The 56,860-nt window shown below is 74.1% G+C and carries 47 protein-coding genes (2 of these 47 only partly in view); 23 read left to right on the forward strand and 24 right to left on the reverse strand.

Annotated features, from left to right (window positions below; genetic code table 11):
- On the forward strand, positions 1 to 272 hold the final stretch of the coding sequence (locus HNP84_RS14530) for a MerR family transcriptional regulator (RefSeq protein ID WP_185050185.1). It extends 418 nt beyond the left edge of the window; the window shows 272 of its 690 coding nt (coding positions 419-690); the start codon falls outside the window, past its left edge; it ends in the stop codon at positions 270 to 272.
- Here the strand turns inward: HNP84_RS14530 and HNP84_RS14535 are convergent.
- From HNP84_RS14535 to HNP84_RS14560, 6 genes are all read right to left on the reverse strand, one after another.
- Complete coding sequence (locus tag HNP84_RS14535) at positions 262 to 933, reverse strand: ThuA domain-containing protein (RefSeq protein WP_185050186.1); 672 nt, start codon at positions 931 to 933, stop codon at positions 262 to 264. The two genes, HNP84_RS14530 and HNP84_RS14535, sit on opposite strands and share 11 nt — an antisense overlap.
- Before the next feature lie 95 nt (positions 934 to 1,028).
- Complete coding sequence (locus HNP84_RS14540; RefSeq protein WP_185050187.1) at positions 1,029 to 3,338, reverse strand: hypothetical protein; 2,310 nt, start codon at positions 3,336 to 3,338, stop codon at positions 1,029 to 1,031.
- Between the two features lie 44 nt (positions 3,339 to 3,382).
- On the reverse strand, positions 3,383 to 4,261 hold the full coding sequence (locus HNP84_RS14545) for a carbohydrate ABC transporter permease (RefSeq protein WP_185050188.1): 879 nt from the start codon (positions 4,259 to 4,261) through the stop codon (positions 3,383 to 3,385).
- Positions 4,258 to 5,154, reverse strand: a complete 897-nt coding sequence (locus tag HNP84_RS14550; RefSeq protein WP_312924785.1) for a carbohydrate ABC transporter permease — start codon at positions 5,152 to 5,154, stop codon at positions 4,258 to 4,260. Before HNP84_RS14550 ends, HNP84_RS14545 begins: the two co-directional genes overlap by 4 nt.
- Positions 5,151 to 6,542, reverse strand: a complete 1,392-nt coding sequence (locus HNP84_RS14555; protein WP_185050189.1) for an extracellular solute-binding protein — start codon at positions 6,540 to 6,542, stop codon at positions 5,151 to 5,153. The genes HNP84_RS14550 and HNP84_RS14555 overlap by 4 nt, the downstream gene beginning before the upstream one ends.
- 53 nt (positions 6,543 to 6,595) lie before the next feature.
- Positions 6,596 to 7,597 carry a hydroxyacid dehydrogenase gene (locus tag HNP84_RS14560; RefSeq protein WP_185050190.1) on the reverse strand — a complete coding sequence of 334 codons (1,002 nt, stop codon included), beginning with the start codon at positions 7,595 to 7,597 and terminating at the stop codon, positions 6,596 to 6,598.
- A gap of 243 nt (positions 7,598 to 7,840) precedes the next feature.
- Between HNP84_RS14560 and HNP84_RS14565 the strand changes: the two genes are divergently transcribed.
- The 5 genes from HNP84_RS14565 to HNP84_RS14585 all read left to right on the forward strand — a co-directional run bounded on the left by HNP84_RS14565 (position 7,841) and on the right by HNP84_RS14585 (position 15,946).
- The gene (locus HNP84_RS14565; protein ID WP_185050191.1) at positions 7,841 to 9,067 is read left to right on the forward strand and encodes a substrate-binding domain-containing protein; all 1,227 of its coding nucleotides are present in this window, start codon (positions 7,841 to 7,843) and stop codon (positions 9,065 to 9,067) included.
- A gap of 55 nt (positions 9,068 to 9,122) precedes the next feature.
- Positions 9,123 to 11,099, forward strand: a complete 1,977-nt coding sequence (locus HNP84_RS14570) for a DUF2264 domain-containing protein (protein WP_185050192.1) — start codon at positions 9,123 to 9,125, stop codon at positions 11,097 to 11,099.
- 25 nt (positions 11,100 to 11,124) lie between these two features.
- Entirely contained in the window at positions 11,125 to 13,266 is a 2,142-nt protein-coding gene (locus HNP84_RS14575; protein ID WP_185050193.1) for an alpha-galactosidase, read from the forward strand.
- Positions 13,267 to 13,338: 72 nt separating this feature from the next.
- The gene (locus tag HNP84_RS14580) at positions 13,339 to 14,397 is read left to right on the forward strand and encodes an LLM class flavin-dependent oxidoreductase (protein ID WP_185050194.1); all 1,059 of its coding nucleotides are present in this window, start codon (positions 13,339 to 13,341) and stop codon (positions 14,395 to 14,397) included.
- Between the two features lie 31 nt (positions 14,398 to 14,428).
- The gene (locus tag HNP84_RS14585) at positions 14,429 to 15,946 is read left to right on the forward strand and encodes an AMP-binding protein (protein ID WP_185050195.1); all 1,518 of its coding nucleotides are present in this window, start codon (positions 14,429 to 14,431) and stop codon (positions 15,944 to 15,946) included.
- A gap of 12 nt (positions 15,947 to 15,958) precedes the next feature.
- On the opposite strand, the gene HNP84_RS14590 is transcribed toward HNP84_RS14585, so the two are convergent.
- Positions 15,959 to 16,591, reverse strand: coding sequence for a TetR/AcrR family transcriptional regulator (locus HNP84_RS14590; RefSeq protein ID WP_185050196.1), 633 nt, complete (start codon positions 16,589 to 16,591; stop codon positions 15,959 to 15,961).
- Positions 16,592 to 16,678: 87 nt separating this feature from the next.
- Between HNP84_RS14590 and HNP84_RS14595 the strand changes: the two genes are divergently transcribed.
- Positions 16,679 to 17,320 carry an NAD(P)-dependent oxidoreductase gene (locus HNP84_RS14595; RefSeq protein WP_185050197.1) on the forward strand — a complete coding sequence of 214 codons (642 nt, stop codon included), beginning with the start codon at positions 16,679 to 16,681 and terminating at the stop codon, positions 17,318 to 17,320.
- A gap of 7 nt (positions 17,321 to 17,327) precedes the next feature.
- On the opposite strand, the gene HNP84_RS14600 is transcribed toward HNP84_RS14595, so the two are convergent.
- Positions 17,328 to 18,239 (reverse strand): cyclase family protein, encoded by a 912-nt coding sequence (locus tag HNP84_RS14600; protein ID WP_185050198.1) that lies wholly within the window; start codon positions 18,237 to 18,239, stop codon positions 17,328 to 17,330.
- A gap of 34 nt (positions 18,240 to 18,273) precedes the next feature.
- Between HNP84_RS14600 and HNP84_RS14605 the strand changes: the two genes are divergently transcribed.
- On the forward strand, positions 18,274 to 19,485 hold the full coding sequence (locus HNP84_RS14605) for a serine hydrolase domain-containing protein (RefSeq protein ID WP_185050199.1): 1,212 nt from the start codon (positions 18,274 to 18,276) through the stop codon (positions 19,483 to 19,485).
- Between the two features lie 17 nt (positions 19,486 to 19,502).
- Here HNP84_RS14605 and HNP84_RS14610 read toward each other — a convergent pair whose 3' ends face one another.
- The gene (locus HNP84_RS14610) at positions 19,503 to 20,237 is read right to left on the reverse strand and encodes an SDR family NAD(P)-dependent oxidoreductase (RefSeq protein WP_185050295.1); all 735 of its coding nucleotides are present in this window, start codon (positions 20,235 to 20,237) and stop codon (positions 19,503 to 19,505) included.
- A 73-nt stretch (positions 20,238 to 20,310) separates the two neighbouring features.
- Entirely contained in the window at positions 20,311 to 20,928 is a 618-nt protein-coding gene (locus HNP84_RS14615) for a cysteine hydrolase family protein (protein WP_312924792.1), read from the reverse strand.
- Between the two features lie 173 nt (positions 20,929 to 21,101).
- Here HNP84_RS14615 and HNP84_RS14620 point away from each other — a divergent pair, with 173 nt between their 5' ends.
- The 6 genes from HNP84_RS14620 to HNP84_RS14645 all read left to right on the forward strand — a co-directional run bounded on the left by HNP84_RS14620 (position 21,102) and on the right by HNP84_RS14645 (position 28,380).
- Complete coding sequence (locus HNP84_RS14620) at positions 21,102 to 23,132, forward strand: protein kinase domain-containing protein (protein WP_185050200.1); 2,031 nt, start codon at positions 21,102 to 21,104, stop codon at positions 23,130 to 23,132.
- 103 nt (positions 23,133 to 23,235) lie between these two features.
- A complete protein-coding gene (locus tag HNP84_RS14625; protein WP_185050201.1) occupies positions 23,236 to 23,613 on the forward strand; it encodes a Zn-ribbon domain-containing OB-fold protein in 378 nt (125 codons plus the stop codon).
- A 26-nt stretch (positions 23,614 to 23,639) separates the two neighbouring features.
- The gene (locus HNP84_RS14630; protein WP_312924794.1) at positions 23,640 to 23,963 is read left to right on the forward strand and encodes a VOC family protein; all 324 of its coding nucleotides are present in this window, start codon (positions 23,640 to 23,642) and stop codon (positions 23,961 to 23,963) included.
- 14 nt (positions 23,964 to 23,977) lie between these two features.
- Entirely contained in the window at positions 23,978 to 25,546 is a 1,569-nt protein-coding gene (locus tag HNP84_RS14635) for a class I adenylate-forming enzyme family protein (RefSeq protein ID WP_312924796.1), read from the forward strand.
- A complete protein-coding gene (locus HNP84_RS14640; protein ID WP_185050202.1) occupies positions 25,543 to 27,621 on the forward strand; it encodes an acetate--CoA ligase family protein in 2,079 nt (692 codons plus the stop codon). Before HNP84_RS14635 ends, HNP84_RS14640 begins: the two co-directional genes overlap by 4 nt.
- Positions 27,622 to 27,630: 9 nt before the next feature.
- On the forward strand, positions 27,631 to 28,380 hold the full coding sequence (locus HNP84_RS14645; RefSeq protein ID WP_185050203.1) for a glucose 1-dehydrogenase: 750 nt from the start codon (positions 27,631 to 27,633) through the stop codon (positions 28,378 to 28,380).
- A gap of 20 nt (positions 28,381 to 28,400) precedes the next feature.
- On the opposite strand, the gene HNP84_RS54960 is transcribed toward HNP84_RS14645, so the two are convergent.
- A complete protein-coding gene (locus HNP84_RS54960) occupies positions 28,401 to 29,063 on the reverse strand; it encodes a PaaI family thioesterase (protein ID WP_185050204.1) in 663 nt (220 codons plus the stop codon).
- Positions 29,064 to 29,326: 263 nt separating this feature from the next.
- Between HNP84_RS54960 and HNP84_RS54965 the strand changes: the two genes are divergently transcribed.
- Positions 29,327 to 31,507 carry a CHAP domain-containing protein gene (locus tag HNP84_RS54965; protein WP_185050205.1) on the forward strand — a complete coding sequence of 727 codons (2,181 nt, stop codon included), beginning with the start codon at positions 29,327 to 29,329 and terminating at the stop codon, positions 31,505 to 31,507.
- A gap of 854 nt (positions 31,508 to 32,361) precedes the next feature.
- Here the strand turns inward: HNP84_RS54965 and HNP84_RS14660 are convergent.
- From HNP84_RS14660 to HNP84_RS14670, 3 genes are read right to left on the reverse strand one after another with little or no spacing between them, the layout of a single operon-like run.
- On the reverse strand, positions 32,362 to 33,189 hold the full coding sequence (locus HNP84_RS14660) for a TIGR03619 family F420-dependent LLM class oxidoreductase (RefSeq protein WP_185050299.1): 828 nt from the start codon (positions 33,187 to 33,189) through the stop codon (positions 32,362 to 32,364).
- Entirely contained in the window at positions 33,186 to 34,172 is a 987-nt protein-coding gene (locus HNP84_RS14665; RefSeq protein ID WP_185050206.1) for an acyl-CoA dehydrogenase family protein, read from the reverse strand. Before HNP84_RS14665 ends, HNP84_RS14660 begins: the two co-directional genes overlap by 4 nt.
- A 20-nt stretch (positions 34,173 to 34,192) precedes the next feature.
- A complete protein-coding gene (locus HNP84_RS14670; RefSeq protein ID WP_185050207.1) occupies positions 34,193 to 35,347 on the reverse strand; it encodes an acyl-CoA dehydrogenase family protein in 1,155 nt (384 codons plus the stop codon).
- An 84-nt stretch (positions 35,348 to 35,431) separates the two neighbouring features.
- Here HNP84_RS14670 and HNP84_RS14675 point away from each other — a divergent pair, with 84 nt between their 5' ends.
- Positions 35,432 to 36,043 carry a VOC family protein gene (locus HNP84_RS14675; protein WP_185050208.1) on the forward strand — a complete coding sequence of 204 codons (612 nt, stop codon included), beginning with the start codon at positions 35,432 to 35,434 and terminating at the stop codon, positions 36,041 to 36,043.
- Between the two features lie 27 nt (positions 36,044 to 36,070).
- Here HNP84_RS14675 and HNP84_RS14680 read toward each other — a convergent pair whose 3' ends face one another.
- Genes HNP84_RS14680 through HNP84_RS14690 form a run of 3 tightly spaced genes read right to left on the reverse strand, consistent with a single transcriptional unit; the run spans position 36,071 to position 40,761 of the window.
- A complete protein-coding gene (locus tag HNP84_RS14680) occupies positions 36,071 to 36,826 on the reverse strand; it encodes an ABC transporter ATP-binding protein (protein WP_185050209.1) in 756 nt (251 codons plus the stop codon).
- A gap of 11 nt (positions 36,827 to 36,837) precedes the next feature.
- Positions 36,838 to 39,492, reverse strand: coding sequence for an ABC transporter permease subunit (locus tag HNP84_RS14685; protein ID WP_185050210.1), 2,655 nt, complete (start codon positions 39,490 to 39,492; stop codon positions 36,838 to 36,840).
- A 6-nt stretch (positions 39,493 to 39,498) separates the two neighbouring features.
- A complete protein-coding gene (locus HNP84_RS14690; RefSeq protein ID WP_185050211.1) occupies positions 39,499 to 40,761 on the reverse strand; it encodes an ABC transporter substrate-binding protein in 1,263 nt (420 codons plus the stop codon).
- Positions 40,762 to 40,911: 150 nt separating this feature from the next.
- Here HNP84_RS14690 and HNP84_RS14695 point away from each other — a divergent pair, with 150 nt between their 5' ends.
- Positions 40,912 to 42,018 carry an alcohol dehydrogenase catalytic domain-containing protein gene (locus HNP84_RS14695; protein WP_185050300.1) on the forward strand — a complete coding sequence of 369 codons (1,107 nt, stop codon included), beginning with the start codon at positions 40,912 to 40,914 and terminating at the stop codon, positions 42,016 to 42,018.
- A 33-nt stretch (positions 42,019 to 42,051) separates the two neighbouring features.
- Here the strand turns inward: HNP84_RS14695 and HNP84_RS14700 are convergent, their stop codons facing one another.
- Positions 42,052 to 44,298, reverse strand: a complete 2,247-nt coding sequence (locus HNP84_RS14700) for an MMPL family transporter (protein ID WP_246518122.1) — start codon at positions 44,296 to 44,298, stop codon at positions 42,052 to 42,054.
- Between the two features lie 131 nt (positions 44,299 to 44,429).
- Between HNP84_RS14700 and HNP84_RS14705 the strand changes: the two genes are divergently transcribed.
- Complete coding sequence (locus tag HNP84_RS14705; RefSeq protein WP_185050212.1) at positions 44,430 to 44,978, forward strand: TetR family transcriptional regulator; 549 nt, start codon at positions 44,430 to 44,432, stop codon at positions 44,976 to 44,978.
- Between the two features lie 155 nt (positions 44,979 to 45,133).
- Here the strand turns inward: HNP84_RS14705 and HNP84_RS14710 are convergent, their stop codons facing one another.
- Positions 45,134 to 47,215 (reverse strand): protein kinase domain-containing protein, encoded by a 2,082-nt coding sequence (locus HNP84_RS14710; RefSeq protein ID WP_185050213.1) that lies wholly within the window; start codon positions 47,213 to 47,215, stop codon positions 45,134 to 45,136.
- Between the two features lie 99 nt (positions 47,216 to 47,314).
- Positions 47,315 to 48,142: an LLM class F420-dependent oxidoreductase gene (locus HNP84_RS14715; RefSeq protein ID WP_185050214.1), complete on the reverse strand. Its 828-nt coding sequence runs from the start codon at positions 48,140 to 48,142 to the stop codon at positions 47,315 to 47,317.
- Between the two features lie 125 nt (positions 48,143 to 48,267).
- Between HNP84_RS14715 and HNP84_RS14720 the strand changes: the two genes are divergently transcribed.
- Genes HNP84_RS14720 through HNP84_RS14740 form a run of 5 tightly spaced genes read left to right on the forward strand, consistent with a single transcriptional unit; the run spans position 48,268 to position 52,371 of the window.
- Positions 48,268 to 49,059 carry an alpha/beta fold hydrolase gene (locus HNP84_RS14720; protein WP_185050215.1) on the forward strand — a complete coding sequence of 264 codons (792 nt, stop codon included), beginning with the start codon at positions 48,268 to 48,270 and terminating at the stop codon, positions 49,057 to 49,059.
- On the forward strand, positions 49,056 to 50,306 hold the full coding sequence (locus tag HNP84_RS14725) for an LLM class flavin-dependent oxidoreductase (protein ID WP_185050216.1): 1,251 nt from the start codon (positions 49,056 to 49,058) through the stop codon (positions 50,304 to 50,306). The genes HNP84_RS14720 and HNP84_RS14725 overlap by 4 nt, the downstream gene beginning before the upstream one ends.
- Positions 50,307 to 50,317: 11 nt before the next feature.
- Entirely contained in the window at positions 50,318 to 51,202 is an 885-nt protein-coding gene (locus HNP84_RS14730; RefSeq protein WP_185050217.1) for a TIGR03619 family F420-dependent LLM class oxidoreductase, read from the forward strand.
- 9 nt (positions 51,203 to 51,211) lie between these two features.
- Positions 51,212 to 51,970 carry a HipA family kinase gene (locus tag HNP84_RS14735; protein ID WP_185050218.1) on the forward strand — a complete coding sequence of 253 codons (759 nt, stop codon included), beginning with the start codon at positions 51,212 to 51,214 and terminating at the stop codon, positions 51,968 to 51,970.
- The gene (locus HNP84_RS14740; protein WP_185050219.1) at positions 51,967 to 52,371 is read left to right on the forward strand and encodes a DUF3037 domain-containing protein; all 405 of its coding nucleotides are present in this window, start codon (positions 51,967 to 51,969) and stop codon (positions 52,369 to 52,371) included. The genes HNP84_RS14735 and HNP84_RS14740 overlap by 4 nt, the downstream gene beginning before the upstream one ends.
- Here HNP84_RS14740 and HNP84_RS14745 read toward each other — a convergent pair.
- From HNP84_RS14745 to dxr, 4 genes are all read right to left on the reverse strand, one after another.
- A complete protein-coding gene (locus tag HNP84_RS14745) occupies positions 52,352 to 53,194 on the reverse strand; it encodes a GNAT family N-acetyltransferase (protein WP_185050302.1) in 843 nt (280 codons plus the stop codon). The genes HNP84_RS14740 and HNP84_RS14745 overlap by 20 nt on opposite strands.
- Positions 53,195 to 53,293: 99 nt before the next feature.
- Positions 53,294 to 54,874: an alpha/beta hydrolase gene (locus HNP84_RS14750; RefSeq protein WP_312924804.1), complete on the reverse strand. Its 1,581-nt coding sequence runs from the start codon at positions 54,872 to 54,874 to the stop codon at positions 53,294 to 53,296.
- A 362-nt stretch (positions 54,875 to 55,236) separates the two neighbouring features.
- Positions 55,237 to 56,400, reverse strand: coding sequence for a flavodoxin-dependent (E)-4-hydroxy-3-methylbut-2-enyl-diphosphate synthase (ispG, locus tag HNP84_RS14755; RefSeq protein ID WP_185050220.1), 1,164 nt, complete (start codon positions 56,398 to 56,400; stop codon positions 55,237 to 55,239).
- A 190-nt stretch (positions 56,401 to 56,590) separates the two neighbouring features.
- Positions 56,591 to 56,860, reverse strand: partial view of a 1-deoxy-D-xylulose-5-phosphate reductoisomerase gene (dxr, locus tag HNP84_RS14760; RefSeq protein WP_376771880.1) — the 3' portion only. Its footprint extends 942 nt past the window's final position; 270 of the gene's 1,212 nt are visible here — the last part of the coding sequence; the start codon falls outside the window, past its right edge; its stop codon occupies positions 56,591 to 56,593.

Below are 56,860 nucleotides of genomic sequence, written 5' to 3' on the forward strand. Positions count from 1 at the left end.
TGGACATGCCGACCTCGCCGGAGTCGCTGCGCCCCTACATCGCCGCCGCCCGCGAGCTGGTGATCGGGTTCGAGGTGCGGCAGATCGACTACGCCGGGCCCCGCGACAGGACGGTCGAGCGCATGGTGATCGGCACGGTGCTCTACGGCAAGATCTTCGACGTGCTGCGCCGGATGTTCCAGGAGTCGGCCTCCGCCGAGGTCGCAGCCGAAGCCTCCTCCAAAGCCTCCGCCGAAGTCTCCACCGAGACCTCCGGCACGATCACCCGCTGATCCCGACGGGCCGCTTGAGCAGCCACAGGGCCGCCCGCCGCAGCAGCTCGCGGTGCACCGGGCTGTCATAGGACCGCACGTCGTGGCCGAGCGCGTCGTACACCAGGCGTCCCCGCCGTACGCCGCGCGCCCACACCAGCGGCTGCCCGTTCGACTCGGCCAGCGGCGTGACGCCGGGGTGCACCTCCAGGTCGCTGTAGACCTCGTCCACCACGTCGAAGTCGCGCAGCCCGTCCACCACCGGGTGGCCGCCGAGCACCCGCACGCCGGTCCAGCCGAGCGGCGGGTGGTGCGAGCGGTTCCAGTCCCACCGGGCGCCGAGCACCCGGGGCCAGCCCTGCCAGTCGTCGAAGCAGATGCACGCCGAGTGCATGGCGAGCAGCCCGCCGCCGCGCTCCAGGTGCTCCAGCAGGGTGCGCCGGGCGGGACCGGGCAGCTCGAAGCGCCATCGGCCGCGCTCGCCGGCGAACCGGTCGCCGTCCATCCGCCAGCGCAGCGCGTTGATCGTGATGAGCTGCACCTCGGGCGGCTCGGCCAGCGCCCCCGCGATGTCGTCGGTGACCTCCGACTCCACGCCCACCTCGGCGAGCACCTCGGCCAGCGCCGCCGAGGTGGCCGGGAAGTCGTGGTACAGCCCTCCGGACAGGATCAGGTTCCGCATGCGTTCACCCCATCACGCGCGGCCGTTCCCGGATAGCCTCGCCGGGCGCGGAAGCCGGGGAGGCGTCGCCTCCCCGGCCGTCGCGGTCGCGTGCGTTACTCGGCGGAGCCGAACCCGGACAGGTCCAGGCCGTAGTAGACGCGCGGGGCGCCGTCGAGCGTCACCCGCACGGTCCCGCCGCCGGAGACCGGGATGCTCTTCTCCCGCCCGATGCAGTCGATCTGCCGCACGGCCTGGCCGGTCGCCGGAAGCCGCACCGTCGTCTTGGTCGGCCACGGGTCCACCCACGGCTCGGGCGCCGGGTAGAAGGTCTCGTCGGGCTCGTGGCCGGCGTTGAGGATGTAGCCGTCGGCGCGCGACCACAGGATGCTCATCGGCCCGCGCGGCGTGTCGAACAGCAGGCCGCGCAGGTTCTCGTCCGGGAAGCGCACCCACCGCACGAACGTCGCGCCGTCCAGCGCCTCGGCCGCGGCGGCGAACGCCAGGAGCGACGGCTTGGGGCTCTTGTCGCGCATCACCAGCCCGAAGTGGTACTCGGGGTTGGTCTCGTTCGCACCCTGGGGGTTGGCCTTGACGCTGTCGTAGAACTGGTACCAGAGGCTGGCACGCACCCCCTCGGCCACCGCCAGCGCCTGGGTCAGCAGCACGTTCTCGGCGGCGTGCCGGTAGGTGTCGTGCCACCAGGAGTTCGGCTTCGTGCAGGCGTACGCCTCGGTCAGCCACAACTCAAGCGGCTCGCCCGGCTGGGCGGCGATCATCTCCTTGGCCTTGCGCACCGACCCCAGGAAGTTCCAGTAGCTGCCGTTGCTCCCCTGCGTCCACTCGGAGGGGTCGGGGGCGTAGTCGGGGGTGAAGTTCCCGCGGCCCGGGTGCAGCGCGAACGCCCTGACGTGCCGGGTGAGCCCGGCGGCGAACATGCGCTCGGCGTAGACGTAGTCCATGCCGGCCAGCGCCACCGACATGAGCTTGAGCGGGCTGCCCCGCTCGGCGATCCGCTGCGCGAAGGACGCCGCCCACTTCGTCACGTACTCCGCGCCGCCGGCCCCCTTGAGGATTCCGCCGCGCATGTTCCACTCGTTCGCCAGCTCGTAGTAGACCGCCTGCGCCTCCTCCGCCGTGGTGATCTCGGCGTCGATGTACGCCCGCAGCCCCGCGGGGTCGCCGTCGAAGGCTTCCGGCGACTCCGGGGTGCGCAGCCGGTTCTGGTGCAGGCCGTACTGGGCGAGCTCCGCCGCGGTGAAGTGCGGGTGCCGGGACCAGCGAACTCCCAGGCGGTGCAGCAGCTCCCGCTCCTCCTTGGTCGCGAACAGGTAGTCGGCGGCGATGCCGATCGTGGTGGCCGTCTCGGCGCCGGAGAAGTCGTGCGGCGGCAGCACGGCGACGTTCGTACGGGCGAAGACCTTCTCGTCGCCGGCCCGCGCCTCGAACTCCACGAAGTACACACCGCGGCCCGGCGCGGTGAAGGAGAGCGAGTCCTCCGCCAGGGCGCCGGCGCCGGCGAGGGGGCGGGTGACCTTCCGCTCCAGCACCCGGCCGTCGAAGTCGCGGACCTTCCACTTCAGCGTGAGCCTGCGCTCCGGCCCCTTGTTGTACGCGACGCCGCGCACGCTCAGCGGCCGGTCGGCGCCGGTCCAGATGTTGAACGGCCGGTCGGTCCACACATCCACGGCGAGCGGCGTGTCCTCGGCGATGGCGCCGACGATCTGGGGGCGCAGCGGCTCGGTCACCACGATGTTGGCGGTGGCCTGGAACACCCCGGCCTGTGTCTGCGTGGCCGGGAGGTGCAGGGCGCCGGAGTCGCGCCAGGACGCGTTGCTGCCGCGGCCGGTGATGTAGACGGACAGGCCCGGGAACGCCTCCTCGTAGACGGCCGTGCCCAGGCTCTGGTACGGCACGCCGCCGCGGGGGTCGCGGAGCCAGGACGCGATGCCCGTGTACGTCTCGACGACCGAGGCGGGCACGACCTGCCTGCGGATCATCCCGCCGCTGCCGGAGGCGATGGTGGTGGAGGTGATGTCGAAGACGACCTCGAGCCGCCGGCCGCGGGGCGTGAAGGTGCCCTTGATGGTCGTCTGCGGCGAGCCCGTGTCGTAGGTGACGACGATGGCGGGGGTCCCGTCGGGGGCGGTCCCCGGCGCGGAGGTGCCCGCGTTGGTGACGAGGCCGGCGATCCGGTAGCCGCGCAGGACGAGCCGGGAGACGCCGGCGGCGTCGAGCAGCGTGACGGCCGCGCCGGTGGCGCTGATCGTGTACCCCTCCCCCGGCAGGGTCAGGGCGTCGGCCGCCTCGGCGCGCGGCGCCGTGCCGGGGACGAGGACGAGTTGCGAGCCGAGGACGCCGAAGAAGCCCGCGGCCATCATGCGGCGCCGCGAGATCGGGGTGCGGTGGAGGGCGTTGTCGGTCATTGGACGGCCTTTCTTGCTGGGGGGCTTCCTGGGGGGAAGGGAGGTCAGCCCTTGATGCCGCCGGCCAGGCCGACGCCACGAAGGAACTGCTTCTGGAAGGCCAGGAACAGGGCGACCGGGATGAGGACCGCGATGAACAGCGCGGCCATCAGGAGGGAGATCTCCGAGGTCTGGGCCACGCGGGGCAGCGCGACCGAGAGCGGCTGCATCGTCGGCTCCGGCAGCACGAGGAGCGGCCAGAGGAACTCCTTCCACGACGCGACGACCGTCAGGAGGGAGACCACGCCGAGGATCGGCCGCGACAGGGGCAGCACGATCGAGACGAGCATGCGGACCGGACCGGCCCCGTCGGCGCGGGCCGCCTCGAACAGCTCCTTCGGCAGCGCGTCGAAGAAGCGCTTGATGACGATCACGTTGAAGGCGTTGGCCGCCGCGGGCAGCCACACCGCGAGCCAGGTGTTCTGCAGGCTGCCGCCCGTCACCGGCAGGTCCAGGACGGTGAGGTAGAGCGGGACGAGTGAGACGACGCTCGGGATGAACAGGGTGGCGAGGACCAGCGCGGACAGCACGCCGCCCCATCTCGGCCGCAGCACCGAGAGCACGTACGCGCCGGTGACGCAGACGAACAGGGTGCTGGCCCAGGAACCGGCGGCCATGACGACCGTGTTCCACAGGTAGACGCCCATGTCCAGGCGCGGCCACGCGCCGATCAGGTTGTCCCAGCTCACGCCGGACGGCCACAGGGAGAACGGCGCCCGCAGGGTGTCCTGCGTGTCCGACGTCGCCGCCTTGAACAGCCACAGCATCGGCCCGGCGCCCGCCACGAGCAGCCCGGCGAACACGGCGCCCCGGATGATCCGCATCGAGTGGCGCACCAGGGGACGGGCCAGATCGACGTCCGAGATGATCGCCCGCTCGGTCATGAGTCCCGCCCCAGCTTCCGCGTCGCCAGTTGGTAGATGCCGGCGAAGACGCACAGGACGACGGCCAGCATCAGGCTCAGCGCCGTCGCGGCCCCGTAGTCGCCGTTGATGAACGCGTAGTTGTAGACCATGAGCAGGATGGTCATCGTCGCGTTGTCGGGCCCGCCGCCGGTGAACAGGAACGGCTCGGTGAACACCTGCGCGGTGCCGATGATCTGCAGCAGGATCAGCACGACCGTGATGCCGCGGATCTGGGGGAGCGTGACATGCCAGATCCTGCGCCAGATCCCCGCGCCGTCCAGCTCGGCCGCCTCGTACAGCTCGGTCCTGACGCCGGTGAGGGCGGCGAGGTAGATGATGACGTTGGTGCCGGCGTTGGCCCAGGTCGCCTCCAGCACCAGGGCCGGCATCGCGGTCGTCCCGGTGTTCAGCCACGGCAGGGGGTCGATCCCGGCCCAGCCGAGGACCGTGTTGAACAGGCCGTCGGCGGAGGGGTCGTAGAAGACCTTCCACAGCAGGATCGCCACGACGGGCGGGAACACCACCGGCAGGTAGGCGAGGGCGCTGTAGAGCCCCTTGCGGCGCCGCAGCTCGGAGATCACGACCGCGAGGAAGACGGGCAGCGGGAAGCCGAAGACCAGGCAGAGCAGCCCGTACCAGAGCGTGTTGCCGATCGCGGTGGGCAGCAGCGGGTCGCCGAGCACGTAGGTGAAGTTCTCCCAGCCGACCCAGGTGCTCCCGGAGACGAAGTTCGTCTGCTGGAAGCTCATGACCAGGCCGCGGACGATCGGCCCCCACGAGAAGTAGAGGAAGACGAGCACGAGCGGGAGCGCGAGCAGCGCGGCGCCGGGATCGACGCGGCGCGGCCACCGGGCCGGGGACGGACGGATCACCGCGGGGCCCGTGCCAGCTTCGCGTCCACGGTCGCGACGGCCTCGGCGAGCAGCGCGGCGATGTCGGCGTCCTTGTCGGTGAGCACCTTCTGCAGGACGGTGTCCAGCACGGCGTAGACCTCCTGCGCGCTCCTGACGGGCTCGGTCTTGAGCTGGACGGTCGCGAGGTCGCCGGTGTAGCCGGTGAAGTTCTCCAGCGGCACGTTGACGTGGCCGGCGATCCAGCTCTCGTACCGCTCGAACGTCTCCGGGGCGACGGGGCTCAGCCGGGGGATGCCGACCGCGCCGCCGTCCTGGGCGGTGGCCTTGGCGTCGGCGACCGCCGCCTCCTGGTCGATGTACTTGTGCAGGTCGAAGAAGCGGATCCACTTCAGCGCCGCGGCCTTCTCGGCCGGGCTCGCCTTGGGGTTCACGATCTCGACGGACCCGCCCGACAGGACCCTGTTGTCGTTGCCCGGCCCGGTGGGCACGGCGGTGAGCCCGACGTCCTCCTTGGCCATGCCGAAGTTGGTCACGGCGGCCTGGTAGGCGGCCGAGGGCACCGACAGGAACATGCCGATCTTGCCGGCCGCGAAGTCCTTGGCGATGTCGTTCATGTTGTAGAGGAAGTTGGTGCCCATGGAGTCGTCCTCCCAGCGCATCTGCTTGAGGTACGTCAGGGCGTTGCGCGTGGCGGCGTCGTCGAAGGTGGCCTTGGAGCCGTCCTCGCTCTCGATCGAGCCGCCCATGCTGTACGACTGCGCGGTCAGCATCCAGCCGCCGGTGTTCTCGGTGGTCATCTGGGCGTAGCCGGCCTGCCCGGTCTTCTCGGCGATGGCCTTGGCCGCGGTACGCACCTCGTCCCAGGTCCTGGGCGGCTTGGCCGGGTCGAGTCCCGCCTTCTCGAACAGGGCGCGGTTGTAGAACAGGCCGATCGCGTACGGCAGCACGGGGACGCCGTAGATGCGGCCGTCGCGGCCCTGGACGATCTTGAGCGTCTGCGGGTTGAGCTGATCGGCGAGCCCGACGGCCTTGAGCTCGTCGGTGATGTCCGCGACCTGCCGGCGCGCGATGAGCGACTGGATCTCGGTGAACGGGACCTTGATCACGTCCGGCAGGGTGCCGCCCGCCACGTTCGCCTGGAAGGTCTGCACGTCCCACACCGTCTCCGACGGCTCGATCCTGATGCCCGGGTGGGCCTGGTGGAACTCCTGGACCCGCCGGTCGAAGAACGCGCGGGCCGCGGCCTGGTCGGCGCTGGGCCGGTCGCCGACCGTGATGGTGACCGTGCCGTCGCCGGACGCGCTCCCGCCGGACGACGGGGCCCCGCAGGCCGTCAGGGCGAGGGCGAGGGCCGCGGTACCGCCGAACAGCGTGGTGCGGGTGTGGGCATGCCGGAACGTGGTCATGGCGTCTCCTGGGGGGGTGGTGGTGCGGGGGGTCGGTGCTCGTGGGCGGCGGGTCACGCGGACAGGGCGAGCCGGTCCTCGTTCACCTCGTGCTCCAGCGGGTCTCCTTCGAGGAACCGGACGAGTTCGGCGGCGGCGAGGTCGCCCAGCCGCGCCTCGTCGGTGCCGAGGCTGCCGGCGATGTGCGGGGTGACCAGCGCGTTGCCCAGGCGGAACAGCGGGTGCCCGGCGGGCAGCTCCTCGGGCTCGGTGACGTCCAGGACGGCGAAGACGTCGCGCCGCCGGGTCAGGAACTCCACCAGCGCGTCGTGGTCCACGAGGCCGCCCCGGGCGGTGTTCAGCAGCGTGCTGTGCGGAGGCATCAGGTCGAGCTCCGCCGTGGAGATCATGTGGTGCGTCGCGTCGTTGTGCGGCGCGTGCAGGGTCAGCACGTCGCTGCCGCCGATCACGGCGGGCAGGCCGGCGAGCTCCACGCCGAGGCCGGCGGCCTCGTCCGGCCGGGCGAACGGGTCGTAGGCCAGGACGCGCAGGTCGTGCTCGGCCAGGCGCCGCGCGACGAGGCGGCCGATGTGGCCCAGCCCGACCAGGCCGATCGTCGCGCCGTCCACGCCGCGCACGCCGGTGCGCGGCACCGGCCCCCCGGCCGCCCGCGCGTCCAGGGCGAGCCGCCAGACGTTCTTCAGCGACAGGTGCACCTGGGCGTAGGTGAAGTCGGCGACGGATACGGCGTTGGCGGACGCCGCCGTCGAGACCCGGACGCCCCGTGCCCACACGGCGCCGGTGACGATGCCGCGGACGCTGCCGGCCGCGTGCAGCACGAGTTCCAGCGCGGGCAGGCGGTCCAGGACGTCGCCGGTCAGCGGCGGTGTCCCCCAGCCGGTGATGAGGACGCGGATGTCGTCCCGCACGGCTTCCGAGACAGGGTCGAACTCCACGAGATCGACCCGGTGCCGGATGGCGGCCCTCACCCGGTCGGTGAGGACCGACCGGGACCACTCCCGGCCGATGCAGGTCCCCACCGCCCAGTCGGGACGGCCGGACACCACTGGCTTCATTGACGCTCGCTCTCTGGCTCTGCCTGTGATCAGGACGACGCGCCAGATTTCCCCGCAACGGGGACGTTACGGGGAAATTTCGCGCTGGTTGATTCTTCGATCGGCCACGAGCGGGGATCAATAGACGGGCAATGAAACGATCAAAATCGATCCGGCCCCGCTCCCCCGCCCCATCCCGGACAATGTGCGGGAGCGGCACGGCGACGCCTGCCCGCGGCGTGCACGGCGGCGATGATTGATCAGGTGATCCGAAGCGGTCGGCCGGTCCCGCCGCTTCCCGACGAGACGGAGGAGATCACGATGATCGGCGCCGAACGCAGGGAGGCGATCCTGCGCGAGCTCCGGCTGCGCGGCACGCTCAGCGTGGCGGAGTTCGCCGCCCGGCTCGGGGTCGCCAAGGTCACGCTCCGCCGCGACCTGCGCGAGCTCGAACGCGCCGGGCAGCTCTCGCGCGTGCACGGCGGCGCGAGGTTCCTCCAGCGGCCGGTGGCCGACGACTACGGCCCCGAGCGCACGGCCAAGCAGCTCGCCGCGACCTTCGGCCTCTCGCCGCGCAGGAGCGGGGACGACGCGCCCGTGGCGACGATCGGCATGATCGCCCCCACCAGCACCTACTACTACGCCGAGGCCATCGAGGGCGCCAAGCTGGCCGCGCACCTCGCCGGCGTCCGCCTCGTCCTGGCCATCTCCGAGTACAGCGAGGCCGAGGAGCGCAGGATCTTCGAGCGGATGACGACCATCGGCCTCGACGGCGTCCTCATCACGCCGAGCAAGTCCGAGCTGGCCGACTCCTCGATGAGCCCGCTGCGCGCGCTCATCGAGGAGTCGCCGATCCCGGTCACCGTCGTCGAGCGGGTCTGGGAGTTCCCCACGCGGGGCCGCGTGATCGACTCCGTGCGCTCCGACCATCAGCACGGAGCCGAGATCGCCGTGGCGCACCTGGCCGGGCTGGGGCACCGGCGCATCGCCGTGTGGACGTACGCGAACCCGCACGTGCAGGAGATCTCCGCGGGCGCCCGCGCCGCCGCCCGCGCCCACGGCTGCGAGGTGCACGCCCCCGAGTTCGACTTCGGCCACCCCGACTGGAGCTCGATCGACCACGCGGCGAACGTCCGGCGCTACCTTCACGAGGCCCACGCCGCGGGGGTGACGGCGGTGCTCATCCATCCCGACCAGCTCGCGCTGCAGTTCGCGCAGGCGGCGGTGGAGGCCGGCCTGGACATCCCCGGCGACTTCACGATCGTCGCCTACGACGACGAGGTGGCCGGGCTCGGGGAGATGCCGCTGACGGCGGTGGCCCCGCCCAAGAAGGCCATCGGTTTCGCCGCCATCGACGCCTGCCTGCGCGCCATAGCGCACTCCGGGCCGACCGCCACCCCCTTCCCCGCCCAGCGCATCCGCCTGCTGCCCGTGCTGAACGTGCGCGAGTCGAGCGGGCCGCCGCCGGGATCGGCCGCCGATCGTTTTTGAACGTTTGCCCGGTCACGCGTTGACTCCCCCGATCACCGCGGTTGTACTGTCCGCCATGACCACGGCCACCCGCCCCTTGGCGACCTCGCTGCGGGAGTTCGACGACCACCGGCTCTCCCCCCACACCGGGTGGACCCGGGACCACTGGGCGGCGCTCGCCGACCGGCTCCTCCTCGCGGCCCGCCGCTACGCCTCCGCCTCCCACGCCCGCATCGCCTTCCCCGGGGCGCCGGGCGGGTACGGCTCCGACGTGGACGCGCTGGAGGGTTTCGCGCGCACGTTCCTGGCCGCCGGGTTCCGCGTGGCCGGCGAGGGCGGGCGCGACCCGCTGAACCTCATGGAGTGGTACGCCAAGGGGATCGCCGCGGGCACGGACCCCCGGTCCCCGGAGCGCTGGGTGCGCCTGGACGAGCACCATCAGGCCCGGGTCGAGGCCGCGTCCATCGCCCTGGTGCTCCACCTCACCCGGCCGTGGCTGTGGGACCTGCTCACCCCGAAGGTGCAGGAGCGGGTCGTCGGCTACCTGGCCCCCGCGGCCGAGATGGAGTACCCGCCGATCAACTGGATCTGGTTCCAGATCATCGTCGGGCAGTTCCTCGCGTCGGTGGGCGCCCCCTTCGAGCCGGAGGTCATGGACGCCGGCCTCGCGCTCGCCGACGGCTTCGCCCGGGACGGCGGCTGGTACGCCGACGGCCCCGAACGCTCCTACGACCACTACGCGGGATGGGCGCTGCACTTCTACCCGCTGCTGTGGAGCGAGATGGCCGCGGGCGACCCGCGGGCGCGGTCGCGGCGCCCGGAGTACCTGGGCCGCCTCGAACGCTACCTGCACGACGCCGTCCACCTCGTCGGCGCCGACGGATCGCCACTGGTCCAGGGCCGGAGCCTGACCTACCGCTTCGCCGCCGCCGCGCAGTTCTGGGCCGGGGCCCGCGCCGGGGTCCCGGCGCCCGATCCGGGGCTGCTGCGCCGTGCGGCGTCCGGCATCGCCCGCCATTTCGTCGAGCGCGGCGCGCCGGACGCGGACGGGGTGCTCACGCTCGGCTGGTACGGCGCGTGGCGGCCGATCGCCCAGGACTACTCGGGGCCGGGCTCCCCGTACTGGGCCTCCAAGGGCTTCCTCGGCCTGGCGCTGCCCGCGAGCCACCCGGTGTGGACGGCCGTCGAGGCGCCCCTGCCGGTCGAGTCGGGCGACTACGGCCTCGTCGTCCCGGCAGCGGGGTGGCTCGTCAGCGGCACCCGCCGCGACGGCGTCGTCCGGGTGGTGAACCACGGCACCGACCACTCCCACCCCGGATCGCACCTGACCGACTCACCGCTGTACGCGCGGCTCGGCTATTCGACCGCGACCTCCCCCCTCCTCACCGGCGAGCACGCCGGGCACCCGCTGGACCAGTCCGTCGTGCTCCTCGACGCCGCGGGGGTGCCCAGCCATCGCACGGGCTTCGAGATCCTCGCCACCGGCCGGCTCGCCTCGGGCACCCTGGTCGGCGGGTCGCGCTGGCGCGCGCACTGGGTCGATCCGGAGCAGGAGAGCCCGGACCACGGCTTCGGCCGCTCGGGAGCGACCCGCCTCGGGCCGTGGGTCGGCGTGTTCTCCGCCGTGCGCGGCGCGTGGGAGGTGCGCCTGGTCCGGGTTGCGGCGGGGGCCGGCGAGGAGCCCGGGGTGCTGCACGTCGGCGGATGGCCGCTGCCCGCCCCCGCACCCGCCGAGTCGCGCACCGCGACACAGGCGGAGGCGTCGAACGGCACGCTGCGCTCGCGGATCGTGGGCGGGCCGGGCCTGGAGGCGTGCGGCGTGACCTCGGCCGAGGGCGCCTCGCCGCTGGCCCCGTGGACGCTCGTCCCGTGGTGCGCGACGCCCGCGCCCGCGCGGCCGGACACCTGGTACGAGGCGGCGGTGTTCCTCGGCGAGGACGGCGAGCCGCCGGCCGTCGAGTGGACCGGCCCCTCGGCCCTGCGGATCACCTGGCCGGACGGGACGGCGGACGAGATCGACGCGTCCCCCGCCGCGACCGTCGCGCCCGCCTAGGCGCATCATCGTTGTGGAGCTGAGCATGTCCATCATCCCGGTGGGAGAGCGCACGTGGGCGGCCGTCACGGCCACCTCCACCTACCTGTTCGGCGTGGAGGGCGACGGCGACGACGGCCGCGTCGTGCAGTGGTACTGGGGGCCCAGACTGCCGGAGGCGGCTCTGGCCGAGGCCGTGCGGCCCCGGTCGTGGAGCGGATCGGGCTTCGCCGATCCGCGTGAGGGCGACGAGCTGCTGCCCGTGGACGGCGGGCGGCGCTGGGGTGTGCCGTCGCTGCAGGCCACCTACGAGGGCGGGGTGCGCTCGGTCGAACTGGCCTTCGCCGGGGCCGTGCCGGCGCGGGCCGCGGACGGCGAGGAGATCGAGCTGGTGCTGCGCGACGAGGCGTACGGCCTGCGGGTCGGCGTGCACGTGCGCTGCGCCGAGGACACCGATGTCATCGAGCGGTGGGTCACGGTGGCCAACGAGGGCGCCGCGGCGGTGCGGCTCGGCAGGCTCGACTCCGGCAACTGGCTGATCCCCGAGCGGCCGGCCTGCCGCTGCACCGGGGTGTTCGGGGAGTGGGCGCGGGAGACGCAGCTCCAGCGGGCCGAGCTGCCGGTCGGGGAGACCACGTTCACCAGCAGGACCGGCACCACCAGCCACCGCGCCAACCCGTGGATCATGATCGACGCGGGTGACGCCACCGAGGAGAGCGGCGAGGTGTGGAGCGTGGCGCTGGCCTGGAGCGGGTCGTGGCGGCTGACCGCGCAGCACCTGCCCGGGGGGACCGTCAGCGTCACCGCGGGCTTCCGCCACGACGGGCCGTCCTGGCACCTGGCGCCGGGCGAGAGCCTGCGCACCCCGTCCGTCCTCGGCCTCTACAGCGACGGCGGGTACGGCGCCGCCGGCCGGGCCTGGCACCGGCACGTGCGCCGCCACGTCCTGCCGGCCCCGGACGAGGACCGGCCGGTTCTGTACAACTCCTGGGAGGCCACCGGCTTCGACCTCACCGAGGCGGGCCAACTCGACCTGGCCGCCAGGGCCGCCGCGCTCGGCGTGGAGCTGTTCGTGGTGGACGACGGCTGGTTCGGCGCCCGCGACGGCGACTCGCGCGGCCTGGGCGACTGGTGGCCCAACCCCGAGCGCTTTCCCAAGGGGCTGACCCGCCTGTTCGACACGGTGCGCGAGCTGGGCATGGCCGGCGGGCTCTGGGTCGAGCCGGAGATGGTCAACCCCGACAGCGACCTGTACCGGCGGCACCCCGGCTGGGTGCTGCACTATCCGCGCCGGCGCCGCGACACCATGCGCAACCAGCTCGTGCTCAACTTCGCCCGGGACGACGTGCGCGCGTGGGCGACCGGCTGGCTGGACACGCTGGTCCGCGAGTACGGCCTGGCCTACCTGAAGTGGGACATGAACCGCGGTTTCAGCCAGGCCGGCTGGCCGGACGCCGGGGACCGCGCGGACATGCTGTGGATCGAGCACACCCGCGGCGTCTACGCCGTCATGGACGAGCTGCGCCGCCGCAACCCCGCCCTGCGGATCGAGTCGTGCTCCGGCGGTGGCGGCCGGGCCGACCTGGGCATCCTGCGGCGTACCGACCAGGTCTGGACCTCCGACAACACCGACGCCCGCGACCGGCAGGGCATCCAGCACGGCTTCTCCCACCTGTACCCGGCGAACGTGATGTCGGCCTGGGTGACCGACAGTCCCAACCCGCACACCCGCCGGGAGGTTCCGCTGCGCTACCGGTTCCACGTCGCGATGGCGGGCGTCCTCGGCATCGGCGGGGACCTGACGAGGTGGAGCGCGGAGGATCTGGCCGAGGCCCGTGATCTCGTCGCGGCCTACAAGGCGATCCGCCCGGTCGTGCAGCACGGCCGGCTGTACCGCCTTGGCGGCACGCCGGGCCAGGCCGCCTCCGCGGTGCAGTACGTCCTGGGCGAGCGGGTCGTGGTGCTCGCCTACAACCCGTTCGCGCTGGACAAGCGCGCGCCCAGGCGGCTGCGCCTGGGCGGGCTCGACCCCGAGGCCGCGTACGAGGTGGTGACGGGCGAGGCCGGGGGTTCCCTCTGGCACGGCCGCACGCTGATGTCCGTCGGCCTGGACCTGCCCGCCTGGTCCCCCTACGGCCCCGACTACCGCAGCGGGCTCCTGGAACTGCGCCGGGTGGAGAAGGCGTAGCGCCCGCCCGGCGATCCCCTGTGTTACGCTTCCCCAAGCGAGCGCTTGGTTTAGGGAAGTGGGTCACCGCCGATGAAGTTCTCCACCTTCCACCTGTTCCACCGGTTCGACGGCCAGAGCTTCGCCGACGTCTACGACCACCACATCCGGCTCATCGAGCTCGCCGAGGAGCTGGGCTTCGACGGCGTGCGGCTGGCCGAGCACCACTTCCGCGACTACGGCGTCGCGCCGAACCTGTTCACCATGCTCGCCACGCTGGTGCCGCGCACCTCGCGGCTGCGCCTGGGCACCGGGATCGTGGTGCTCCCGCTGCACAACCCGATCCACGTCGCCGAGGAGGCGGCGATGGTGGACACCCTGTCCGGCGGGCGGCTGGACCTCGGCATCGGGCGCGGCTACCAGAGCTACGAGTTCGAGGGGTTCGGCGTCGACCTGGCCGAGGCGCGCGGCCGGTTCAACGAGGCGCTGGAGATGATCGTCGGGCTGTGGCGCAGCCCGGAGTACGCCCACGACGGCACGTACTACCGCACCGGGACCGGCATCGGCCTGGTGCCGCGGCCGGTGCAGGACCCGCACCCGCCGATCCACGTCGCCGCCGTCTCACCGGAGACCGTCACCATGTACGGCGAGCGCGGCCTGCCGATCCTGGCCGACCCCGCCGCCCCCTTCTCCAAGGTGGTGCGGGCCGCGGAGACCTGGCGCGAGACCGCCGCCCGAGCCGGGCACGACGTGGCCAAGGCCGAGCTGGTCGTGGCCCGCAGCGTCTACGTCGCGCCCACGCTGGAGCAGGCCAGGCGGGACCAGGCCAGGTTCGAGGCGTCGTTCGACCGCTCGCGGATCTTCAACGAGCGCAGCGCGCCGATCGACCCCAGGACGGGCCGGGCCGCGCAGGGCTTCGAGTACTACCAGGACCGCTATCTCAAGGGCGGCTCGTTGTCCAACGACTTCCGCTGGGAGCAGCTTGAGGTCATCGGCGACCCGGAGCGGGTGATCGGGCAGATCCGGGTGCTGGCCGACGCCGGGTTCGCCGACCTGCTGTGCGACTTCGGCAGCACCCGGCCGATGCCGGTGGAGGACATGGAGAAGGTCATGCGGTTCTTCGCGGCCGAGGTCATGCCCGCCTTCCGGTGACCCCCCAACCCGCCGGCCCCGAGGAGGCGCGATGATCCACCGGCTCACCCTCTCCGACGTGCTCGCCGAGCACGCCCGCAGCCGCCCGCTGGTGACCGCGGTGGTGGACGGCGAGACGCGGCTGACGTACCCGGAGCTGGAGGCGCGGGTCGCCCGGCTCGCGGGCGCCCTGGCCGGGCGCGGGGTCGGCCCCGGCGACCGGGTGCTGTGGCTCGGCCGCAACGCTGCGGCCGTGCTGGAACTGCTGCTGGCCGCGTCCCGGCTGGGCGCGGTGCTGTGCCCGGCCAACTGGCGGCAGAGCGCGGACGAGCTGGCCTTCGTGCTCGAAGACCTGGCGCCCACGGTGGTGGTCTGGGAGCGCTCGGAGGCCGCGGCCGGGCTGTGCGGGCCCGGCTGGATCGAGGCGGGGGCGGCGTACGAGGAGTTCCTGGCGGGCGGCCCGGAGGTGCGCGACGGCGCGGAACACAGCCCTGGGGCCACCGCCGAGCACGGCGACGACGGGTCGCCGGTGCTGGCGCTGTACACCGCGGCGTTCGGGGGACGGCCCAGCGCGGCCCTGCTCAGCGACGCGGCGCTGATCGCCCACAGCGCGGCCCTGCTCGTCGTGCGCCAGATGGAGCCGGGCTTCACCTTCCTCAACAGCGGCCCGCTCTACCACGTGGGCACGATGATGTTCTGCCTGGCGACGCTGCAGATCGGCGGCACCAACGTGTTCATGCCGGCCTTCGACGCCGAGGAGGTCTGCCGGCTGGTGGACGCCGAGAAGGTGACCCAGGCGTTCCTGTTCGGGCAGATGATCGACGCCGTGGCCGCGGCCAACGCGGGCGGCAAGTACGACCTGTCCTCGCTGCGCTTCGTGGCCCACTCCCCCGAGTGGGACGCCATGATCACCGTGGACGACTCGCCGTGGTGCCGCTCCAAGATGGGCGGCTACGGGCAGACCGAGGTGGGCGGGATGCTCACCTTCCTCGGCCTGGCGCCGGGCGGGGCGGGCTTCGCCGGACGCCCCTCGCCGCTGGTCCAGGTGCGCCTGCTGGCCCCCGACGGCACCGAGGTGGCGCCGGGCGAGGTGGGCGAGATCTGCGCCCGGGGGAAGTCGATCTTCTCCGGCTATCACGACCGCCCGGAGCTGAACGCGGCCCGCACCGCGTACGGGTGGCACCACACCGGCGACCTGGGCCGCCGCGAGCCCGACGGCACGATCACCTTCATCGGGCCCAAGCTGCGAATGATCAAGTCGGGCAACGAGAACATCTACCCCGCCGAGGTGGAGCGGGCGCTGAAGTCGCACCCGGCGGTGCGCGACGCGGCGGTGATCGGGGTGCCGGACGAGCGGTGGACCCAGGCGGTCAAGGCGGTGGTCGTGCTGGAGCCCGGCGGGCCGGGCGCGAGCGCGGAGGAGCTCGTCGAGCATGTGCGCGGGCGGATCGCGGCGTACAAGCGGCCGCGGCACGTGGTGTTCGCCGAGGAGATCCCCAAGCGCGGGTTCACCCCCGACTACGACGCGCTCGACGCGGCGTACGGCGGCGGGGCCTATCCCGGCGCGTGAGCCCGGCCGCGTTCACCCCATGCCGTTCAGCAGGATGCGGGCGGTGTGGGCGGCGAAGTCGTCCAGTGACTGCTGCAGCACGTCATCGCCCATGAACTGCTGCAGGAACGCCCGCTGGAAGCAGGCCCCGAGCAGCAGGGACGCGCCCGCGTCGGCGTCGGCGCCGGCGCGCAGCCGGCCCGCGGCCTGCTCGGCGCGAAGGTAGGCGGCGAGGGTCTCCAGCGGGATCTGCGGGCCGAGGTCCATCGCCCGCATGGCCTCGCGGTGCCGCCGCAGCAGCTCGGGCTCGGCGAACAGCGAGCAGCCGATCGGCATGACGGTCTGGTAGAAGGCCGTCGCCTGCCGGGCGATCTCGGCCAGCGCCTGCTCGATCGGCCGGGCGGCCGGGTCGCGCGTCAGCTCGGCGAGCAGCGCGACCGGGTTGGGCAGCCGCTCCTTCAGCATCGCCACGAACAGGTCTTCCTTGCCGGTGAAGTGCTTGTAGAGCGCGGCCTCCGAGCAGCCCGCGGCACGGGCGATCTCCTTGGTGGTGACCCGGGCCAGCCCGAGTGTGCGCATCAGGCGCTCGGCGGCGTCGAGGATGCGCTCCCGGGTGGAGGCGCCGCCGCGCTGGACGGGCGTGAAGACGGGGCGGGATTCGGGCATGGGACTGATTCTCCTTCCGCGGGAGGGATCCATCGAGCGTAATATGTCAGTGAATACTCACCCACCACGGGCACCAGGGAGCTGATCATGAACCTCACGGTCTTCGGCGCGACCGGCGGCACAGGCGGGCACATCGTGCGGCAGGCGCTCGACGCGGGGCACAAGGTGACCGCGGTGGTCCGCGACCCGGCCCGGCTGGCGGTCCCGGCCCATCCGGCGCTGGAGGTGTTCACCGCCCCGTCGGTGACCGACCCGGCGGCGATCGGGCCCGCGCTCAAGGGCGCCGAGGCGGTCCTGTCCGGGATCGGCCCCTCCAGCCGCAAGGCCCCGCCGACCGCCGCCCCCGCCACCCGGGCGATCCTGGGCGCGATGGCCGACGCCGGCGTACGCCGGATCGTGGTGGTCAGCGCGACCCCGGTCGGCCCGACCCCGCCGGGCGAGGGCCTGTTCTACCGGCTGGTCCTGGGCCCGGTCATCAAGTCGGTGCTCAAGAACGTCTACGCCGACCTCGCCGTGATGGAGGAGGAGCTGCGGCGCAGCACGGCCGAATGGACGGTGGTGCGCCCGCCGCGGCTGACCGACAAGCCGCTGACCGGGAAGTTCCGCCGGGTCGTGGGCGGCAACGTGCCGAAGGGGCACTTCATCTCCCGGGCCGACCTCGCCTGCGCCATGCTCGGCGCGCTGGACGACCCGGCCACGATCCGGCGGCCGGTGGGCGTGGGCTACTGACGGGCCGTCACAGGATCGCCAGCGGGTTGATCGGGCTGCCGGTCCCGCCCTCGATCCTCAGCGGGGCGGCGACGAAGACGAACTCGCTCCGCCCGGCCGCGGCCAGCTCCTCCAGCCAGAGCATCTCGGCCAGGTGGATGCCGTGCCGCCACAGCAGGATCAGGTGCAGGTCGTCCTCGGCGTCCTCGTCGGCGAGCTGGCCGGCGTTCAGCCCGCCGACGGCGGCGTTGTCGGCGGCCACCATCGCCACGTCGCGCCCGGCCAGCCAGCGGCCCGCCCCGGCCGACAGGCCCGGCTGCCCGGACCAGTACTCCTCCCGCGACCGCTCCCACACCAGCGGCCAGCCGGTGCGGATCACCGCCACGTCCCCGGGGCGCACCTCCGGCGCGATCTCCTCCAGCAGCTCCGGCCCGATCCGGAAGCCGGCAGGCAGGTGGTCCAGGCCGAGGTGGCGGGGCACGTCGAACAGCACGCCGCGGGCCACGACGCCGCCGGCGCGCTCGATGCCGCAGCGGGCCGCGCCGTAGGAGCGCACCCGCGCGGCCGGGTGGCCGTTGTACAGCTCGTCCCCGGCCCACATGTGGCACAGCGCGTCCATGTGGGTGGTCGTGCCGTGGGGGGTGACGATCAGCGCGTCGTCGGCGACCCGCAGCCCGGCGCCGATCGCGCGGGCCCCGGCCGCGTAGTCGGCGCCGTCCACGGACATGAAGTGCTGCGGCAGCGGGCGTCCGCGCAGGTGCGGCACGCTGTGCGGCGCGGCCGAGGAGGTGGCGCCACGGATGGGCATGGCCAGGCTGAGCACCCGGCCGGTGGTCGCCGCGGCCAGCGCGCGCAGCACGACCTCGGGGGTCAGCAGGTTGAGCGTGCCCCGCTGATCGTCTGGGCCGAACCGGCCCCAGTTGTTAGGCTCGGCAGCCAAGCAAGCGCTCCCTTTCATGGGTGGAGGTTCCGGCATGACCCCGGTCCAGGGCCACTGCGATCCCCGGTTCGCCGGGGTGCGGGCGGTGTTCGAGCGGCACTTCGCCGACGGTGAGGAACTGGGCGCCGCGGTCGCGGTCTTCCACGAGGGACGGGCGGTGGTGGACCTGTGGGGCGGCGTGGCCGACCGGCACACCGGGCGCCCGTGGGAGGCCGGCACGCCGGCGCTGGCGTACTCCTGCACCAAGGCGGTCACCGCCACGGCCCTGCTGCTGCTCGCCGAGCGCGGCCAAGTGGACGTACGCGCGCCGGTCGCCGACTGCTGGCCGGAGTTCGCCGCCCGCGGCAAGGGCGGGATCACGGTGGAGCACCTGCTCACCCACCAGGCCGGGCTGCCGGTCCTGGAGGAGAGCGTTCCGGCCGAGGAGTTCGAGGACCAGCCCGCCATCGCGGCCAGGCTCGCGGCACAGGCGCCGCTGTGGGAGCCCGGCACCGCGCACGGCTACCACGCGGTGACCTACGGGTTCCTGGTCGGGGAGGTCATCCGCCGGGTGTCGGGCAAGAGCGCCGGGGAGATCGTCGCCGCGGACATCGCCGGGCCGCTCGGCCTGGAGCTGTGGCTCGGCGCCCCGCCGGAGGTGGCCGGGCGCGCCGCCCGGCTGAGCGCCGGCGACCGGGTACCGCCGGCGGCTGCGCCTTCGGGAACGCAGGCGCAGCCGCCGGTGTCCGAGGCTGCCCCGGAGACCCCGGCGTCCCCGGGGCAGGAGGTCGCCCGCGCCATGGCCGATCCCGGCAGCCTGTTGAACCGGGCGCTCGCCAGTCCGCCCGTCCAGAGGCTCAAGGGCGGCGCGAACAACCCCGTCATGCTGCGGGCCGGCTGGCCCGCGCTCGGCATGGTGGCCACGGCACGCGGCCTGGCCGCCTTCTACCGCGAGCTGATCGCGGGCCGGGTCCTGCGGCCCGCCACCCTGCGCGACGCCACCCGCCGCCGGGTCTCCGGCCCCGACCGGGTGCTGCTGTTCGACAGCTCCTTCGGCCTGGGCTACATGCGGCCCGCCACGACCTTCCTCACCCCGCGGCCGGGCGCGGCGACCGCCTTCGGCCACACCGGGTACGGCGGCTCGCTCGGCCTGGGCGACCCCGAGCACGGCCTGGCCATGGCCTACATCCCCAACCGGCTGTCGAACGCGGTGGCGGGCAACCTCCGCGCCTACCATCTGGCCGAGGCCGCCTACGCGGCGCTGTGACCCCGCGGGCGATCCGCTCATGCCATCGTGATCCCGCCGCTGACCGACAGGATCTGGCCGGTGATGTACGCGGCGCGGTCGGTGCACAGGTAGGCGACCAGGCCGGCCACGTCGGCAGGGGTGCCCAGCCTGCGCAGCGGGATGCCCTTGGCGATCCTGGCCACCAGGCCCGGCTCGGCGGACTCGATCCGGCGCAGCATCGGGGTGTCGGTCGGGCCGGGGCACACGACGTTGCTGGTCACGTTGTGCCGGGCGGCCTCCCTGGCCAGGGTCTTGGCCAGGCCGAACAGGCCGGCCTTGGTGGCGGCGTACGCGCCCTCGCCGCCCGAGCCCGCCCGCGCGCCGTCGGAGGAGACGAACACCAGGCGGCCCCAGCCGCGCTCGGCCATGCCGGGCAGCAGCAGCCGGGTGAGCAGCATGGGGCCGCGCAGGTTGACCCGCCACATCAGTTCCCAGTCATCGGGGTCGCCGCGGGTGAACGGGGCCAGGATCGATACGCCCGCGTTGTGCACGGCGATGTCCACCGGGCCGGCCCGCGCGCAGAACTCCTCGATCGAGGCGGGCTCGGCCAGATCGACGGTCAGCGGCTCGCCGCCCAGCGCCGCCGCCACCTTCTCCGCGCCCCGCTCGTCCACGTCGGCCACGATCACCCGGGCGCCGAGCGCGGCCAGGTCGGCGCAGACGGCGGCGCCGATGGCCCCGGCTCCCCCGGTCACCACGGCCGTGCGCCCGGACAGCCCCAGCCCGGCCATCCCAGCCCGGTTCACCTCCACGCCGCCACCACCTCGGCCGCGGTCACGCCCCCTGCCATCCGGCCCCCTCCCCTCATCCCTTCCACACCGCCACCACCTCGGCCGCGGTCGCGCGGGCGGTCAGCAGCGGGATCGTGTGGTCGAGCACGGCATGGCCGTACTCCTCCGGCACCCCGGCCACGGCGTCGGTCACCACCACCGCGCGGTAGCCGAGGTTGACCGCCTCCAGCACCAGGCCGGGGACGCCCAGGTTGAGCGAGACGCCGGCGGCCACGACGGTGCGGACGCCGAGCGAGCGCAGCGTCATGTCCAGCGAGGTGCCGGTGAACGGCGAGAAGCCGTGGTGGCGCCGCGACTCCAGGTCGCCGGCCGCGCTCAGCCCGGGTATCACCTCCACGGCCGGGGTGCCCTCCAGCATGTGCCCGGGGTCTCGCAGCAGCACGGTCAGGAACGGGGAGCCGCCGACGTGCGTCCCGGCCCGGTCGGCGCGGAAGGCCGCCGTGCAGTGCACCACCGGCACCCCGGCGGCGCGCGCCGCCTCCAGCAGGACGGCGGCGTGCCCGGCGACGTTTCGCCGTGCGCACACCTCGCGCAGCTCGGGAAAGCGCGCCAGGTCGCCCACCACCCCCCGCTGCATCTCCATCACCAGCACCGCGCTCTCACCCGCCGCCACCAGCTCACGCAGCTCCACACCCGGACCTTATCCTGCCGAGCGCTTGCTTGGTATAGCCCGTTATCGCCGGCCCGGAATGGGTCTCACCTTTACGCCATATTTGGGCGACGGTTAGCGAAATATCGTGTTTCGTGACAACCGGTTCCCCGGGTGAGACCGTCGATGAGTTGACGGCACTCCATGGGGGCGGGATGGTTCCGGGATACCACGAAGTTCGTCAGCTCGGCACGGGAAGCGCGGGACGCGTGGTGCTGGCGACCTACGCGGCCACGGGCGCGTACGTCGCGATCCGCTATCTGCGGCCGCTGCTGTGGGCCGACCCGGAGTTCCTGGCGCGCTTCCGCGACGAGGCCCGCCACCTCGTGGAGCTGGAGAACCCCCATGTCGTGCGGTTGCACGAGTACGTCGAGACGCCCACGAGCGCCGCGCTGGTCGTGGAGCTGGTGGACGGGGTGTCGCTGCGGGCGATCCTGGACGAGCGGGGCAAGACCAGCGTCGAGGCGGCGCTCGCCCTGCTGAAGGGCTCGCTGCTCGGGCTGGCCGCCGCGCACGACGTGGGCATCGCGCACCGGGCGTACAAGCCGGAGAACGTGCTGGTCCAGGCCGACGGCGGCACCAAGATCGCCGACTTCGGGCTCGCGCTGCCCGGGGGGCCGCCGCCGTACGCGCTGCCCGAGGGCGTGCGGCTCAGCGACACCGCCGCCGACCTGTACGCCGCGACCTGCGTGTTCGTCGAGTGCGTCACCGGCAGCCCGCCGCGCGAGGGCGATGTGACCGGCAGCGTGCCCAGCTCGGTGCGCGGCCTGGTGGCCACCGGGCTCGGCCTGTGGACCAGGGAGACCGGCAGGCACGGGGCCGAGCGCGGGCGCGAGGTGGACGCCCGGGGCTTCGTCGCCATGGTGGACGAGGCGGCGCGGGCGGCGTACGGGAACGACTGGGAAAAGCGCGGCCGGCGCCACCTCGCCGAGCTGGCCACCCCGCTGGCGCTGCGCTTCCCCCTGGCCAACACCACGCCCCCGGGCGGCCGGACCACGGCCATGGCCGCGGCCCGCGAGCGCGCGGGGCGGGGCAGGCGCGCCGCACGCGCGGCCCTCGGGCGGATCGGCCGCAGGAGCAGGCGCCTGCGCGGCGCCCGGTACGCGCCCAAGCCCCGGTTCGCGGTGATCGCGACCCTGGCCGCGCTCGCGGTCGCCGCGGTCGTCCTCAACACCGACCGCGGCGACGACGGCCGTCCGGACACCTTCCTGGCCACGCCACCCCGCGAGCCGCGCGGCTCCGCCGAGGGCGAGCGCACCACCCCCCAGGACCGGCCGGGCAGACCCTCGCGCGGCGCCGTCACGCCCACCAGCGCCGGCACCCGCCCGACCCCGACCGTCTCGGCCACCGGCACCGCGGCCACCACGGCGCCCGCGGCGGGGCAGGGGGTGAGCGGCCCCAAGATCTCCTCCTTCGACGGCGGGCGCGGCACGCTCACCCTGCACGCCCCGGCCGCGGCGACGGTCACCGTGACGGCGACGTTCGCCGAGGGCCCCAGCCCGGACCGCCTGGTCGCCACAGCACCGCAGACGTTCACGCTGACCGGCGCGACCCGGTACTCCCGGGTACTGACCCACGCGTTCAACGCCCCGGCGTGCGGCACCCGCGTCTACCGGCGTCTGACCGTGACCACGGTCCCCGGCGGCACCGTGACCAGCACCACGCAGGTGCGGGGGGTGCCGTGCTCGGCCCCGTCGGTGAGCGAGCTGCGGGTGCTGTCCTGGAACGGGTCCTCCGGGTCCATCCGGGTACGGGCGTCCGGCCGGGGCCCCGTCCGCCTGACCGTCACCTACACCCGGCGCGATGACGACGGCCCCGCCAGGACGCTGGACATCGAGACCCGCGAGCTGCGCGGGCGCACGACGTACACGGTGAAGGTCTCCCGCGAGGCCGCGCGGCCCGCCTGCGGCCACCGGGCGCACCTCGGCATCCTGGTCAGCACCAGCCTGACCGCGGCCAACGGGCCCCAGGTCAGCGAGGCGGTCGTGGAGGGGCCGTCCTGCCCGGCCCCGGCGCCGTCGGCGGAGCAGACGCACACCGCGCAGACCCCGCCCGTGACGGCGCCGGACTCGCAGTCCGAGACACAGCCGGACGCACAGCCGGAATCGATGCCGGACACCGCGGAGCCTCCCGCCGACACGTCCGGGGACCCCGAGACCTTCGCCGAGCGCGCGGCCTCCCGCTGAGAGCGCGCCCGCCACGCGGGCCCCGTGCCCCATGCTCCGGGCCCTCGCCCGCCGTTCCCCGGGCCCTTGCCCGCTAACCAAGCGTGCGCTAGCTTGGCGAGGGATGGGCGACGATGACCTGAGCGGCCCCTACCTGGCCGCCTGCGCGCGCGGTGAGCTGGTGGTGCAACGCTGCGCCGGATGCGGGCGCCGGGTCCATCCGCCCGAGCCGGAGTGCCCGTGGTGCGGCGGCGGCGAGCTGCCCTTCGCGCCGGTCTCGGGGGCCGGGCAGGTGCACACGTTCACGGTGGTGCACCGCTCGTTCGCGCCCGAGTTCCGCGGGCGGGAGCCGTACGTGCTGGCCTGGATCGACCTGCCCGAGGGCGTGCGCGCGTTCGGCCGGGTGACCGGGTGCCCGCCGGAGCGGGTCCGGATCGGGATGCCGGTCCGCGTGACCTTCGAGGACGACCTGCCCGACCTGCCGCAGTGGAGGCCGTTGTGACCGATGGGGCCGGGAGGCTGGGGAACGTGCTCGTTCCCGTCGCCGACATGGAGGGGGCGGTGGCCTTCTACTCCGGGGCGCTCGGGCTGGCGGTGCGATTCCGCGACGGCGACCGGTTCGCCGCCCTGGACGGCGGCGGCGTCACGGTCGCGCTGGTGACGCGGGAGGAGCAGGTCGCGGGGGCGGTGACCGCGCCGTCGTACAAGGTGGGGGACGTCGCCGCGACGCTGGACGCGCTCACTGCGGCCGGCGCGGAGGTGGTGCGGGCGCCGGAGACCGGCCCGCACGAGGTCCGGGCCGTGCTGCGCGACCCCTCGGGGAACGTGTTCGTGCTCTACTCGCCCGTCTGACCCTGGAGGTTCCGGTGCCATCCCCCTACGGCAACTACGCCTACGCGATCCTCACCTCCAACGCCCTGCGCACGCCCGACGCCGTGGCGCTGACCTACTGCGGCGAGCGCGGCTTCACCTACGACGGGCTGAACCGGGCGGTGAACCGCCGGGTGCACGCGCTGCGCGAGGCGGGCGTCGGGCCGGGCACGCGGGTGGCGGCGCTGCTGAACGAGACGCTGCACGTCGCCGAGATGTACCTCGCCCAGGCCAAGCTGGGGGCGGTGACCGCGGCGCTGAACCCGTACTGGCCGGTGGAGACGCTGCGGGCGGTGGTCGAGCGCTCGGGGTGCGCCGCCTTCGTGTACGACTCCACCGTGGAGGACGCGGTCGCCCGCATCCGCCCCGGGCTGCCCGGCGTGACGACGTGGATCAAGGTGGGCGGGCCCGGCGCGGACGCCGTCGATCTCGACGCGCTCACCGCCGCCGCGAGCGAGGAGGAGCCCGAGCCCGGCGCCTTCGGCGACGACCCGCTCGCGCTGTACTACACCTCCGGCACCACCGGCCTGCCCAAGGCCGTCGTGCACACCCACGCCGGCGCGCTGGCGACCGCGCAGATCTGGCTGGACGTGCCGCGCGGCCCCGGCAGCGTGCTCGGCACCGGGGCGATCATCTGGGGCATCGGCTTCCCCGCCCTGGTCGGCCCGGCCCTGTACGCCGGCATGCGGCTGGTCCTGGAGCAGGACTGGGGCCCGGCCAACTTCCTGCGGGTCGTCCCGCGCGAGCGGGTCACCCACGTCTCGCAGATCCCGTCCTTCTACGCGGCGCTGCTCGGCTCCGACGACCACGTGGGCGTGGACCTGTCCTCGCTGCGGGTGATCATGCTGGGCGGCGAGCCGCTGCCGGGCGCGCTGCTGGCCCGGATGAAGGAGCGCCTGCCCGACGCCGGCGTCTACTGCTACTACGGGCAGACCGAGGCGCCGTACACCTGCTTCGGCCGCGTGGACGACGGCAGCACCCCGCTCGGCTCCTCCGGCGTGGCCCGCACCTCCTGCGCGGTGCGGATCACCGACCCGGCCGGCCGCCGCGTCGTGGGCCGGGCCGGCGAGATCAACCTCGCCGGGCCGCACCGGATGGCCGGCTACGACGGGCTGCCCGAGCGCACCGCCGAGGTGCTGCGCGACGGCTGGTACGTCGGCGGCGACCTGGGCATGCTGGACGAGCACGGCAACCTGACCGTGCTCGGCCGCCGCGAGGACGCGATCCTGAAGTCCGGCGCCTGGTCCCAGCCCGCGGCCGTGGAGGAGGCGGCCATGGCGCTGGACGGCGTGGCGGAGGCGGGCGCGGTGGGCGTGCCCGCGCACGAGGAGGGGCGCGAGGCGGCCGAGCAGCGCATCCTGCTCGCGGTCACACCGCGCGCCGGGCAGTCGCTCGACCCGGAGAAGATCGCCGCCGCCCTGGCCGAGACGCTGCCCCCGCACCAGCGCCCCGACCACGTGGTGGTCGCCGCCGAGCTGCCGCACACCCAGGACGCCAGCGGCGGCCCCGGCAAGCTGCTGCGCCGCGCGATCCGCGACGCCTACCAGCACGTCATGCCCGCATGAACGGCGGCCTGCCGGAGCTCAAGGAGCTCCTCCGGGACGCCGGCGTCCCGGTGCCGCCCGGCGCCGCCGTGCCGGACGCCGACTCGGTCGAGAAGGCCGCCTCGGGCCTGCGCCCGCCCCTGGTCGTCAAGGCGTACGGGCCGGGGCTGCTGCACAAGTCGGACGCGGGCGCCGTACGCCTCGGCCTGCCGGACGCCGCCGCGGCCGGTGCGGCGGCGCGCGAGATGGACGGGCGGCTGGCCGCCCGGGGCGTGGTCCCCGGCGGGTTCCTGGTGGAGGAGCAGGCCGCGCCGGGCGTCGAGCTGATCATGGGCCTGGTGCGCGACCCCGGCTTCGGGCCGATGGTGCTGGCCGGGCTCGGCGGCGTGTGGGCCGAGGTGCTGCGCGACACGGCGCTGCGGCTGTGCCCGATCGGCGAGGACGACGCCCGCGCCATGCTGGCCGAGCTGCGGGCCGCGCCGCTGCTGCGCGGCCACCGGGGCGCCCCGCCCGCCGACCTGGACGCCCTGGCCGCGCTGCTGGTCGCGCTCGCCGGGCCCGGCGGGCTGTGGCAGCGGCTCGACCTGGGCGAGTTCGAGCTGAACCCGGTCATCGCCACGCCGGACGGCGCGGTCGCGGTGGACGTCCGGCACGTCCCCGGCCAGACCGCCCCGCCCACCGCACCCGTTCCCGGCCGCGCGACCGACTTCCTGCGGCTGTTCGAGCCGCGCAAGGTGGCGGTGGTGGGGGCGTCGGCGGGCAGGTCCAACTTCGGCACGATGTTCCTGGAGTTCTACAAGGAGACCGGGGTGCCGCTGGTCGCGGTGCACCCCGGCGCGGCCGAGATCGCCGGGGTGCCGTGCGTGCCGTCACTGGCGGCGGCGGAGGCCGACTACGCGTTGGTCGCGGTGCCCGCCGAGCGCTGCGCCGAGGTGGTGCGCGAGGCCGCCGGCACGCCGTTCGTCCAGGTGATGAGCGGCGGCTTCGCCGAGGCCGGGCGCGCCGATCTGGAGGCCCGGCTGGCCGAGGCCGCCCGCGCCGCGGGCTCCCGGCTGCTCGGCCCCAACTGCATGGGCGTCTACTGCCCGCGCGGCCGGCAGACGTTCGTCGGCGGCGGGCTCGGCCCCGAGGGCGGCATCGCGCTGATCTCGCAGAGCGGCGGGCTGGCCGGGGAGGTCGTCAGGGTCGGCGAGCACCGGGGCCTGGCGTTCGGCCGCGTGGTCACGGTGGGCAACGCCGCCGACGTCACCCCCGCCGAGCTGCTGCGCTGGCTGGCCGGCGACCCGCACACCTCCGCCGTGGGCCTGTACCTGGAGGACCCGCGGGCCGGGCGCGCGCTGTTCGAGGCCCTGATGTCCGTACGCGGCGTGCTGCCGGCCGTCCTGCTCGCCGGCGGCCGGAGCGCGCAGGGACGCCGGGCCGCCGCCTCGCACACCGGCGGCCTGGTCAGCGACGCCCGCGTCTGGCAGGCCGTCGCCGCGCAGGCCGGGGCCGCGCTGGTCGCCTCCCAGGACGACCTGATCGGCGCGCTGCTGTTCCTGCAGTGCCACCGGGGCCGGCTGGGCGGCGGCGATCCGGACGCCGGCGTGCTGGTGATCGGGCCGAGCGGCGGGGCGAGCGTGCTCGCGGCCGACGCCTTCGACGCCGTGGGCCTGCTGCTCGCGCCGCTGCCCGCCCCGGCCGCCGAGGCCCTGCGCGAAGCGGGGCTCGGGCTCGGCGCCGGGACCTCCGCGGCCAACCCGCTGGAGGCGCCCGTGGGCCCGCGCTCCCGCCCCGACCTGGCCGCCGCCGCGATCCGCGCGATCGTGCCCCACGGGGCGTACGCGGATGTGGTGGCGCACGTCAACGCGCAGAGCTTCTTCACCTACGGGGACGGGGCCGAGCCGCTGCTGGCGTACGCGCGGCACCTGGCGGCGGCGCAGGCGGCGTTGCCTGCGACCCGGATCACGCTGGTGACCAGGAACGGCGAGTGCGCCCCGCCCGGCGTCGTGGCCGAGGTGCGGGCGATCGTGACCGGGGCGGGCGTCCCGGTGTACGGGTCCATGGAGGCCGCGGCGGCGGCCGTCGCGGCGGGCAGAGCGGCCGGACGGAGGTAGAGGCGGGCGATGGGCATTCTGGACGGCAAGGTCGCGCTGATCAGCGGGGGTGCGCGCGGGATGGGCGCCGCGCACGTGCGGCGGTTCCTGGCGGAGGGGGCGCGGGTCGTGTTCGGCGACGTGCTGGAGGAGGAGGGCAAGGCGCTGGCGGCCGAGACCGGCGCCACGTTCGTCCGGCACGACGTGCGCAGCCCCGCGGAGTGGGCCGCGGCCACCGGTGCCGCCGTGGACGCGTACGGGCGGCTGGACGTGCTGGTCAACAACGCCGGCATCCTGCGCTTCCGCCGCATCGCCGAGATGGACCTGGCGGAGTTCGAGGAGGTCGTCGGGGTCAACCTGACCGGCACCTGGCTCGGGGTCAAGTCGGTGATCGAGCCGATGAAGGCCGCGGGCGGGGGCGCGATCGTGAACATCTCCTCGGTGGAGGGGTTCATCGGCGCGGAGGGGCTGTCGGCGTACTCCGCCTCCAAGTTCGCCGTACGCGGCGTGACCAAGGCCGCCGCGCGCGAGCTGGCCAGGTTCGGCATCCGGGTCAACTCGGTGCACCCGGGCGCGATCAACACGCCCATGGTGGCCGCGCCGGAACTGGCGGCCGAGATCGACGGCGCGGCGTTCCTGCGCGCGATGCCGATCAGGCGCTTCGCCGAGCCGGTCGAGGTCTCGCACGTGGTGGCGTTCCTGGCCTCCGACCGGGCGAGCTACTGCACCGGCGGCGAGTTCACCGTGGACGGCGGGATGCTGACCGGCGCGGGCTACTGACGGCTGGAGCCCGCTCCCGCTCAGCCCGCGACAGAGGGCGCGTCGCGCATCGGGGGCCACTGGGTGGGGGTGATGAACAGGCCGGTGGCCTCGACCAGCACCGTGCCGGCCTGGTCGGCGATCCGGCCCTCGACCCAGGTCTTGCGCCCCTCCGTACGCGCGACGGCGGCGGTGGCGGCCAGCGGCTCGCCGTACGGGACGCGGCGTACGTACCGGAGGGTGAGCGTGCCGGTGAACCCGCCGCGCCCGGCCAGGGCCGCGGCGTGGCCGAGCAAATGGTCCATGATCAGCGCGCTGACCCCGCCGTGCACGCTGCCGGGCGGGCCCTCGTGGATCGGGCGGAAGGTCACGTCCGCCCGGACCCCGCCCTCTCCGGTCGACGGGTCGGGCTCGATGACGAGCGGCAGGGCGAACGGGTTGCCCGAGCCGATCACGGCGTTGCCGACGTGCCGCAGCGTACCGTCGGAGCCGATGTGGAAGGGGTGGGTGCTCTGCCTGCTGACGGCCCGCAGCCGCTCGGTCAGCACCGCCAGCTCCCCGGCGATCTCGGCCAGCTCGCCCTCGGGCGCCGCGGTGAGCGCGACGGCGTCCATGAGCTCGCGGGTCTGCCGGGTCAGCGCGGCGAGGGCCTCAAGGCGGGACTCGGCGTCCGCGTCCTCGGTGAAGGCGAGGTCGAAGGTCACGGCCACAGTTTAGTAGAACAAGTTCTACCGAACCGCATTCGGGCGCCGTGAGCTACCCCACCACAGAGTCCTACACCTCATCCTAGGTAGATCTTTTTCCTCCTTTCCCGACACCTCCGGACGAAGCATGACATCGGCTACCAGGCCCTCGTCCCGGCCCGTGACGGATCGGTCGCTTGACGCGTCCTTGGCAGGGGCTTGACCTAGCGATTCGTCCCAGTAGTTTCTTTTCGTCACGGAACTACTGCCTGACCCGGAAGTCCATGAGCCCAGAGATCGAAAAGTTCATCAAGCTCCTCGAAGAACACCTCGGCTACACCGAGAAGGGCAACGGTTACACCAAGTTCGGCGAGTGGTACAACAGCGTCGAGTCCGACGCCGACTACTCCACGCAGCCCTGGTGCGACATGTACATCTCCTGGGCCGCCAAGAAGCTGGGCTACGAGGACTGGATCGGACAGTTCGCCTGGACCGTCGCGCACGCGCGCTGGTTCCGGAAGCACGACGCGTGGGGCAAGGAGCCCAAGCCGGGCGCCCTGGTCTTCTTCGACTGGAGCGGCAGCGGCACCGTACGCGGCATCGACCACGTGGGCGTGGTCGTGGACGTCCGCGGCGACAAGATCATCACGATCGAGGGCAACATCGACGGCGGCGTGGCCAAGCGCAAGGAGCGCGACCAGAGCAAGGTCGTGGGCTACGGCTACCCCGAAGAGGTCAAGGCCAAGCTGGAGCGCAAGCAGGAGCTCCGCGACGCCCGCCCGGGCACCGGCGACATCCTCATGCCGGGCCCGTTCAGCGCACCCGTCGCCACCGACGCGCGTCCGACCGCGCCGGCGCGCCCAGAGCAGCCCTCCGCCGAGGCGGGCAGAAGCGCCGTCCCCACAACGCTCCCCACCACCCCGAACGCCGACCAGACCCCCGGGAGGGGCGAGCCCGGCCCGACCGGCGCGCCCAGCCAGACGGGCATACACGGCCACCTAGGCGCACCCAGCCAGACCGGCGTCCCCGGCCAGACCGACAGGCCGAGCCAGACCGGCATGCCCGGCCTACATGGCCACCTCGGCGTACCCGGCCAGACCGGCGACTCCGCCCAGCCCGGCGAGTCCACCCGATCCGGCCAGGCAGACCAGGCCACGCAAGGCGACCAGGCCACGCGGAATGACCAGGCCACGCGGAATGACCAGACCACGCGGGGCGACCAGGCCAGGCAGACCGACGTGGCCGCGCAGGAGGCGCGACAGGCCCAGCAGGCGCTGACCCCGCGTCCCACCGCCGCGCCGGCGCCCACCCCCGCCACCACGGCCCCCGCCGCGCCGTCCGCGACGATCCCCCACGGGGACAAGGCCGTCGCCCGCCCCGGCGGACACGAGACCAGCACCCTGACGGGCGTCCCGCTCTCGGCCACCCAGCCACTCCCGATCTCCGCCCCCGAGCTGAGCACCCCCGCCCTCCTCGCCCCCGCGCTCCTGGCCGCCGTCGCCGTCCTGGCCCACGCCAAGGCCCGCCGCATGCGCCTCCGCCCGGCCCTGGCCACCGCCGGCACCGCCCCCGCCCCCGAACGGGGCCGCAAGCGCGGCAAGCGCCGCGCCACCGGCAAGAAGCCCCGCCAGACGGCCACCACGACGACCCTCACCACACAGACCCTCGCCACACAGACCCTCACCACACAGACCCTCGCCGGACAGACCACCCTCACGACCAGCCCGGCCCTCCAGACGGTCGCGGCGCCCCAGACCCTCCAGAGCGTCCCGGCGACCCCGGCCCTGGCCGCCGCCGCGGCCACGCACCCGCCCGCCACGACCCCGGTCCCGGCCACCGCCGCACCCGGAACCGCGGTCACCGACACGGCCCCGCCGAACACGCCCTCCCCCGCCTTCACGACGTCCATCCCGGACACCCCGCTCCCCGGCACCACCGAGCCCTGGCCCGCCGACCGGTCACCATCCACCCCCGACGGCCCGGCGCCCCGCTTCAGCGAGCCGTGGGCGGGCGAGCGCACCCCGGACGGCCCGGTGCCCGGCTTCGCCGATCCGTGGGCGGGCGAGCGCACGGCGTACCGCGGACGGCGTCGCAGGGAGTGCGCCGTGGAGGAGAGCACGACCTTCACCCCGGACCTGGTACCGCGGGGCCGCCGCCACCGGCCCATGCCCACCGGCCCTCGGGGTGCCGCGGCCGGCGGCGTCCCCCGCCCGCGCTCGGCCCCGTCGCAGCCCTTCGCGGACACCCAGCTCCGGGGCCGCCGCCACCGCCCGCCCGGCCACCAGACCGCCACCCCCACGAGCCGGGCCCACGTCCCCGCGCACGCGGCCCCCGTGACGGCCACCCTCCCGCGCCGCCCGGACCCCGACGACCTCCTGGAATGGCTCGACTCCACGGGCCCCATCGAGTTCGACTGGTTCGGCACCCACGCCCCGGCCACCACCTCCTCGAACCGCCGCCCCTAACGCGGGGCGTGAGCCCTCCGACCCCCGCCGTCACGCCCGCGCCGCCGTCCAGAGGCGCCATACGGGCGTCCACCTCTCTGCACGGCGTTGGCGGGTGTGACGCCGGCGGGCCGTGCGGCTGATCGCCGGGATGTCGGCGTGCGCTCGCCATGGCGCGGTGGGCACCTGCCTGCGGCTGTTCGGCGAGAAGGGCATGCCCTCATGCCTGAGTGCCGCATCCGCCTGACCGGCTGCCTGCACATCCGGGCCCCCGCTCGGGCGGATGCACGGGCGGGGTCCGATGCGCCCCAATGCACCCCGATGTTGACGAGCCGGCCCGGGACCGGCCGGGCGGGAAGGTGCCGCGCCTGTGGCGCCGGGCGGGAAGCTGCCGCGCCCGTGGCGCCGGGCGACGGCCCCGGGCCACGCCCAGGCCACGCCCGGGGCGCCCTTCCCTCGGGCCAGCCCCTGCTCGGGCCGGGCCCCTGCCCGGGCAGCATGCTGCCCGGCGCGGTGTGCTGCCGAGGGCCGTGTGCGCCCGCCCAGGGGGCCCAGACGTCCCCCGGACCAGCCGGGCGGTCGGGCGGGGACGTGCCGCACCCCAACCCTTGCCCGAGCCGGTCCCCTGCTCGGGCAGCGTGCTGCCCAGCACGGTGCACCACCCAGCACGGTGCACCACCCAAACCCAGCGCGCATGCCCAGGGCCGCTCCCATCCGCCCAGGCGGGTCTCGGATGTTAACGGGTGGCTATCGAGCGGTCGGGCGGGACCGTGCCGCGCTTGTGGGGCCCGCCGCCCCTCCCTGGCCGGAAACAGTCCCGGGCGGCGTGCGGCCAGGGCCGCATGGCATCGGCATGGGCGGCTTACGGGAGCGGCCTATGGGGGTGGGAGGGCTTCGGCGAAGCGGGTCAGGGAGGAGACGGCGTCTCGGGTGCCGTGCCAGGGGCGGATGATCAGGCGGTCGATGCCGAGGGCGGTCCAGGGGGCCAGGTCGGCGGGGGTCTTGACGTCGTAGGCGTGGACGGTGATGGAGAAGCCGGGGGGCGGGTTCAGGCGGGCGAGGGTCGCCAGGGGGCGGCGGATCGTGTCGGGGGTGTGGGGCATGCTGATCCAGCCGTCGCACAGGCGGGTGGCGCGGCGGAGGGCGGCCGGGGAGTCGCCGCCGGCCAGGACGGGGAGGGGGCGCTGGACGGGCTTGGGCTCGAAGGCCACCTCGGGGAAGGCGTAGAAGCGGCCTTCGTGGGCGACGGCGGGTTCGGTCCACAGGCGGCGGGCGATCTGGATGGCCTCGTCCAGGCGGGGGCCCCTGGTGGCGAAGTCGAGGCCGGCGGCCCGCCATTCGGCCTCGTACCAGCCGGCGCCCACGCCGCACAGGGCGCGGCCCTCGGAGAGGGTGTCCAGGGTGGCGAAGGCGCGGGCGGCGGTGAAGGGGTGGCGGAGGGCGAAGAGGTAGACGGCGGTGCCGAGCTTGATCCTGGTGGTGTGGGCGGCGAGCCAGCACAGGTAGGCGGGGGCGTCGAACAGGGGGGTGTGCGGGGTGATGGCGGGCTTGCCGGTGGACGGGTAGGCCGCCAGCGAGAGGTCCGTGGCGAAGACCAGGTGCTCGGGCAGCCAGACCGACTCGTAGCCGAGTTCGTCGGCGGCCACCGCCACGTCCTTCCACGCGGCGGGGTGGAGCAGGCCGAGGGGCACGCCGAGCTTCACGGCCACCTGCCCGGGTCCGACAGGATCGACTCGCGCAGCCGGGCGCGGTGGGGAGCGGTGCCCCCGTAGGCGGCGGCGAGGGACCAGACGCGGGCCAGCCACAGCCGCAGGTCCAGCTCGTCGGTGTAGCCGATGGCGCCGTGCACCTGGAGGGCGGTGCGGGCGGCCTGCTCGGCGGCCTCGCCCGCGGCGGCCTTGGCGGCGCTGACGTCGCGGTCGGCGGTGGGGCGCGCGGCGTCCACCGACAGGGCGGCCCGGTAGACGAGGGGGGCGGCGAACTCGACGGCGATGGCGACGTCGGCGAGCCGGTGCTTGACCGCCTGGAACGAGCCGATGGGCGCGCCGAACTGGCGGCGCGTCCCCGCGTACGCCACCGTCGTGTCGAGCAGGTGCCGGGCCGCGCCGACGAGCTGGGCGGCGGTGGCGACGGTGACCCGGCGCAGCGCCAGCCGCGGATCGCCGCCGGGCAGGGGGCGGGCGGCGTCCAGGGCCGAGGGGGCGAGCGAGAACAGGCGGCGCACGGGGTCCACGCCGGGCTGGTGGGTCAGTCCCGTGCCCGCCGGCAGCGCGTACGCCCGTCCGCCCGACTCCACCACCAGCAGCTCGGCGAGGTCGGCGTCCGGGATGTACACCTGCTCGCCGAGGCGGACGCTGACCGGCAGCTTGCCGCTCGCGAGCCCGCCGAGCGAGTCCGGCTCGCCGGCGAGCAGGGCGGGCGCGGCGGCGACGGTCTCGGCGACGGGGCCGGGCATGGCGGCGCGGCCGGTCTCCTCCAGGGCGGGCACGGTGTCGGCGAGGCGCAGCCCGAGGCCGCCGTGCTCCTCGGGGACCAGCGCCGCGAACAGGCCGACCCCGGCGAGCCGGGCCCAGGCGGGGCGACGGTCGCGGCCGTGGCGCACCTCCTCGGGCGGGCAGTGGGCGCGCAGCACCTCGCGTACGGTGGCGGCCAGCGCGAGCTGGTCATCGGTCAGGGCGAAGTCCATCGCGGGGACCCTCCGGCGGCTCAGCGGGGCAGGCCGAGCACCCGCTCGGCGATGATGGTGCGCTGGATCTCGTTGGTGCCCGCGTAGATCGGGCCGGCCAGCGAGAACAGGAACCCGTCCAGCCACCGGCCCCCGTCGGCCGCGTCCGGGGCGGCCCCGGACAGCAGGCCGCGCTCGCCGAGCAGCCGCTGCGCGAGCCGGTGCATGCGGACGTCCAGCTCCGACCAGAAGACCTTGCCCATGCTGGCGGCCGGGCCGATCTCCTCGCCGGCGGCGATGCGCCGCGCGGTGGCGAAGGTGTGCAGCCGGTACGCCTCGGCGTCCAGCCAGGCGCGGGCGACCTCGTCGGCGAGGGCGGGGTCGGCCCCGGTGTGCCGGGCGAGGCGGACGAGGCGGTCGGCGGTGGCCAGGAAGCGGCCGGGGCTGCGCAGGGTGAGGCCGCGTTCGGAGGACGTGGTGGCCATGGCGATCCGCCAGCCGTCGCCGGGCGCGCCGAGCACGAGGTCGTCGGGCACGTACAGGCCGTCGAGCAGGATCTCGGCGAAGCCGTGCCCGCCGCCGAGCTGGGCGATCGGGCGTACGGTGACGCCGTCGGCGCCGGTGAGGGGGAACATGAGGTAGGTCAGGCCGCGGTGCCGGGGCGCGGCGGGGTCGGTGCGGAACAGGCCGAAGGCCCAGTCGGCGTACGCGGCGCGCGAGCTCCAGGTCTTGTGCCCGTACAGCCGCCAGCCGCCCTCGGCGCGTACGGCGCGGGAGCGGAGCGCGGCGAGGTCGCTGCCCGCCTCGGGTTCCGACCACGCCTGGGCCCAGATGTCGTCGGCCGCCGCCATGCGCGGCAGCAGCCGGGCCCGCTGATCGGGGGTGCCGAAGGCGAACAGGGTGGGGGCGAGGAGGAAGACCCCGTTCTGGGAGACCCGGCCGGGCGCGCCGGCCGCCCAGTACTCCTCCTCGAAGATCAGCCATTCCACCAGGCTCGCGCCGCGCCCGCCGTACTCCTCGGGCCAGGACACCGCCGACAGCCGGGCCGCGGCCAGGCGGCGCTCCCAGGCGCGGTGCGCCTCGAACCCGGCCGGGGTGTCCATGGACGGCAGGGGACGCGGCGGGACGTTCTCGCGCAGCCAGGCGCGCGCTTCGGCGCGGAAGTCCCGCTCGGCGGGCGTGAAGTCGAGATCCACTACACCAACCTAGCGTACGCTTGGTATACTGACCAGCCGCCCGATAGGGGTGCACAAGGTAGTTGAAAGGCGTACTGTCAGGGCATGGCTGCGAATCCCGACACCGTGCACTGGCGAGGCGTGCACCACCTCGCCCTGGTCACCGCCGACATGGACGCCACCGTGCGGTTCTGGCACGGGGTGCTCGACGCCCGCCTGGTGACCACCCTCCACGTCCCGAACCAGTTCCGGCACTACTTCTTCGAGGTCGGCACCGGCAACACGATCGCGTTCTTCGAGTTCACCGGCCAGGAGCTGGACAGCTTCGCCAAGCCCGCCGGGGTGCCGTACGCCAAGGCGTCGCAGTTCGACCACCTGTCGCTGCACCTGCCCGACGAGGACGCGCTGCTGCGCATGCGCGAGCGGCTCAAGGCGCACGGCTGCGAGGTCACCGACGTGATCGACCACGGCTTCCTGCGCTCGATCTACTTCAGCGACCCCAACGGGATCGCGCTGGAGGCGTCCTGGTGGACGATCGACCCGACCGGGCGGCCGGTGGACTACGCCGACGAGCGGCTGTTCGCCGACCCGGACCCGGTCCCGGCCGTGCGCGAGCTGCGCGAGACCGGCACCCTGGCCCGTACGGTCGCCACCAGGCTGGTCGACGGCATCATCGAGGACCTGCGCCGCGACGGCATCGAGATCGAGCGCCGCTAGCCGGCCGAACTCCGCGGCTCAGCCCGTTCAGCCCGTGCCCAGGTACGCCGCCCGTACGGCCGGGTCGGCGCGCACCTCGGCAGGGGTGCCGGAGGCGATCACCCGGCCGAGGTCGAGCACCACGATGCGGTCGCAGACGTCCATCACGAAGCCCATGTCGTGCTCGACCAGGAGCACGGTGGTGTCCAGCCCGGCGATGACCTCGCGCAGCCGGGCGGTCTGGGCGGCGTCCAGGCCGGAGGTCGGCTCGTCGAGCAGCAGCGCGTACGGGCGGTCGGCCAGGGCTCGGGCCAGCTCGACCAGGCGCCGCGCGCCGACCGGGAGCGCGGCGGCGTACGCGTCGCGCAAGCCGTCCAGCCCGCACAGGGCCAGCACCTCGTCCACGCGCTCGCCGCGCCGCCGCTCCAGCGCCCGCCGCCCGGGGAGCCCGGCCAGGTCGGCGAGCAGGCCCCCGCCGCCGCCCCGCCACTCCATGGCCGCCAGCACGTTGCCGGCCACGGTCAGCCGGCCGAACACCTGGGTGCGCTGGAAGGTCCGGCGCAGACCCGCCCGCGCCCGGCGCACCGCGGACACGTGCGTGACGTCCTCCCCCGCCACCCGGACCCGGCCCGCACCGGGCCGCCGCAGCCCGGAGATCACGTCGAACAACGTGGTCTTGCCCGCGCCGTTCGGCCCGATCACCCCGCACACCTGACCCTCGGGCACCTCGAAGGTGACGTCCGCGAGCGCCCGCACCCCACCGAACGCCACCGAAACCCCTTCGACCGCCAGCGCTGTACTCATGGCCGGGTCGCTCATCTCCGGGTCACCCCCAGGTATGCGGTGGTCAGGCGTTCGCCGTCCACTGCGGCGCGCGGGCCGGTCCAGGTGATCGTGCCCAGGCTCATGAAGGCGACCGTGTCGGCGAGCTCCAGGGCGGAGGTGGCCTTCTCCTCCACGAGCAGCAGGGCCACGCCGTGTTCGCGCAGTTCGGCGAACAGGGCGAGGACCTGCTCGGCGACGAGCGGGGCCAGGCCGAGCGAGGGCTCGTCGGCGATCAGCACCCGCGGCGGGCGGACCAGCGCGGGCGCCAGCGTGAGGAGCTGCTGCTCGCCGCCGGACAGCGCGCCCGCGGGCAGGCCGCGCCGTTCGGCGAGGCGGGGCAGCCGCTCGTAGACGGGCTCGGGGTCGGGCAGCCAGGTGCGCAGGTTCTCCTCCACGGTCAGGCCGGGGAAGACGCCGCGCCCCTCGGGGGCGAGCAGGATGCCGGCGCGGGCGCGGCGGTGCGCGGGCCAGCGGGTGACGTCCTGGCCGCCGAGCAGCACCCGGCCCGCGCGCACGGGCAGGTCACCGGCGGCGACGGCGCAGGTGGTGGACTTGCCCGCGCCGTTCGCGCCGAGCAGCGCGACGATCTCGCCGGGGCGCACGGCCAGGTCCACGCCGCGCAGCACCGTGACGTCGCCGTAGCCCGCGACCACGCCCTCCATCCGGAAGCCGTCGCCGGGCTCGGCGGCCGGGGCGTCGCGCAGCGCCGGCTCGGCGCGCGGGGGCGAGGGCGGGGGACGGCGGCGCAGCAGCCGGTTCCGGGCCTCGGCCATCTGGGCGAGCACGCCGTCGGGGTGCCGGGCCAGGATCATGCCGCCGGTGCCGAACAGGATCGCGCCGACGTGCGCGGAGACGCCCCACCCGGCCAGCAGCTCGGGGAAGACCGCCGCGATCAGCCCGCCGAGCACCGCGCCGCCGATCCGGCGCACGCCCTGCAGCACGACCACCGCGAGCCAGACGAACCCCGCGAACGCGGGCAGGTCGGTGGCGGTGATCGAGCCCTTGGAGGTGGCGAACAGCACGCCGCCGAGCCCGGCGATGGCCGAGGCCAGCGCGAACAGCAGGATCTTGGTCCGGGGCGCGGAGATGCCCGAGGTGGTCGCGGCGGCGGGCGCGGAGCGCACGGCGAGGATCGCCCGCCCCGACGCCGAGCGCTCCAGGTTGCGCACCAGCAGCGCGACCAGGCCGATCAGCGCGAGCAGCAGCACCACGCGCACGCGCGGGTCGGTGGTGTCGGTGAAGCCGAGCCCGATGGCGGGCATCGGCCAGCCGATCGTGCCGTTGCTGAACGCGTCCACCTGGAACAGCACCTGGTCGGCGAGCAGCGCGAGCGCCAGCGTGGCCAGCGTCAGTACCCGTCCGCCCAGGCGCAGCGCGGGCAGCGCGACCAGCACGCCCACGGCGGTCGCGCCGAGCACGCCGAGCAGGATCGCCACCGGGAACGGCAGCCCGGACGCGAACGCCCAGCCGCAGGTGAGCGCGGCCATCGCGGCGAAGGACGCCTGGGCCAGGTTGACCATGCCGCCGATGCCGGTGACGACCACGAACGAGCAGAAGATCAGCGCGAGTACGAGCCCCTGCGCGACCACGCCCACGTAGAAGTCGCCGGCGGAGCGGGTGAGGGTCCAGCCGAGCAGTACGGCCAGGGCCAGCGCCCAGGGCAGGCGGCGGCGCCACGGCGGCAGCCCGGCCAGGTGGTCGGGCGGCGGCGCGTCCTCGGCGGCCGAGCCCGCGACCCTGGCGGTGGAGCGGTTGAGCAGGATCAGCCCGGCGAACAGCAGGATCACCGGCACGGCGGTGCGCAGGCCGGTGATGTCCTCGGCGAAGTCGGCGTATCCGGCGACCAGGTTCTGCACCACGCCGAGGCCGAGTCCGGCGGCGAAGGTCCACGGGATCGAGCGCAGCCGGCCGAACACGGCGGCGGTCGCCGAGACGAAGAGCATCACCGTGTACGCCGTGGAGTCCAGGCCGAGCGTGACGACCGCGAGCACCCCGGCCAGCCCGGCCAGGGTGGAGCTGAGCGTCCAGGCCAGGGCCGAGGACGCGTCGGCGTCGATGCCGCGCAGCGTGGCCAGCCGCCGCCGGTCCACCGAGGCCCGCATGCGCAGCCCGTACGGCGTGTGCCGCATGAACGCCCACAGCGCGACCGCGGCGGCGGCGGCGAAGGCGAAGGTGATGAGCTGGTCGGAGTCCAGCCCGACCCCGGCGACCGAGAACGTCTCGGCCGGGTACGGCCCGAGCCCGCGCGGCAGCGACGTGGCGTCGGCCGGGGGCAGGCCGAGGGGCTCGGCGGCCAGCTCGACCAGCCACAACCCCAGCGCGGGGAGCGCGATGGTGAGCCCGATCGTGCCCACGATCTGCGCGGTCTCGCCTGCCTGGGCCAGGCCGCGGAACATCGCCCGGTGCAGCACGTAGCCGAGCAGCGGCGAGAACACCGCTATCGCCGCCACGCCGGCCAGCCAGGACGGCCAGCCGAAGCCCACGGTGAGCTCGAAGAACAGCAACGCGGCCAGGAAGCCGATCGCGCCGTGCGCGAAGTTGAACACGCCCGTCGCGGAGTAGGACAGGGTCAGCCCCGAGGCCATGAGCGCGAACACGGCCCCGGTGACCAGGCCGCTGGCGAGATAGCCGAGCAGTTCCGCCATGGCCGGCTACTTCAGCGGGACGTTGGCGAAGCACTTCATGTTCCTGGCCACCTTGAACGCGCCGCCTTCCAGTTCGACCAGCGCGCCGCAGCCGTTGGGCTCGCTGTGGTCCTTGGGGTAGGAGATCCTGCCGAAGCCCGCGTTCTCGTAGGTGAAGCCGCCGTTGGCGGTGGCCAGGAACTTCTCCCTGGTCAGGTCCCTGCCGGTCTGCTCCAGCACCTTGAGGAAGATGTCGGCGGCCCAGTAGCCGATCGCGAGGTGCTGGGTGAGCTCGGCGCCCGGGGCGACCTTCTCCACGTCGGCCTTGAGCTGGGTGATCTCCGGGGCGCTCGACTCGAAGGGCTCGAACATCGGCGCGGCGATCACGCCGTCCAGCGCCCGCGCGGTGGCGGGGTCCTTCAGGATGGCCACGTCATAGCTGGTGGCGTCGGTGAGCAGCCCCTTGTAGCCGGCCTTCTTCAGCACGGCGTACAGGCCGGTGTTGAACTTGGTGCCGGCGATGATGGACACGACGATGTCGGGCGGGCCGCCCGCGTCGGAGGTCATGATCTTGTTCACGTACGGCAGCCAGTCGGGCGGCGGCGCGGCGGCGGGCAGCCCGGAGTTCAGCCCGACCAGGGTGAACCCGGCGGCCTGGAAGGACTGGGAGATGGTCTTGCCGCCGTACTTGCTGCCGCTGGAGTCGGTGGTCTGCACGTAGACGGTCTTGCCCTCGGACCCGCCGACCAGGTCGGCCATCTGGTGGCCCCACCAGGTCTGCGAGCCCGCGCCGGTCTTGGGGGCCAGGCAGCCGTTGTAGCCGAAGCCGGTCCGGGTGCCGCACCACTGCGGGCCGGTCGCCCAGCCGAACCAGGGCACCCCGTTCTGCTCCAGGAACACCGCGCCGCCGAAGTTGGGCGCGTGCACCGGGACCAGGGCGAACACCTTGTCGCGCTGGACCAGCTTCTTCGCCGCGGCGTCGCCCTTGGCGGCGTCCTGGTTGTCGTCCTCGGCGCCGACGAACTCGATCTTCCGGCCGTGCACCCCGCCCGCCGCGTTGGCCCGCTCGAACCTGGCCCTGGCGCCGATCTCGGCGTCCTTGGTGGAGTACCCGCTCGCGCTGGTCTTGGTGAGCACGCCGCCGACCCTGACCGCGGTGCCGGTCACCCCCGCCGCCTCCCCCGCCGCGCCCGTTCCGGTGCCCCCGGCCCGCTGCTCGGCCGCGCAGCCGGCGGCGGCGAGGGCCGCCGCGGCCACCAGTCCTGCCAGTCGCACAGTCCGCCGTCGCATGCGACCTCCTGTCGTCGGCCGCGGCGCATACCACTTTTGGCCTAGCGCTCGCTTGGTTTCGGTCAGCGTAAGTTCGCCTCGCGGGGGCGGTCAACGGTGTGCACCAAACGCTTGCTTGAGTGACGTGCAATGGCTACCGTCGCGAGCATGATGCGGATGCGGGCGGCCGTGCTCACCGAGTTCAAGGCGCCGCTGGAGGTGCGCGAGGTCGAGATCGCCGATCCGGGGCCCGGCGAGGTGCGGGTGCGGATCGCGGCGTCGGGGGTGTGCGGGTCCGACATCAAGGCCATGGACGGCAACAGCCCCGCCGTACGCGGCCTGCCGTTCGTGCTCGGCCACGAGAGCGCGGGCGTCGTGGAGAGCACCGGGCCCGGCGTGACCGGCGTACGCGAGGGCGACCACGTGATCATCGCGATGAACGGGCCGTGCGGCCGGTGCCGCTCCTGCGCCGCGGGCCGGTTCCACCTGTGCGCCGCCCCGGAGCGGCTGGCGGCGATCACCGGCACGATGCGCGACGGCTCCACCCGGATCGTCGTGGACGGCGTGGGCGCGCGCACGATGATCGGCATCGGCTCCTTCGCCGAGTACGCCGTCGTCAACGAGGCGATGTGCGTGAAGATCGGCCCGGACGCCCCTCCGGCCGAGATGGCCCTGCTGGCCTGCGGCGTCGTGACCGGGGTCGGCGCGGTGCTGAACGTCGCCGAGGTACGGCCGGGCGCCTGCGTGCTCGTGGTGGGCTGCGGCGGCGTGGGCCTGAACGTGGTCCAGGGCGCGGTGCTGGCCGGGGCGACCACGATCATCGCGGCCGACATCGCCGAGCACAAGCTGGACCTGGCCCGCCGCTTCGGCGCCACGCACGCCGTGCTCGCCGGGGAGGACCTGGCCGAGCGGGTGGGCGCCATCGTGCGCGGCGGCGCCGACTACGCCTTCGACGTCACCGGCGTCGCCGGGGTGCTCGGCCGGGCCATGGCCGCGACCCGGCCCGGCGGCACCACGGTCATGGTGGGCAGCCCGCCCGCCGGCGACCGGCTGTCCATCGAGCCCGGCCTGCTGTTCGCCTCGCGCCGGCTCATGGGCACCCAGGGCGGCGACGCCTCCCCCGCCCGCGACCTGCCGATGCTCGCCGCCCTGGCCGCCAACGGCCGGCTCGACCTGGGCGGGCTGATCTCCGAGCGGCTGCCCCTGGAGCGGATCAACGAGGCCGTGGACCACGTGCGGCGGGGCACGGTCGCGCGCAGCGTGATCGTGTTCGGCTGAGCCGGCCGGGCTGGTGGAGCCACTCGGGGCGGGCTATGGCGTGGCCACCAGCTCCCGGGCACGCTCGGGCGGCGCCTGGTCGTCGTCGTCCTCGGCGTGCTCGGCCACCGACAGCGGCGGGATCAGCCGGTCCAGCCAGCGCGGGCACCACCAGTTCAGCCGGCCGAGCAGCGCCATCGTCGCGGGCACCAGGAAGCCGCGGATGATGGTCGCGTCCACCGCGATGGCCACCGCCAGCCCGACGCCGAACACCTTCACCAGCGGATCGGGGTAGGCGATGAACGCCACGAACACCGCCACCATGATCAGCGCAGCGGAGGTGATCACACGCCCGGTCGAGCCCAGGCCCTCGGCGACGGCGCGGCGGTTGTCGCCGTGGCGCAGGTACGCCTGCCGCACCGAGGTCAGCAGGAACACCTCGTAGTCCATCGACAGCCCGAACAGCACCGCGAACAGCATCACCGGCACGTAGCCGTCGATGGGCACCGAGAAGAACAGCACCTCGACGTACGACGCGCTCGCCGACGGCGGCGGGTCCATGCCGACGAGCCTGCTGCCCAGCCCGAGCGAGAACACCAGGGCCAGCGCGCCGAACGCCGCCCCGAGCGAGACCAGGTTCATCACCGCCGCCTTGATCGCCACCACCGGGGCGCGGAAGGCGAGCAGCAGCAGGAACGCGCTCAGCAGCACCACCACGCCGATCACGAGCGGGGTGCGCTCGGAGATGCGGTCGGCCGCGTCGGTGAGCCCGGCGACCTCGCCGCCGACGTGCACATCGACGCCGGGCAGCTCGATCGTGCGCACCGCGCGCACCACCTCGGCCGCCCGGTCGTCGCTGGGCGCGTACTCCGGGATCGCCTGGATCAGCACCGCGGTGCCGGCCTCGTTCAGCTTGGGCGTGGCGACGTGCGCGACGCCGTCCACCTGGGCGACCCGCTGCTGGAGCACCTGGACGAGCGGGTCGGCGGGGGTGGTGTCGGCGACCGGCCGGTCCAGCGCGCCGACCACGACGAGCGGCCCGTTGAAACCGGGCCCGAAGCCCGTGGCCATCAGCTCGTACGCCCGCCGCGCCGGGGTCCCCTCATCGGCGTAGCCGTCGTCCAGGGAACCGAGGTCGAGCGCGAGGGCGGGGGCGGCCAGCGCGCCCAGCACCACGACCGTGCCCGCGAGCACCCGCCACGGCCGCGCCGAGACCCACCTGCCGAGCGACGCCCACCCGGAGGCGGCGTGCTCCCCGCGGGTGCGGGGACCGACCAGCGGCAGGCGCAGCGCGTTGACCCGGTGGCCGAGCAGCCCGAGCTGGGCGGGCACCAGCGTGATCGCGGTGAGCACGGCGAACACCACCGAGATGCCGGTGATCCAGCCGAGCGTGCGCAGCAGCGGGAACCCGGCGAGCATCAGCGCGCTGAGCGCGATCATGACGGTGCCGCCCGCGAAGACGACCGCGCCGCCGGAGCCGGCCACGGTCCTGCGCACGGCCTCGTGCACCGGGACCCCGGCGGCCAGCAGCTTGCGGTGCCGCGACAGCAGGAACAGGGCGTAGTCGATGCCGACGCCCAGGCCGATCATCGTGGCCATGATGGACGCCTGCTTGGGCACGTCCACCACGTGCCCGAGCAGGCCGATCACGCCCAGGCCCACCGCGATGCTGACCAGCGCGGTGAAGATCGGGATCATCGCGGCGACCAGCGTGCCGAAGGCGAACAGCAGCACCAGCAGCGCGCAGACCACGCCGATGATCTCGCTCGGCCCGGTCTTGATCTCCTTGTCCGCGGGCGTGGAGGAGTCGGCGGGGACGGCCTCGATCCCGGCCCGGCGCACCGGCTCGGCGGCCTGGGACAGCTTCTCGGTGGTCTCGGCCTGCTTGCTGGAGTCGTGCCCCTGGAGGCGTACCGTGATCAGGCCGATGCGCAGGCTGGAGGCGATGCCGCCGATGCGGTAGGGGTCCTGCACCTCCACGACGTGCGGCAGCTCGGCGATGGCGTCCACCGCCTCCTCGACCGCCTCGCGGCGCGGCTCGTCGGTGAGCGGGCCGTCCTCGGCGTACAGGACGATCTGCACGGTGCCGCCCGGGTCGTAGCCGGGGCCGAAGCCGTCGCGCATCAGGTCGTGCGCGCGCTGCGCGTCGGTGTCCGGGATGGACACGTTGTTGCTGGTGGGGGTGCCGAGAAGCACCGTGGCGGCGGTCAGTCCGACGGCGGCGAGCACCCACAGCGCGAGCACGGCCTTGCCGTGCCGCGCGCACCACCCGCCCAGTCCGGCCAGCAGGGTAGTCATCATTGACCGCCTCTATGAAGGAATTGGGGTACTTTTCAGGATGAAACGGGCGTCCTGTACGGCCGTCCAGTACCTACCATCCAAGAGTAGGCGCGACAAATCCGGAAATCGGTAACTCATCGGGAAATGAGACGATGACCACACTCGACCGCGGCGACGAGACGCGGACCAGGATTCTGCAGGCCGCGTGCCGGCTGTTCGCCGAGCGCGGCTACGCCGCCACGTCCCTGGCCGACATCGCCGCCGAGGTGGGGCTGACCAAGACCGCGGTCGCCTACCACTTCCATCCCAAGGACCGCCTCGCCGCCGAGATCATCGCCCCCGCGGCGGGCGAGGCGCTGGCCCTGGTGGACACGGACTTCGGCGCCGACCACGAGGCGCTGATCGACGCGCTGGTGCGGTTCCTGGTCCGGCACCGGGCGATGATCCGGCTGCTGATGGAGGACATCAGCGGCGCCGACATCCCGCAGCCGGGCACGAACCGCGACGCCATCCGGGCCTTCCGCGACGAGATCGAGCTCAAGCTCGCCGGCCCCGACCCCACCGAGGCCGACCACCTGCGCGCCTGGGCGATCCTGGGCGCGCTGCAGTACGGCGTGGCCAAGACCATGGACCTGCCCGACGAGACCGTGCGCGAGACCCTGCGCGCCGCGGTCCTGGCCCTGCACGCCTCCCGCCCCTGACCCTCAGGGCCGGGGCCGACCGCCTCACCCGGCCGTCGCACCGGGCCGTCGCACCGCGCCGTCGCACCGCGCCGTCTCACCGCGCCGTCGCACAGGGCCGTCTCACCGCGCCGTCTTTTCAGGGCCGGCCAACCCGGCCGTCGCACCGGGCCGTCTCATCGGGCCGCGGCGCGGGCCTCCACGGCGTCCTGTCCGTCGGTGCCGGTGTCGTCGGCCGGATCACCGGCGCGGCCGTCGGCCGGGTCGTCGGTGGGCTCGCCGGCGGTGTCGTCGGTCGTGCCGCCATCGGGGTCCTCGGGGTCCGGGCCGGGCGACTCGCCGGGGCCGGAGCTGCCCTCGATGCCCACGGTGAGCACGACGATGGCACCCTCCTTGGCGCACACGCCCGCGCCGACGCTCTGCGCCAGCACCGCGTCCACCTGCTGCTGGTCCTGCACCACCTGCCCCTGGAGCCGTACGGTGAAGCCGGCCGCGCTCAGCGTGCGCCGGGCCTCGGCGCGGGGGCCGCCGACCACCGAGGGGACCGGCACGCCGCGCTGGGCCACCTCCAGCGCCACCGCCGCGCCGCCCGCCACCCGCGTGCCCGCCGCGGGCGTGCTGGACAGCACCTGACCGGCGGGCGCGCTCACGGTGCACATCCTGGTGACCCCGCCCACGGTCAGCCCGGCCGAGGTGATCGCCGCCGTGGCCGCCCGCCGCTGGAGCCCCACCACCGGGGGCACCTTCAGCCCGGCCGACACGCTCAGGCTCACCCGCGATCCGGTGGCCACGGCCGTGCCCGGGGCGGGCTCGGCGGCCAGCACCCTGCCGATCCTCTTGTCCGAGTCCACCTGGGTGACCGGCCCGGCGACCAGGCCGGCCCGCTTGAGCGCGCGCAGCGCGCCCGCCCGGTCCAGCCCCAGCAGCTCGGGCACGGTCACCGTGGCCGGTCCCTGTGACGTCACCGGTGGCGCCGCCCGCCGGGCCGGCTGAGGCGGCGCCACCTCCGGGATGGTCTCCTCACCGGCCGGCCCGGTCCTCTCCCCCGCTGCCGGGCCGGAGGGGGCCGCGGTGACCTTGGCGGTGCCGTCGCCCCCGCCGCGCCGCTCGTCGGCCGAGGTCAGGGCGGGCACCAGCACCGCGACCAGCACCGCCGCGCTCACCAGCAGGGCCCCGGACACCGCCATGGACACCCGGGTCGCCGCCCGCCCGGGATGCGTCCGCTCGGCCGAGGCCACGGACGGCGCGGACACGGGGGACCGCGAGACCGAGGACCCCGAGGGCGCAGAGGCCCCGAAGGACCCTGAAGCCCCTGAGGACCCGGAGGACCCCGGCCCCGAGGAGAGCGGCACGGCGGCGGACGCGGCGGCCTCCAGGAGGGAGTCACGCGGGGTGGGCGCGCGTCCGGGCAGGTCGGCGGGCTCGCCGAGCAGGGCGAGGAGGAGGTCGCGGCTGGTGGGGCGGTCGGCCGGGTCCTTGGCCAGGCAGCGCTCGACCAGCTCGCCCAGGCGGCCGGGCACCTGGGAGGTGTCGGGGCGGGCGGTGAGGATGCGGTGCAGGACCGCGGCGATGGAGTCCTGGCCGAAGGGGGCCTGGCCGGTGGCGGCGAAGCAGATGGTGGCGGCCCAGGCGAACACGTCGGCGGCGGCGGTGACGTGGCGGCCCTCGACCTGCTCCGGCGCCATGTACGCCGGCGTCCCCGCGCCGCGCCCGCTCAGCGTGGCCGAGGCGTCCAGGGCCCGCGCGAGCCCGAAGTCGATCACCCGGGGGCCGTCCGGGCCGAGCAGCACGTTCTGCGGCTTGAAGTCGCGGTGCACGATCCCCGCCCGGTGGATGGCGGCCAGGGCGGTCGCGGTGCCGATGGCGAGGCGTTCCAGCGCGCCCTCCGAGCGCGGCCCGGCCACGGCCACGTCGCGGTGCAGCGAGGGCCCGTCCACGTACTCGCTCACGATGTACGGGCGGCCCTCGGCCACCCCGGCGTCCACCACCTGGGCGGTGCAGAACCGGGCGACCTGCTTGGCCAGCTCGACCTCGCGCAGGAAGGCGGCCTCGTCGTCGCCCACGGGCTGGTGCAGCAGCTTGACCGCGTACCGTTCGGCCCGCAGCCCCACATCCTCGGCGCGCACGCCGAGATAGACCGTGCCCTGCCCGCCTTCACCCAGGCGGCCGGCGAGTTCGTAGCCGCCGAGCCTTACCGGGTCCCCCGTCCTGAGCGGCTGCGCCTGCGGCACGGGCAGCCTCCCCTCGCCGCCACTCATGTCCGACGACTCCACTCAAAGGGAGGGATTCGCCCTAGTCAACCAGCAAGCGCCGCATGTAACCATTTGCGCATATCTATCTCGTCATATGGCAAGCAACTACAAGTAGCGGGTGTAGTTGTCCAGAGAGGTCAGGATGATGTCGGCGTTCGCGGAGGGAAGCTGCAGCACCGTCTCCTCGATCCCCAGCCCCGCGTAGTAGTCCAGCTTCTCCCGGCTCGGCACGGTGCCGAACGGGATCACCGAGGCCATCGGGCGCCCGGCCTTCTCGCACGCCTCGCGCAGCGCGGGCAGGGCCGCCTTGACGCCCCGGCCGCCGATCGGCATCCAGCCGTCGGCGTACTCGGCGATGTGCGCGAACAGCTTCGGGCCGGCCGCGCCGCCGAGGTAGACGGGCGGGCCGCCAGGGCGGTGCGGCTTGGGCCAGGACCAGGACGGCTCGAAGCGCACGTGCCGGCCCTCGTAGCCGGCCACGTCCTGGCTCCACAGCGCCTTCATCGCCAGCACGTGCTCGCGCGCGACCTCGCGGCGGCGGGCGTACGGGACGCCGTGGTCCTCGATCTCCTCCACGTTCCAGCCGAAGCCCACCCCGAGCACGAAGCGCCCGCCGCTGAGGTGGTCCAGGGTGGCGATGGCCTTGGCCGTGACCAGGGGCTCGCGCTGCGCGGCGAGCAGGATGCCGGTGCCGATCCCGATGCGCTCGGTCGCGGCGGCGGCGAAGGACAGCGCCACCAGCGGGTCGAGGGTGCGGCGGTACTCCTCGGGCAGCTCGACCTGGCCGGCGGCGGGCGGGGTGCGGCGCGAGACGGGGATGTGGGTGTGCTCGGGCACGTACAACGAGGAGAACCCGCGCTCCTCCGCCGCGCGGGCCAGGTCGGCGATCGGCATCGACACATCCGTGGCGAACACGGTCACACCCAGCCGCATGCGGCACCTCCCACTGATCTCTGCCTCTCGCTAACCAAGCGATTGCTCGGTATCATACCGGCGGCGGCGCGCGCCCCGCGTTCAGCGTAAGCCGGTCGCCCCGGTAACGGGAGGAGGACTCGACGATGCCGTACGCCGACCTCGGCGAGGCGCGGCTGTTCTACACCGACGACGGAACCGGCGAGACGACGCTGCTGCTCGTCCACGGGCTGGGCGCCGACTCGCACGAGTGGGTCCACCACATCCCCGCCCTGCGCGAGCGCCACCGGGTGATCGCCGTGGACCTGCGCGGGCACGGCTACTCCTCCGCGCCCCCGTCGGGCAACGAGCCCCGGGCCATGGCCGCCGACCTGCTGAAGCTGTGCGACGCCCTGGGCGTGGCCCGATGCGTGCCGGTCGGGCACTCCATGGGCGGCCACGTCGTCGTCCACCTCGCCGCCGAGCGGCCGGAACTGGTCCCCGCCCTGGTCGCCGTGGACGCCGGATACGGCTTCGCCGGCGCGGTCGCCGCCGCCTTCCCCGGCATGATCGCCGCGATGCGCGCCGACGTGCACGAGGCGAGCCTGCGCAACGACGAGTGGACCGCGACCCCGGCGACGCCCGCGTGGATCCGCGAGTGGCACCGCCGCCGCATCCTGGCCACGCCGCCGCACGTGCTGCTGCAGGCGTTCGAGGGCATGTTCGGCGGGGAGGACGCGCTCGGCCTGCGGCACAACGCGGGCCCCCACCTCGCCCGGCTGGCCTGCCCGGTGCTCAGCTTCCGGTTCGACCGGGAGCACGCGGCCTGGGAGGCCGGGGTGTTCAAGGACCCGCGCTCGCGGGTCGTGCTGTGGGAGGGCAGCGGGCACCGGCTGCACGAGGAACGCCCGGCGGAGTTCGTACTTGTCCTGACCGAGTGGCTAAGGAGCCTGCAGTGAAGTTCGCGATCTTCCTCAACCCGCAGATCCCCGGGTCCGGATACAGCCAGGAAGCCAACGCCGTCGCCAGGCGCCCCATCGGCCGGGACACCGAGTCGTACCAGAAGCTGCTGCACGAGGTGCGCGAGATCGCCGTGCACGCCGACCGGATCGGCTTCGACGCGCTGATGATGACCGAGCACCACTTCCACTCCGAGGGCTTCGAGTTCTCCGTCAACCCGCTGATGTTCCTCACCGACCTGGCCGCGCGCACCGAGCGCATCCTGCTCGCCCCGCTCGGCATCGTGCTGCCCGCCTGGGACCCGATCCGGGCCGCCGAGGACGTGGCGCTGCTCGACCAGTTCTGCAAGGGCCGGCTCCGGCTCGGGGTGGCCCGCGGCTACCAGAACCGGTGGATGAACGTGCTCGGCCAGCGCTGGAAGGCCGCGGCGGCCCGCTCGGACGGCTCGGCGGCCGACACCCGCAACTTCGACGTGTTCGGCGAGGTCCTGCAGATCATGAAGATGGCCTGGACCCAGGACACGCTGCGCTACAAGTCGGAGGTCCTGGACTACGAGGTGCCCTCGCCGTACGAGGGGATCGAGGGCTGGCCGGCGCTGGAGTGGACCAGGACCTTCGGCGCCCCCGGCGAGGTGGACGAGCAGGGCCGCATCCGCGCGGTGTCGGTGTGCCCCAAGCCGTACCAGTACCCGCACCCCGAGCTGTGGCAGCCGTTCACGATCTCCGACCGCTCGGTGGTGCGCGCGGCGCAGGAGGACATCCTGCCGTGGATGTTCACCCCCAACCCGGACGAGCACGCCGCCAAGGCCCGCCTGTACCAGGAGGAGTCGGCCAAGTGCGGGCGGCACTACAAGCTGGGCGAGCACACCGGCATCCTGAAGATCGTCGGCATGGCCGACACCCGCGAGGAGGCCATCGCGACCTACGGGCACGGCATGCAGAAGGACTTCGCCGCGTTCTTCGGCCCCTTCGGCTACCTGGAGGTGCTGCGCAAGAAGGAGGACGACAAGCACAAGCCGATCAGCCCGGAGAAGGGCGACTACCGCCGGATGAGCGAGGTCGAGATGGCCCTGCTCGGCGGGCCCGACGACGTCAAGCGGGGCATCCAGCGGCTCCTGGACCGCATGCCCGACCTGGAGTGGTTCGGACTGTTCATGCAGGGACAGCAGGGCGTGCTCCCGCTGGACACCGTCAAGCGGAACCTGGAACTGTTCGCCACCAAGGTCATCCCGGAGTTCGCGGACTGAGGGGGGCGACCGTGCGGTTCTGGCTGGGCGCCTCGTTCACCCCCACCGACCAGTACGTCGAGCTGGCCCGCGCCGCCGAGCGGTGCGGCTTCGACACCTTCACCCTCTCCGACCACATCTTCCACACCGACTTCGCCTCGCCGTACCCCTACTCCGACACCGGCCGCCCGCGCTGGACCGCCGAGACCCACTGGCCCGAGGTGTGGGTCACGATCGGCGCGATGGCCGCGGTCACCAGCACCCTGCGCTTCTCCCCCAACGTGTACGTCGCCCCGGCCCGGGACCTGTTCACCGTGGCCAAGCAGGTGGCCACCGCCGCCGCGCTGTCCGGCGACCGGATCACCTTCGGGGTGGGCGTCGGCTGGTGCGCCGAGGAGTTCGCCCAGACCGGCCAGGACTTCCACACCCGCGGCAGACGGCTCGACGAGATGATCCCGGTGCTGCGCGCCCTGTGGGCCGGCGGCCAGGTCGAGCACTCCGGCACGCACTACGCCTTCCCGCCGCTGTCGATCGCCCCCACCCCGTCGAAGCCGGTCCCGGTCTACATCGGCGGCGACAGCGAGGCCGCCCTGCGCCGCGCCGCCCGCCTCGGCGACGGCTGGATCGGCAACCGGATCTACACCGAGGAGCAACTCGACCAGGTCCTCACCTCGCTCCGCCGCCACCTGAAGGACCACGGCCGGGACGAGGACGCCCTGGACATCGTCGCGCCGCTGGCGGTGCTGCCCGACCCGGCGACGTACCGCCGCTTCGAGGACAAGGGCGTCACCGCCACCCTCGCCGCCCCCTGGTGGCTCGCCACCCCCGAGGAGCGCGCCGCCCACCCCAAGGGCTCCCTCTCCCTCAAGCTCGCCACCATGGAACGCTTCGCCGAGGAGGTGGTCGCGCGGGTATAACCTGCCTGGGTGGATGTGATCACGGCGACCCGGTACGTCGTGCCGCTGCGAGAGGGCGGCTCGCTGCCGGGGATCGTCGAGGCGGACGATCTGGGCACCTACGTGGTGAAGTTCCGGGGCGCCGGGCAGGGTGTGCCGGTGCTGGTGGCCGAGATCATCTGCTCCGGGCTGGCCCGCGGGCTCGGCTTCAGGACCCCCGACCTGAAGCTGATCGAGATCGACGGCCGGCTCGGCGCGCGTGAGCCCGACGAGGAGATCCAGGACCTGCTCAAGGCCAGCGAGGGGCTGAACCTCGCGGTGGACTTCCTGCCGGGCGCGCTCGGGTTCGAGCCGCTGGCCTGGAAGCCCGACCGCGCCCTCGCCGCGCGGCTGGTCTGGTTCGACGGGCTGATCCACAACGTGGACCGGAGCTGGCGCAACCCCAACCTGCTCGAATGGCACCGCAACGTGTGGCTTATCGACCACGGCGCGGCACTGTGGTTCCACTACAACTGGCGCACCGCCGACCCGCAGCGCCCCTTCGACCCCGGCGATCACGTGCTGGCCCCGTTCGCGAGCGCGGAGGCCCTGGCCGAGGCGGGCGCCGAGCTGAGCGCGCTGGTCACCCGCGACCTGCTGGAGGCGGTGATCGCCGAGGTGCCCGAGGAGTGGCTGGTGCGCGCCGGCGGGGGCGGCGACGCCCGCGCCGCGGGCGAGGCGTACATCGAGCACCTTCTCGCCCGCGCGCACGGCCCGCGGGCCTGGCTGCCGGAGGGGGGCGCGCGATGAAGGCGGTCTACGAGTACGCGCTGATCCGCGTGGTGCCGCGGATCGAGCGCGGCGAGCTGATCAACGCGGGCGTGATCGTGTACTGCCAGCCCCGCGACTACCTGTGCGCGAAGGCCGAGCTGGACGAGGCGCGGCTGCTCGCGCTCGACCCCGGGGCCGACGTCACCGCCGTGCGCCAGGCGCTGGCGGTGTACGAGCGGGCCTGCGGCGACGACACCCCCGGGCCGCTGGCCCGCGAGTCGCGCGGCGGCCGGTTCCGCTGGCTGACCGCCCCGCGCAGCACGGTCGTCCAGGCCGGGCCGGTGCACGCCGGGCTGACCGACGACCCGGCCGCCGAGCTGGAGCACCTGTTCGCCCGCCTGGTCCGCGCGCCGGGCGCGGTCAGAACAGCACCGAGGTGAAGGTGCCGACCTCCTCGAAGCCCACCTTGCGGTAGACCGCCCGCGCGGGCGCGTTGAAGTCGTTGACGTACAGCGTGACCAGCGGCGCGAAGCAGCCGAGCGCCTGGATGACCAGTGCCGACATGCCGGCCGCCGCATGCCCCTTGCCGCGGTGCTCGGGGTGCACCCACACGCCCTGGATCTGGCACGCCTGCGGGGTGACCGCGCCGATCTCGGCCTTGAAGATCACCTTGCCGTTGTCGATCCGGGCGTACGAGCGGCCGATGCGGATCAGCTCGGCCACCCGGGTCCGGTACAGCGCGCCGCCGTCGCCCGTGTCGGGCGAGATGCCCACCTCCTCGGTGAACATGGCCACGCAGGCCGGGAGCAGGATGTCGAACTCCTCGGGGCGCACGCGGCGGACGTAGGGGTCGGGCGGCACGCGGGGCGCGCCGGAGATCGTCATCACCGGCTGCGCCCACCGTACGGCCCGCGCCGGCCCCCAGTGCGGTTCGAGCAGCTCCCACAGCGGCTCCACCGCCTCCCGGGGACCCACGATGGACGAGCAGCGCCGCCCCTGGCGGCGGGCACGGTCGGCGAAGGCCAGCACGGCCTCACGGCCGGCGTTCACCGGCACCAGGTTGGCGCCGGCGTAGCACAGGGAGGTCATGGCCCCGCGCGGGCCGAACCCCCACATCTGGCCGCCGAGCCGGGCCGGGTTCAACCCGACGGACCTGACCCGCGAGGCGACGAAGACGTTGGCGACCGGATCGGTGTCGAGGATCGCGAGGACCTCGTCCCGGTCGTTGTCGTCGAGCACGCGCGACGCCGATGTACGCAGCATCACGCGCCAAGCGTACGCGACCTCCTTCAATTTGGCAGGAACCGCCCCAGACCCCTCGTGTTGTCGCCCGTCGTCATCGCCCTTGGCTCAGGTCGCGGCTCAGGCCGCGGCCTTGTCGGCCGGACGCGGCGCGGCGTTGGCAGGGCAGCTCGCGTCGGGCCCGGCGACCGGGCGGACATGGCTCGCCGGCAGCGTGCCGTCACGCAGGTACGCCGCGAGGTGCCGGTCCACGCACGCGTTGCCGCCCAGGGAGACGCCGTGGTTGCCGCCGGGCTCGACCACCATGCGCGCGTTCGGGAAGAGCCTGCGCATCCGCAGCGCCCCCTCGTACGGCGTGGCGGCGTCGCGGCGCGACTGCAACATCAGCACCGGCGGCAGCTTGGGGCTCGCCGTGATCCGCGGCGGGGTGCCGCCCGGCACGCTCCAGAACGCGCACGGCGCGTTGTACCAGGCGTTCGGCCAGGTCATGAACGGCGCGGCGCGGTTCACCCGGATCATGTCGGCGCGCCAGGAGTTCCAGTCGCGCGACCAGGTGGAGTCGCGGCACTGCACCGACAGGTAGACGGCGTAGCCGTTCTCCTCCTTGGGGCCGTTCTGCGCGTGCTTTCGCTGCGCCTCGACCAGCTTCCCGCCGTCGCCCTGCCGGACGTACGCCGAGAAGGCCGCGGCCAGCTCGGGCCAGACCGTGTTGTTGTAGCCGCCGACGGTGAAGATGTCGTCCAGCTCGCTCGGCCCGATCACCTTGCCGGCCGGGTGGGCGCGCAGCCGGTCGCGCATGGCGTAGTAGGCCACGCGCACCGCCTCGGGGTCGTCGCCCAGCCGGTAGACCGCGTTGTGCCGGGCCACCCAGGCGAGGAAGTCGCGGTGGCGGCGCTCGAAGGCGTAGTCCTGGGCGATGTTGGAGGAGTACCAGTCGCCGGCGGGATCGACGACGCTGTCGAGCACCAGGCGGCGGACGTGGCCGGGGAACAGGCTGGCGTAGACGGCGCCGAGGTAGGTGCCGTACGAGTAGCCGAAGTAGCTGATCTTCTGCTCGCCGAGGGCGGCGCGGATCACGTCGATGTCCCTGGCGACGTGCTCGGTGGACATGTACGGCAGCATCCACGCCCACCGGGAGCCGCACGCCTGGGCGTAGGCGCGGGCGCGGCCGACGAGCACGGCTTCCTCGGCCGCGTTCCTGGCCACGGCGTCGGGACGCGGCGCCTTGAAGTACCGCTTCGGATCGACGCAGCTCAGGGCCGGGACGCTCTGCCCGACGCCGCGCGGGTCGAAGCCGATCACGTCGTACCTGCCGATGACGCCGGCGGGCAGGGTGCGCGCGATGTACTTGGCCAGTTCGAGCCCGGACGCGCCCGGCCCGCCGGGGTTGATCAGCAGCGGCCCGAGGTGGTCGCGGCCCCGGGTGGCGGTGCCCTTGATCCGGTTCAGCGCGATCTTGATCTTCTGGCCCTCGGGGTGCCGGTGGTCGAGCGGCACCCGCAGCCACGCGCACTCCACGACCTGCCCGTCGGCGGCCGGCTCGGGACAGGGCCGCCACTCCAGGCCCGGCGCCCGCGCGACGTCGGGCCCCGGCGCCGCGGCGCCCCCGCCCGCGGGCGCCGCAGCGGCGGCGCCGTTGTGCGCACAGATCCCGGTTACCAGCAGCGTCATGCCCGCCGCGATGCCGACGACTCGCTTCACTCGACAGCTTCCCCTCTGCTCAAATGACAGAGGTGATATTCCACTACGTGACGGCCCCGCTACGCCTCGCCCGCAAGACGCTTGCCATCATGTAATCAACACATTGCTGTCTGTAGCCGAATCCGCCGGTCGTAACCGCACGCCCCCGGGGGGCCGAACCCCCGCGACGACAGTGCGACCGCCTCAGGACCGAAGCCCCGCGACCGTCGGTGCACGACCGTCTCAGGACCGAAGCCCCGCGACCGTCGGTGCACGACCACCTCAGGACCGAAGCCCCGCAGCCGTCGGTGCACGACCACCTCAGGACCGAAGCCCCGCAGCCGTCGGTGCACGACCACCTCAGGGCCGAGGCCCCGCGACCGTCAGTGCACGACCACCTCAGGGCCGGCGCCCTCGCCGTCCGCGTCGACCTCGATGCCCATGCTCTCGGCCAGGCGCAGGGCCTCCTCGATCAGGGTCTCGACGATCTGCGACTCGGGCACCGTCTTGACGACCTCGCCCTTGACGAAGATCTGGCCCTTGCCGTTGCCGGAGGCGACGCCGAGGTCGGCCTCGCGCGCCTCGCCGGGGCCGTTGACGACGCAGCCCATCACGGCCACCCGCAGCGGCACCTTCAGCCCGTCGAGCCCGGCGTGCACCTGCTCGGCCAGGGTGTACACGTCCACCTGGGCGCGCCCGCAGGAGGGGCAGGAGACGATCTCAAGGCCGCGCTCGCGCAGGTTGAGCGACTCCAGGATCGCGATGCCGACCTTGACCTCCTCGACCGGCGGCGCCGACAGCGAGACCCGGATCGTGTCGCCGATGCCCTCGGCCAGCAGCGCCCCGAACGCCACCGCCGACTTCACCGTGCCCTGGAAGGCCGGGCCGGCCTCGGTGACGCCGAGGTGCAGCGGGTAGTCGCACTTGGCGGCGAGCTGCCGGTACGCCTGGATCATCACGACCGGGTCGTGGTGCTTGACCGAGATCTTGATGTCGCGGAAGCCGTGCTCCTCGAACAGCGAGCACTCCCACAGCGCCGACTCGACCAGCGCCTCGGGGGTGGCCTTGCCGTACTTCCGCAGCAGCCTGGGGTCGAGGGAGCCCGCGTTCACCCCGATCCTGATCGGCACGCCGTTGGCCGCGGCGGCCCGCGCGATCTCGCCCACCTTGTCGTCGAACTTCTTGATGTTGCCCGGGTTGACGCGCACCGCGGCGCACCCGGCCTCGATGGCGGCGAAGACGTACTTCGGCTGGAAGTGGATGTCGGCGATCACGGGGATCTGCGACTTGCGGGCGATGACCGGCAGCGCGTCGGCGTCGTCCTGCGAGGGCACCGCCACGCGGACGATCTGGCAACCCGCGGCCGTCAGCTCGGCGATCTGCTGCAGGGTGGCGTTCACGTCGGCGGTCACGGTCGTCGTCATCGACTGCACGGACACGGGAGCGTCGCCGCCCACCGGAACCGAGCCGACCATGATCTGCCGCGACCTCCTGCGCTCGGCGAGGGGACGCGTCCGCACGGAGGGAATCCCAAGATCAACAGACATCTCAGCACCTTGACTGGTTGGCGACGCGGCCTGCCTGACAGCCGCACTTTCCGGACGCCCCAAGTCTAGGTAGTCCAGAAGGCCGCGGTTCCCGCCTGTGGAGCACGTCACCGCCCTGCCGTGAGGAGTTCATCTCCCCCAAGCCACCCACACTTCACCACAAACCCAGAAATATCGCGAACCCCGGCGGTCACCTGGCGACCAGCTCGCCGGCGCGCGCCCGCGCCCAGGCGTCGGCGTCCAGGATCTCCTCCACGGAGTCGGCCGGAGCGGGCGTGTGCGCCGCGACCACCTCGGCCACAGTGTCGACGATGCCGAGGAACGGCAGCCGCCCGGCCCGGAACGCCTCCACGCACACCTCGTTGGCCGCGTTGTACACCGCCGGCGCCGTGCCGCCCGCCGTGCCGACCTGCCGCGCCAGCGCGACCGCCGGGAACGCCTCGTCGTCCAGCGGCTCGAA

It is taken from the genome of Thermocatellispora tengchongensis (assembly GCF_014202315.1).
Lineage (GTDB): Bacteria > Actinomycetota > Actinomycetes > Streptosporangiales > Streptosporangiaceae > Thermocatellispora > Thermocatellispora tengchongensis.

What these genes read in the sequence shown, in the direction of transcription:
- HNP84_RS14625 (WP_185050201.1), top strand. Translation starts at nt 23,236, where the DNA reads ATGGGCGACGATGACCTGAGCGGCCCCTACCTGGCCGCCTGCGCGCGC.
- HNP84_RS14640 (WP_185050202.1), top strand. Translation starts at nt 25,543, where the DNA reads ATGAACGGCGGCCTGCCGGAGCTCAAGGAGCTCCTCCGGGACGCCGGC.
- HNP84_RS14715 (WP_185050214.1), bottom strand. Translation starts at nt 48,142, where the DNA reads ATGCGGCTGGGTGTGACCGTGTTCGCCACGGATGTGTCGATGCCGATC.
- HNP84_RS54965 (WP_185050205.1), top strand. Translation starts at nt 29,327, where the DNA reads ATGAGCCCAGAGATCGAAAAGTTCATCAAGCTCCTCGAAGAACACCTC.
- HNP84_RS14710 (WP_185050213.1), bottom strand. Translation starts at nt 47,215, where the DNA reads ATGAGTGGCGGCGAGGGGAGGCTGCCCGTGCCGCAGGCGCAGCCGCTC.
- HNP84_RS14560 (WP_185050190.1), bottom strand. Translation starts at nt 7,597, where the DNA reads ATGAAGCCAGTGGTGTCCGGCCGTCCCGACTGGGCGGTGGGGACCTGC.
- HNP84_RS14745 (WP_185050302.1), bottom strand. Translation starts at nt 53,194, where the DNA reads ATGCTGCGTACATCGGCGTCGCGCGTGCTCGACGACAACGACCGGGAC.
- HNP84_RS14545 (WP_185050188.1), bottom strand. Translation starts at nt 4,261, where the DNA reads ATGACCGAGCGGGCGATCATCTCGGACGTCGATCTGGCCCGTCCCCTG.
- HNP84_RS14595 (WP_185050197.1), top strand. Translation starts at nt 16,679, where the DNA reads ATGAACCTCACGGTCTTCGGCGCGACCGGCGGCACAGGCGGGCACATC.
- HNP84_RS14680 (WP_185050209.1), bottom strand. Translation starts at nt 36,826, where the DNA reads ATGAGTACAGCGCTGGCGGTCGAAGGGGTTTCGGTGGCGTTCGGTGGG.
- HNP84_RS14540 (WP_185050187.1), bottom strand. Translation starts at nt 3,338, where the DNA reads ATGACCGACAACGCCCTCCACCGCACCCCGATCTCGCGGCGCCGCATG.
- ispG (WP_185050220.1), bottom strand. Translation starts at nt 56,400, where the DNA reads ATGTCTGTTGATCTTGGGATTCCCTCCGTGCGGACGCGTCCCCTCGCC.
- HNP84_RS14665 (WP_185050206.1), bottom strand. Translation starts at nt 34,172, where the DNA reads ATGGACTTCGCCCTGACCGATGACCAGCTCGCGCTGGCCGCCACCGTA.
- HNP84_RS14695 (WP_185050300.1), top strand. Translation starts at nt 40,912, where the DNA reads ATGCGGATGCGGGCGGCCGTGCTCACCGAGTTCAAGGCGCCGCTGGAG.
- HNP84_RS14675 (WP_185050208.1), top strand. Translation starts at nt 35,432, where the DNA reads ATGGCTGCGAATCCCGACACCGTGCACTGGCGAGGCGTGCACCACCTC.
- HNP84_RS14610 (WP_185050295.1), bottom strand. Translation starts at nt 20,237, where the DNA reads ATGGCCGGGCTGGGGCTGTCCGGGCGCACGGCCGTGGTGACCGGGGGA.
- HNP84_RS14590 (WP_185050196.1), bottom strand. Translation starts at nt 16,591, where the DNA reads ATGCCCGAATCCCGCCCCGTCTTCACGCCCGTCCAGCGCGGCGGCGCC.
- HNP84_RS14620 (WP_185050200.1), top strand. Translation starts at nt 21,102, where the DNA reads ATGGTTCCGGGATACCACGAAGTTCGTCAGCTCGGCACGGGAAGCGCG.
- HNP84_RS14685 (WP_185050210.1), bottom strand. Translation starts at nt 39,492, where the DNA reads ATGGCGGAACTGCTCGGCTATCTCGCCAGCGGCCTGGTCACCGGGGCC.
- HNP84_RS14740 (WP_185050219.1), top strand. Translation starts at nt 51,967, where the DNA reads ATGAAGGCGGTCTACGAGTACGCGCTGATCCGCGTGGTGCCGCGGATC.
- HNP84_RS14570 (WP_185050192.1), top strand. Translation starts at nt 9,123, where the DNA reads ATGACCACGGCCACCCGCCCCTTGGCGACCTCGCTGCGGGAGTTCGAC.
- HNP84_RS14585 (WP_185050195.1), top strand. Translation starts at nt 14,429, where the DNA reads ATGATCCACCGGCTCACCCTCTCCGACGTGCTCGCCGAGCACGCCCGC.
- HNP84_RS14555 (WP_185050189.1), bottom strand. Translation starts at nt 6,542, where the DNA reads ATGACCACGTTCCGGCATGCCCACACCCGCACCACGCTGTTCGGCGGT.
- HNP84_RS14580 (WP_185050194.1), top strand. Translation starts at nt 13,339, where the DNA reads ATGAAGTTCTCCACCTTCCACCTGTTCCACCGGTTCGACGGCCAGAGC.
- HNP84_RS14575 (WP_185050193.1), top strand. Translation starts at nt 11,125, where the DNA reads ATGTCCATCATCCCGGTGGGAGAGCGCACGTGGGCGGCCGTCACGGCC.
- HNP84_RS14700 (WP_246518122.1), bottom strand. Translation starts at nt 44,298, where the DNA reads ATGATGACTACCCTGCTGGCCGGACTGGGCGGGTGGTGCGCGCGGCAC.
- HNP84_RS14720 (WP_185050215.1), top strand. Translation starts at nt 48,268, where the DNA reads ATGCCGTACGCCGACCTCGGCGAGGCGCGGCTGTTCTACACCGACGAC.
- HNP84_RS14690 (WP_185050211.1), bottom strand. Translation starts at nt 40,761, where the DNA reads ATGCGACGGCGGACTGTGCGACTGGCAGGACTGGTGGCCGCGGCGGCC.
- HNP84_RS14535 (WP_185050186.1), bottom strand. Translation starts at nt 933, where the DNA reads ATGCGGAACCTGATCCTGTCCGGAGGGCTGTACCACGACTTCCCGGCC.
- HNP84_RS14705 (WP_185050212.1), top strand. Translation starts at nt 44,430, where the DNA reads ATGACCACACTCGACCGCGGCGACGAGACGCGGACCAGGATTCTGCAG.
- HNP84_RS14645 (WP_185050203.1), top strand. Translation starts at nt 27,631, where the DNA reads ATGGGCATTCTGGACGGCAAGGTCGCGCTGATCAGCGGGGGTGCGCGC.
- HNP84_RS14605 (WP_185050199.1), top strand. Translation starts at nt 18,274, where the DNA reads ATGACCCCGGTCCAGGGCCACTGCGATCCCCGGTTCGCCGGGGTGCGG.